General features: G+C 60.7%; 47 protein-coding genes, 1 tRNA gene and 1 pseudogene (1 of these 49 cut by a window edge). 32 read left to right on the top strand and 17 right to left on the bottom strand.

What is annotated here, in order from left to right; genetic code table 11:
* From LQE90_RS07620 to LQE90_RS07595, 6 genes and pseudogenes are all read left to right on the top strand, one after another.
* Nucleotides 1-110 (top strand): annotated as a pseudogene (locus tag LQE90_RS07620) (carbamate kinase); the annotation flags it as partial.
* A 716-nt stretch (nucleotides 111-826) separates the two neighbouring features.
* Complete coding sequence (locus LQE90_RS07615; RefSeq protein WP_114566456.1) at nucleotides 827-2107, top strand: aspartate kinase; 1281 nt, start codon at nucleotides 827-829, stop codon at nucleotides 2105-2107.
* A 154-nt stretch (nucleotides 2108-2261) separates the two neighbouring features.
* On the top strand, nucleotides 2262-3311 hold the full coding sequence (locus LQE90_RS07610) for an aspartate-semialdehyde dehydrogenase (protein ID WP_114566457.1): 1050 nt from the start codon (nucleotides 2262-2264) through the stop codon (nucleotides 3309-3311).
* A gap of 355 nt (nucleotides 3312-3666) precedes the next feature.
* Complete coding sequence (locus tag LQE90_RS07605) at nucleotides 3667-4746, top strand: GGDEF domain-containing protein (RefSeq protein ID WP_216528995.1); 1080 nt, start codon at nucleotides 3667-3669, stop codon at nucleotides 4744-4746.
* Nucleotides 4747-4795: 49 nt separating this feature from the next.
* A complete protein-coding gene (locus LQE90_RS07600) occupies nucleotides 4796-5536 on the top strand; it encodes a TlyA family RNA methyltransferase (protein WP_216528996.1) in 741 nt (246 codons plus the stop codon).
* Nucleotides 5533-7014, top strand: coding sequence for a helix-turn-helix transcriptional regulator (locus tag LQE90_RS07595; protein ID WP_216528997.1), 1482 nt, complete (start codon nucleotides 5533-5535; stop codon nucleotides 7012-7014). The genes LQE90_RS07600 and LQE90_RS07595 overlap by 4 nt, the downstream gene beginning before the upstream one ends.
* A gap of 196 nt (nucleotides 7015-7210) precedes the next feature.
* Here the strand turns inward: LQE90_RS07595 and LQE90_RS07590 are convergent, their stop codons facing one another.
* Complete coding sequence (locus LQE90_RS07590) at nucleotides 7211-8854, bottom strand: FAD-dependent oxidoreductase (protein ID WP_114566462.1); 1644 nt, start codon at nucleotides 8852-8854, stop codon at nucleotides 7211-7213.
* Nucleotides 8855-9206: 352 nt separating this feature from the next.
* Here LQE90_RS07590 and ettA point away from each other — a divergent pair, with 352 nt between their 5' ends.
* Nucleotides 9207-10886, top strand: coding sequence for an energy-dependent translational throttle protein EttA (gene ettA / locus LQE90_RS07585; RefSeq protein ID WP_216528998.1), 1680 nt, complete (start codon nucleotides 9207-9209; stop codon nucleotides 10884-10886).
* A gap of 152 nt (nucleotides 10887-11038) precedes the next feature.
* On the opposite strand, the gene LQE90_RS07580 is transcribed toward ettA, so the two are convergent.
* The 6 genes from LQE90_RS07580 to LQE90_RS07555 form a co-directional block, all read right to left on the bottom strand.
* Complete coding sequence (locus LQE90_RS07580; protein WP_114566464.1) at nucleotides 11039-12403, bottom strand: PFL family protein; 1365 nt, start codon at nucleotides 12401-12403, stop codon at nucleotides 11039-11041.
* Between the two features lie 543 nt (nucleotides 12404-12946).
* On the bottom strand, nucleotides 12947-14290 hold the full coding sequence (gene bioA / locus LQE90_RS07575; RefSeq protein WP_216528999.1) for an adenosylmethionine--8-amino-7-oxononanoate transaminase: 1344 nt from the start codon (nucleotides 14288-14290) through the stop codon (nucleotides 12947-12949).
* A 66-nt stretch (nucleotides 14291-14356) separates the two neighbouring features.
* Entirely contained in the window at nucleotides 14357-15049 is a 693-nt protein-coding gene (gene bioD / locus LQE90_RS07570) for a dethiobiotin synthase (RefSeq protein WP_216529000.1), read from the bottom strand.
* Between the two features lie 63 nt (nucleotides 15050-15112).
* Nucleotides 15113-16099, bottom strand: a complete 987-nt coding sequence (bioB, locus tag LQE90_RS07565; protein ID WP_216529001.1) for a biotin synthase BioB — start codon at nucleotides 16097-16099, stop codon at nucleotides 15113-15115.
* The gene (locus tag LQE90_RS07560; RefSeq protein WP_216529002.1) at nucleotides 16096-16704 is read right to left on the bottom strand and encodes a biotin transporter BioY; all 609 of its coding nucleotides are present in this window, start codon (nucleotides 16702-16704) and stop codon (nucleotides 16096-16098) included. Before LQE90_RS07560 ends, bioB begins: the two co-directional genes overlap by 4 nt.
* Nucleotides 16697-17668, bottom strand: coding sequence for a biotin--[acetyl-CoA-carboxylase] ligase (locus LQE90_RS07555; protein WP_216529003.1), 972 nt, complete (start codon nucleotides 17666-17668; stop codon nucleotides 16697-16699). The genes LQE90_RS07560 and LQE90_RS07555 overlap by 8 nt, the downstream gene beginning before the upstream one ends.
* A gap of 307 nt (nucleotides 17669-17975) precedes the next feature.
* Between LQE90_RS07555 and LQE90_RS07550 the strand changes: the two genes are divergently transcribed.
* Nucleotides 17976-18608: a TetR/AcrR family transcriptional regulator gene (locus LQE90_RS07550; RefSeq protein ID WP_216529004.1), complete on the top strand. Its 633-nt coding sequence runs from the start codon at nucleotides 17976-17978 to the stop codon at nucleotides 18606-18608.
* A 66-nt stretch (nucleotides 18609-18674) separates the two neighbouring features.
* Nucleotides 18675-23270 carry a 2-hydroxyacyl-CoA dehydratase gene (locus LQE90_RS07545; protein ID WP_216529121.1) on the top strand — a complete coding sequence of 1532 codons (4596 nt, stop codon included), beginning with the start codon at nucleotides 18675-18677 and terminating at the stop codon, nucleotides 23268-23270.
* 379 nt (nucleotides 23271-23649) lie between these two features.
* Here LQE90_RS07545 and LQE90_RS07540 read toward each other — a convergent pair whose 3' ends face one another.
* Nucleotides 23650-25407 (bottom strand): glycerophosphodiester phosphodiesterase family protein, encoded by a 1758-nt coding sequence (locus LQE90_RS07540; protein WP_216529005.1) that lies wholly within the window; start codon nucleotides 25405-25407, stop codon nucleotides 23650-23652.
* Nucleotides 25408-25696: 289 nt separating this feature from the next.
* Here LQE90_RS07540 and LQE90_RS07535 point away from each other — a divergent pair, with 289 nt between their 5' ends.
* Nucleotides 25697-26245: a glutathione peroxidase gene (locus LQE90_RS07535; protein WP_216529006.1), complete on the top strand. Its 549-nt coding sequence runs from the start codon at nucleotides 25697-25699 to the stop codon at nucleotides 26243-26245.
* Between the two features lie 102 nt (nucleotides 26246-26347).
* Here the strand turns inward: LQE90_RS07535 and LQE90_RS07530 are convergent, their stop codons facing one another.
* On the bottom strand, nucleotides 26348-27412 hold the full coding sequence (locus LQE90_RS07530) for a PTS sugar transporter subunit IIC (RefSeq protein ID WP_216529007.1): 1065 nt from the start codon (nucleotides 27410-27412) through the stop codon (nucleotides 26348-26350).
* Between the two features lie 94 nt (nucleotides 27413-27506).
* A complete protein-coding gene (locus tag LQE90_RS07525) occupies nucleotides 27507-28319 on the bottom strand; it encodes an alpha/beta hydrolase (protein WP_216529008.1) in 813 nt (270 codons plus the stop codon).
* Nucleotides 28320-28668: 349 nt separating this feature from the next.
* Between LQE90_RS07525 and LQE90_RS12425 the strand changes: the two genes are divergently transcribed.
* The 8 genes from LQE90_RS12425 to LQE90_RS07495 all read left to right on the top strand — a co-directional run bounded on the left by LQE90_RS12425 (nucleotide 28669) and on the right by LQE90_RS07495 (nucleotide 34809).
* Nucleotides 28669-28794, top strand: coding sequence for a hypothetical protein (locus LQE90_RS12425; RefSeq protein WP_255713237.1), 126 nt, complete (start codon nucleotides 28669-28671; stop codon nucleotides 28792-28794).
* A gap of 99 nt (nucleotides 28795-28893) precedes the next feature.
* A complete protein-coding gene (locus tag LQE90_RS07520) occupies nucleotides 28894-29730 on the top strand; it encodes a MetQ/NlpA family ABC transporter substrate-binding protein (RefSeq protein ID WP_231088250.1) in 837 nt (278 codons plus the stop codon).
* A gap of 26 nt (nucleotides 29731-29756) precedes the next feature.
* Entirely contained in the window at nucleotides 29757-30767 is a 1011-nt protein-coding gene (locus LQE90_RS07515) for a methionine ABC transporter ATP-binding protein (RefSeq protein ID WP_216529010.1), read from the top strand.
* Nucleotides 30757-31422: a methionine ABC transporter permease gene (locus tag LQE90_RS07510; protein WP_216529011.1), complete on the top strand. Its 666-nt coding sequence runs from the start codon at nucleotides 30757-30759 to the stop codon at nucleotides 31420-31422. Before LQE90_RS07515 ends, LQE90_RS07510 begins: the two co-directional genes overlap by 11 nt.
* A gap of 173 nt (nucleotides 31423-31595) precedes the next feature.
* Nucleotides 31596-31721, top strand: coding sequence for a hypothetical protein (locus LQE90_RS12420; RefSeq protein WP_255616261.1), 126 nt, complete (start codon nucleotides 31596-31598; stop codon nucleotides 31719-31721).
* A gap of 11 nt (nucleotides 31722-31732) precedes the next feature.
* On the top strand, nucleotides 31733-32608 hold the full coding sequence (gene rsmI / locus LQE90_RS07505; protein WP_225748644.1) for a 16S rRNA (cytidine(1402)-2'-O)-methyltransferase: 876 nt from the start codon (nucleotides 31733-31735) through the stop codon (nucleotides 32606-32608).
* 8 nt (nucleotides 32609-32616) lie between these two features.
* Nucleotides 32617-33249 carry a M48 family metallopeptidase gene (locus tag LQE90_RS07500; protein ID WP_216529012.1) on the top strand — a complete coding sequence of 211 codons (633 nt, stop codon included), beginning with the start codon at nucleotides 32617-32619 and terminating at the stop codon, nucleotides 33247-33249.
* Between the two features lie 108 nt (nucleotides 33250-33357).
* Nucleotides 33358-34809, top strand: coding sequence for a DHA2 family efflux MFS transporter permease subunit (locus tag LQE90_RS07495; RefSeq protein ID WP_216529013.1), 1452 nt, complete (start codon nucleotides 33358-33360; stop codon nucleotides 34807-34809).
* Nucleotides 34810-34854: 45 nt separating this feature from the next.
* Here the strand turns inward: LQE90_RS07495 and LQE90_RS07490 are convergent, their stop codons facing one another.
* Nucleotides 34855-35691: an alpha/beta hydrolase gene (locus LQE90_RS07490; RefSeq protein ID WP_231088249.1), complete on the bottom strand. Its 837-nt coding sequence runs from the start codon at nucleotides 35689-35691 to the stop codon at nucleotides 34855-34857.
* A gap of 194 nt (nucleotides 35692-35885) precedes the next feature.
* Between LQE90_RS07490 and LQE90_RS07485 the strand changes: the two genes are divergently transcribed.
* Both LQE90_RS07485 and LQE90_RS07480 read left to right on the top strand, forming a co-directional pair.
* A complete protein-coding gene (locus LQE90_RS07485; RefSeq protein WP_216529014.1) occupies nucleotides 35886-36200 on the top strand; it encodes a DUF6442 family protein in 315 nt (104 codons plus the stop codon).
* 20 nt (nucleotides 36201-36220) lie between these two features.
* A complete protein-coding gene (locus LQE90_RS07480) occupies nucleotides 36221-36463 on the top strand; it encodes a helix-turn-helix transcriptional regulator (protein WP_225748978.1) in 243 nt (80 codons plus the stop codon).
* 83 nt (nucleotides 36464-36546) lie between these two features.
* Here the strand turns inward: LQE90_RS07480 and LQE90_RS07475 are convergent, their stop codons facing one another.
* Together LQE90_RS07475 and LQE90_RS07470 are read right to left on the bottom strand one after the other, a co-directional pair.
* The gene (locus LQE90_RS07475) at nucleotides 36547-37893 is read right to left on the bottom strand and encodes a lipase family protein (protein WP_216529016.1); all 1347 of its coding nucleotides are present in this window, start codon (nucleotides 37891-37893) and stop codon (nucleotides 36547-36549) included.
* A 156-nt stretch (nucleotides 37894-38049) separates the two neighbouring features.
* Nucleotides 38050-38877: an SDR family NAD(P)-dependent oxidoreductase gene (locus LQE90_RS07470; protein ID WP_216529017.1), complete on the bottom strand. Its 828-nt coding sequence runs from the start codon at nucleotides 38875-38877 to the stop codon at nucleotides 38050-38052.
* A gap of 746 nt (nucleotides 38878-39623) precedes the next feature.
* Here LQE90_RS07470 and metG point away from each other — a divergent pair.
* The 6 genes from metG to LQE90_RS07440 all read left to right on the top strand — a co-directional run bounded on the left by metG (nucleotide 39624) and on the right by LQE90_RS07440 (nucleotide 44824).
* Complete coding sequence (gene metG / locus LQE90_RS07465; RefSeq protein WP_216529018.1) at nucleotides 39624-41204, top strand: methionine--tRNA ligase; 1581 nt, start codon at nucleotides 39624-39626, stop codon at nucleotides 41202-41204.
* Nucleotides 41205-41331: 127 nt separating this feature from the next.
* Nucleotides 41332-41631 (top strand): nitrate ABC transporter substrate-binding protein, encoded by a 300-nt coding sequence (locus LQE90_RS07460; RefSeq protein ID WP_114566484.1) that lies wholly within the window; start codon nucleotides 41332-41334, stop codon nucleotides 41629-41631.
* 18 nt (nucleotides 41632-41649) lie between these two features.
* Entirely contained in the window at nucleotides 41650-42351 is a 702-nt protein-coding gene (locus LQE90_RS07455) for a TatD family hydrolase (RefSeq protein WP_216529019.1), read from the top strand.
* Nucleotides 42351-43004 (top strand): flavodoxin family protein, encoded by a 654-nt coding sequence (locus LQE90_RS07450; RefSeq protein WP_231088248.1) that lies wholly within the window; start codon nucleotides 42351-42353, stop codon nucleotides 43002-43004. Before LQE90_RS07455 ends, LQE90_RS07450 begins: the two co-directional genes overlap by 1 nt.
* On the top strand, nucleotides 43001-43894 hold the full coding sequence (rsmA, locus tag LQE90_RS07445) for a 16S rRNA (adenine(1518)-N(6)/adenine(1519)-N(6))-dimethyltransferase RsmA (protein WP_216529020.1): 894 nt from the start codon (nucleotides 43001-43003) through the stop codon (nucleotides 43892-43894). Before LQE90_RS07450 ends, rsmA begins: the two co-directional genes overlap by 4 nt.
* Nucleotides 43895-44488: 594 nt before the next feature.
* Nucleotides 44489-44824: a Veg family protein gene (locus LQE90_RS07440; RefSeq protein ID WP_114566488.1), complete on the top strand. Its 336-nt coding sequence runs from the start codon at nucleotides 44489-44491 to the stop codon at nucleotides 44822-44824.
* A gap of 78 nt (nucleotides 44825-44902) precedes the next feature.
* Here the strand turns inward: LQE90_RS07440 and LQE90_RS07435 are convergent, their stop codons facing one another.
* From LQE90_RS07435 to LQE90_RS07425, 3 genes are all read right to left on the bottom strand, one after another.
* Nucleotides 44903-45886, bottom strand: a complete 984-nt coding sequence (locus LQE90_RS07435; RefSeq protein WP_216529021.1) for an FAD:protein FMN transferase — start codon at nucleotides 45884-45886, stop codon at nucleotides 44903-44905.
* 142 nt (nucleotides 45887-46028) lie between these two features.
* Complete coding sequence (locus tag LQE90_RS07430; RefSeq protein WP_114566490.1) at nucleotides 46029-46217, bottom strand: phenylalanyl-tRNA synthetase subunit alpha; 189 nt, start codon at nucleotides 46215-46217, stop codon at nucleotides 46029-46031.
* Nucleotides 46218-46251: 34 nt separating this feature from the next.
* The gene (locus LQE90_RS07425; protein ID WP_216529022.1) at nucleotides 46252-47184 is read right to left on the bottom strand and encodes a LysR family transcriptional regulator; all 933 of its coding nucleotides are present in this window, start codon (nucleotides 47182-47184) and stop codon (nucleotides 46252-46254) included.
* A 290-nt stretch (nucleotides 47185-47474) separates the two neighbouring features.
* On the opposite strand from LQE90_RS07425, the gene LQE90_RS07420 reads away from it, so the two are divergent.
* The 6 genes from LQE90_RS07420 (at nucleotide 47475) to LQE90_RS07395 (ending at nucleotide 52841) form a co-directional block, all read left to right on the top strand.
* Nucleotides 47475-48722 carry a radical SAM/SPASM domain-containing protein gene (locus LQE90_RS07420; RefSeq protein WP_216529023.1) on the top strand — a complete coding sequence of 416 codons (1248 nt, stop codon included), beginning with the start codon at nucleotides 47475-47477 and terminating at the stop codon, nucleotides 48720-48722.
* Between the two features lie 198 nt (nucleotides 48723-48920).
* The gene (locus LQE90_RS07415; RefSeq protein ID WP_231088247.1) at nucleotides 48921-49436 is read left to right on the top strand and encodes a DUF2975 domain-containing protein; all 516 of its coding nucleotides are present in this window, start codon (nucleotides 48921-48923) and stop codon (nucleotides 49434-49436) included.
* An 8-nt stretch (nucleotides 49437-49444) separates the two neighbouring features.
* A complete protein-coding gene (locus LQE90_RS07410) occupies nucleotides 49445-49708 on the top strand; it encodes a helix-turn-helix domain-containing protein (protein WP_114566494.1) in 264 nt (87 codons plus the stop codon).
* A 116-nt stretch (nucleotides 49709-49824) separates the two neighbouring features.
* Nucleotides 49825-49900, top strand: a tRNA-Ala gene (locus tag LQE90_RS07405).
* Between the two features lie 333 nt (nucleotides 49901-50233).
* Nucleotides 50234-52579, top strand: coding sequence for a hypothetical protein (locus tag LQE90_RS07400; RefSeq protein WP_216529025.1), 2346 nt, complete (start codon nucleotides 50234-50236; stop codon nucleotides 52577-52579).
* Nucleotides 52572-52841 (top strand): hypothetical protein, encoded by a 270-nt coding sequence (locus LQE90_RS07395; RefSeq protein ID WP_216529026.1) that lies wholly within the window; start codon nucleotides 52572-52574, stop codon nucleotides 52839-52841. The genes LQE90_RS07400 and LQE90_RS07395 overlap by 8 nt, the downstream gene beginning before the upstream one ends.
* A 313-nt stretch (nucleotides 52842-53154) precedes the next feature.
* Here LQE90_RS07395 and LQE90_RS07390 read toward each other — a convergent pair whose 3' ends face one another.
* Nucleotides 53155-53675, bottom strand: the 3' portion of a protein-coding gene (locus tag LQE90_RS07390; protein ID WP_216529027.1) for an ORF6N domain-containing protein. It continues 421 nt past the right edge of the window; only the last 521 of its 942 coding nucleotides appear in the window; its start codon lies off the right edge, out of view; it ends in the stop codon at nucleotides 53155-53157.

The raw sequence follows: 53675 nt of genomic DNA, 5'->3' as shown, positions 1-53675 counted from the left end.
CCTGCATCGAGTACGTGCGCGCCTACCCCGAGGGCAAGGCCCTCATCACCAGCCTCGAGTGCGCCGCCGCGGGCCTCGAGGGCAAGACCGGCACCATCATCACGGCGTAGTTCCCGCCGCATCGTGCAGCGCCCCGCTCCCTTCCAGGTCGGAGGGGCGGGGCGCTCGTGCACCCCGTGCGTGGGCGCTTGCGCGCGAAAAACCCCTGCCGCTGGCAGCTTTTGACGGTTTGAGGTCGTTTGGTCTGGCGCCGTGAGCGTCCTTAGGAGTCCCATCCGACGTCACAATGTTCTGACCAGGTAAAATAAAAAGCGAGCAAAGCAGGGAGATAAGCGGAGCTCCTCTCGGCAACCCCTAACCGTCAAAACCTGCCAGCGAGGGCGGTTTTTCGTGCGCAACTCCTCGAGGCTTGCTCCCTTTGGAATTTTGGGCGCGACTCGAATTGTCGCAGGTACCGATTCGCGCCCAGGTTTTCCAAGCGGCGGCCCCCGGCTCCCGGGGTTTCTTGTGGGGACGAGCGCGCTTGCAAGGTGTCGGGCGAGAGCGGAAGCATCAACCCGACCGGCTCCGATACGGGCAGCCATGTTCGGAAGGCTCGCCAAACCCTGGCTCGGCAACCGAAACCCCCAACGCAGCATAGTTGATCGCGGCGACCTCCATTTCGCGCAAAACCCCCTTCGATACGGCCGCGTGCGTATCTGCGGTGGTTCGGTGCCGCGCTTTCGCGGTGAAAATGATGCCAGGCGGCGGGCTTTCCGCAGGCGCAACCTTGGGTTGTTTGGTATAGTGATGAGCCGATTGGACCATCGCAACGAGAAAGAACACCATGTCGTTAATCGTATGCAAATTCGGGGGCACGTCCGTCGCTTCGCCTGAGCGCATCCAGATGGTTGCGAAAAAGCTCATCGCGAAGAAGCAGGCAGGGCATGACGTCGTGGCCGTTGTGTCCGCTATGGGCAAGACGACCGACGAGCTGGTAGGCTTAGCCGCCTCGCTCAACGACAATCCGCCTGCTCGCGAGATGGATCGCCTGCTGTCCACGGGAGAGCAGGTTTCCATGACGCTTCTGGCCATGGCCATCGAAGCGCGCGGCTACAAGGCCATGAGCTTCACCGGACGCCAGGCCGGCATCGAGACGGACGGAACGCACGCCAAGGCCAAAATCGTGAAGGTGCACAACGAGCGCATCATGGATGCGGTTCGCAACGGCATGATCGCGGTGGTGGCCGGATTCCAGGGCATCGACGCGAACGGCGACATTACCACGCTCGGCCGCGGTGGGTCGGACACCACGGCGGTGGCGGTGGCGCACGGCCTCGGGGCCGATGTGTGCGAGATCTATTCGGACGTGGACGGCGTGTACACGGCTGACCCGCGCGTGTGCCCGCGCGCGCAGAAGCTCGACGTTATCAGCTACGACGACATGCTGGAGCTTTCCAGCTCGGGCGCGGGCGTGCTGCAGATGCGCGCCGTGGAGTTCGCGCGCAAATACCAGGTGGTCATTCATTCCCGTTCGGCGTTCTCTGATGCCGAAGGCACCTATATCAAGGAGGATACCGACATGATGGAGGAAGCCGTCATCACCGGCGTAGCTCACGACACGTCCGAGGTGAAATTCACGATTCGCGGCGTACCCGATATGACCGGCGTGGCTGCGAAGGTGTTCTCGGCGCTGGCGGGCAACAACGTGAGCGTGGACATGATCATCCAGAACATCTCGCTTGACGGCATCACCGACATCAGCTTTACGTGTCCGGGCGCCGATCAGCAGCGTGCGTGCGAAACGGTGGAGCGCATCCTGCCGGATATCAACGCGCGTGAGTACGATGTTGACGAGGATATTGCGAAGGTGAGCTTGGTGGGAACGGGCATGAAGTCGTCGCCCGGCGTGGCTGCAAAGGCGTTCCAGACGCTTGGCGAGAACCAGATCAACATCCTGGCCATTTCCACATCGCCTATCCGCTTGTCCGTGGTGGTGGACGGCGCGCAAACCGCGCAGGCCGTGCGCTGCCTGCATACGGCGTTTGACCTGGATTCCGATAGCGTGTTCGAGGAAACGCAGCTGAGCGCCGAAGAAATCGCTGCGAAGATGAACAAGGGTCGATAAAGGTTGCGTCGTTCGGCAGAACGACGCAACCCCTCTCGCTGACTGACTGCGCCAACCTGGAGCCCCGCTTCAACCTGGGCGGCGCGCGCAAACGGCAGAGACACGCATGCAACCTGAACGTCAACCTGGAAACAAGGGGAAAGGGAGATTACCGATGGCTTGGACGAAGGAAATACCGGCGAACCCGGTGGTGGCTATTGCAGGAGCAACGGGCGCCGTGGGTGCCGAGTTCTTGCAGGTGCTGCATGACCTGGACTTTCCCGCGAGCGAAGTGCGCGCGTTGGCGTCCGCCCGTTCGGCAGGCAAGGCTTTGCCGTTCTTGGGCTGCGGACAGGTGCCGGCGGGCGACCTGATCGTGCAGGAGATGACTCCCGAGTCGTTCCAGGGCGTGGATATCGCGCTGTTCAGCTGCGGAGCTGGCATGTCCAAGCAAATGCGCCAAGCCGTAGTGGATGCTGGCGCCGTGATGATCGATAACTCCAGCGCGTTTCGCATGGACGAGGACGTGCCGCTGGTGGTGCCCGAGGTGAACCCTGCGGACGTGGCTTGGCACAACGGCGTGATCGCGAACCCGAACTGCTCCACCATCCAGATGGTGGTGGCGCTCAAGCCCCTGTACGACCTGTCGCCGATCACGCGCGTGGTGGTGTCTACGTACCAGGCGGCCAGCGGCGGCGGCGCGCCGGCCATGGAGGAGCTGTACAGTCAGACGAAGGACTTCCTGGGCGGCACGCCTTCCGAGGATCTGACGGTCGAGGTGTTTCAGCATCGCATCGCGTTCAACTGCATTCCCCACATCGACGTGTTCATGGACGATGACTACACCAAGGAAGAGTGGAAGATGGTCGTCGAGACGCAGAAGATCATGGGCGATCAGAACGTCAAGGTTGCGCCTACGTGCGTGCGCGTGCCCGTGCTGCGCTGCCATGCCGAGTCGGTGAACGTGGAATTCGCCGACGAGGTGAGCGTGGAGGCTGCGCGCGAAGCGCTCGAAGCGTTCGAGGGCATCACCGTCATGGACGACGGCGCTACCAACACGTATCCTATGCCGGGCCTTCTGGCGGGGACCAACGACACCTACGTTGGCCGCTTGCGCAAGGATCCCACGGTTGAGCACGGCCTGGCGTTCTGGGTGGTCGCCGATCAGATTCGCAAGGGCGCGGCCCTCAATGCGGTGCAGATCGCGCAGCTGCTTCTGCCGTAAAGCCCATATGGCAAAGCTCTTATTCGACGGCCGCCTGCTTGGGCGGCCGTCGTTGCGAAATGAAGGGAAAGGGGTAGGGCAGGGGTGCGTTTCTTCGTCTTGCCCCTTCGTCTTGCCCCTTCGCTTCGTTCGCCTCGCTTCGCCGTTGTCCGCTTGCGGGAAGGCGCGTTCGGCGCAACGCATCGAGGACGCGGCGCGGGATGAACTTGCGCTCGCTTGCCGCGCTGCGTTCGGACGCTCCTGCATTTCGCCAGGTGGTTGGTTTCGGTGCCGAAACAAACGTGCCCTTTCGGATTCGTGCGGATCTTTTAAGGTAAGCTAACGCATCGGACATATTCGCGAAGAAGGAGGGGCCATGCTGGTGGGTTGGGTGCGGGCATTGGTGAACCCTCCTGAGTTCTCGGACTATCGCGAGGCCGTGCGTGAGCAGAATCTGTCTATGATGAAGGGCTTGTGCCTCGGCTGCTTGATCGTATCGTTCGGCGCCGTGCTCCTGGAGCTTATTGACGCCTCGTTCGGATTCAAAGGCGCGGGCGCGTATGCGCTTGCGGCGCTTTCCGTCGTGGGCTGCGTGAGCACGCGAACCGTTCTTGCCCGCCGCCTGGATATCGTGCTGGTTGCGTACTACGCGTTCTTGGGCCTGATGTTGCTTTTGTTCATACTCATGGGAACCGTATGGGATACCGAATCGGCGGCTATCACGTTCATCATGTTCATGGTGATGCTGCCTTTGTTCGTGCTTGATCGGCCGTGGCGCATCGCTCTTTTCATCGGAGCCGCAACGGCTTTGTTCTGCTTTTTGGCCACGATGTTCAAAAGCCCGGAATTGGCGTTGGCCGATGTGAGGAACAGCGTATCGTTTTGCTTCATGGGCATTGCGATAAACGCGGCGTTCATGCGGGTCAAGCTGAACGATGTGGTGACCAGGGCGGAATTCGAGAAGCTCAGCACTATCGATTCGCTGACGGGGGTGCTCAACCGTCGTTCGGGGGAAAGCCTGATCGAATGGCTGCTCGAGGCTCGTGAAGAAGGCGTGCTGTCGGCGCTCGCCATGGTGGACATTGACGACTTCAAGCAGGTGAACGACACGCACGGGCATAGCGTGGGCGATGGCGTCCTGCTCAGCGTCACGCAGGCGATCGAGCGCGAATTGCGGCCCGGCGACGTGCTGTGCCGGCTGGGCGGCGACGAGTTCGTCGTGTTCTTCTCGAAGCTTGCGTCGCGGGAGGAAGGGGTTGCTCTTGCTCAGCGGTTCGTGGAGAACGTTCGGCAAGGTCACGAAGAAGCCACGGGAACAAGCGTGAGCGTGGGGGTGGCGTACTGTCCGGATTCGGGAACCGATTTCGCTTCGCTGTACCAGGCGGCGGATCAGGCGCTGTATCGTTCGAAGGGCGAGGGGAAGAATCGGGTTGCGTGCGCCGGGCAGGTTGCCTGACTCCGCGCTTTGTTTCAATCTTTGCGAGTGAAGCTTTATACTGTGCCCCATGAAGAAAATTCGATTGGATACGCTCCTGGTGGAGCAGGGCTATTTTCCCCATGCGGACGCCGCGTTGCGTGCGGTGCTGGCGCATGAGGTGAAGGTGGACGACGTGTACGCAACTAGTGCGGCCGTGAAGGTTTCGCCGGACGCCGACGTGGTGGTGAAGAATCGCAAGCGCTTCGTTTCGCGCGGCGGGCATAAGCTGCAAGGCGCGCTCGACGCGTTCGGGCAGAGCGCGTCCGGCATGCGCTGCATCGACATCGGCTCGTCGACCGGCGGGTTCAGCGATTGCTTGCTGCAGGCGGGCGCGGCCTCTGTGGCGTGCGTGGACGTCAACTACGGGCAGCTTGCCTGGAAGCTGAGGCAAGACCCGCGCGTAAGCGTGTTCGAGCGGACGAACATCAAGCTTGCCGATCCGGGCAGTCTGGGCGCTCCGTTCGACATGCTGGTGGCCGATCTCAGCTTCATCGGGCTGGCGCAGCTTGCACCCGTGTTCGCGCGGCTTTCGCATCCGGGATCTATCTTCATCGGCTTGGTGAAGCCCCAGTTCGAGTCGCGCGCGGGCGAAACGGAAGGCGGCGTGGTGCGCGATGCGGCCGTGCGCGAGCGCACGGTGGCCGAGGTACGCGAGGCGCTCGAGGATGCCGGGTTCGACGCGACGGGCGTGGTGGAGTCTCCCATCACGGGCCCGGAAGGCAACGTGGAGTATTTGGTGCGCGCGGTATTCGAAGGGTCTGGTGCATGACGGAGCTGTTCTCTGCGAGAAGCTTTTCGGGCGCATGTCAAGAGCGCCTTTCCCCGTCGTTTTTTGGAACCAGTTTAGTACTCGTTTGGATACAATGCATTTTGTATGCTCGCTACATTTGGGTTGATTCCGGGTTAACCACTGTTGAGATCAACTTTGCGCGCTGCGCGTGCATCGTGGCGCTGGGAGCAATCGCGCTTCGAAAGCCGTTCTCTCATCGAATGCAAACGGTGCTCGGCTGGACGTCGATCTTGTTGATGACGTTGGGCAGCTTGTTGTTTTTCGTGCAATCGCTTATGCCCGATCTTCCGTTTACCTTGGTTGCGGCGATTTGCTCCGGGATCGGTTTGACTTGGGGCGGCGGCATGTGGATCAATTTCTACGTACGCCTTGGCCTGCGCGAGGCGTTGCTGGTCGCGTTCGGGTCGTTGGCCATTTCCACCGTCATAGGCATTTTCATAGGCTACGTGGAGGCGAAGACTGCGTTTTTCATAAGCATGCTTTTGCCGGTGGTCATTCTGGTCATGTATCTTCAGGCTCAGAAGGTGCTTGATGCGCGCGAGGCGTGCGGAATCGTTACTCCGTCGCCGGATGACGTGTACGCGCACGAGCCTCGTTCAACTCTCGTGCGTTTGATTGTGGGCATCGCCTTGTTCAGTTTCGTGCTTGGCGTGTCGCGAGGTTTTCCGTTCGGGGAATCAATCAAGCTCTCGCCTTCGTTTCAGCTAGTGCAACACGTGGGTGTGACGGTTGCGGCGCTTGGCGTTATGTGGTGGGCGCTCGTCAAAGGCCGACGCCTGCGATTTTCGGTTTTATGGCAGGCGCAGCTTGCCGCTCTCGCGGTGGGCGTAATCATGTTGTCCACGCTTGATCCGTTTACCGGTCAAATCGGAGCTACGCTCATTGCTGTCACGAATTTGTTCCAGGTGGGCTTTCTTTGGTTCACCTCGTACGATGTTGCGCGTCATCGTGCTTTGCCACCGTACCTGGTCGTAGGTTTCTTTTGGTTCCTTCATCTGTTTTTTCGCGAGAGCGGGCGATTGGTCATGTTGGGGATAGGAAACCACGGAGGATTCGAGCAGATGCTGGTGATTGCGGGGATGATTTGCCTGCTTGCTATGAGCGTGGGTTTCCTGCTGACGGATGCCATTCCGCGGACAAGGCCGCTGTTTGCGGAGGATTGCTTGGATGGGGGAGCTCCGTCCACTCGGGAGGAGTGCCCCGTATTCTCTGCGCTTGCAAACGGGGACGTGCGCGTTCCCGACGAATCGGATCGCTTGATGCAGGTGCGCGAGCAGTACGGCTTGACCAAGCGTGAGACCGAAGTTCTTTCCTTTCTTGCGGAGGGGCGCAGTTCGTCTTACATCGCCGGGGAATTATACCTTTCGGATAATACCGTTCGCAGCTATGTGAAGAACATCTATCAGAAGCTTGACGTTCATTCGAAGCAGGATCTTATTGACTTCATGAAAAAATGACCGATTGGCGCCTTGCGCCCCTGGCTTCTTGCCGCCTGGTTTCGCATGTTCGGGCATCTCGTGAAAGCCCGGCGTTTGAAGTGAACCCCTAAAGTTAGACCAGATTTAATAAAATCGGTCACGACTTTAGGGGTTTCTTATGCCACGGGCTTTCGTTGGAGGGATCAATCTTGTTGAGCGGCCTGTCGATGTGTCGTCAGCCTGCAATAGCGGAGCGGGCTGCGATGCGCCCGAAGATCAGGCACTCCGCGACATTGCCGCCACCTTGGTACACGCCGCTCCAAATGGAGCCGAATTCGCCCGCAGAGTACAGGTGCGGAATGGGGGTTCCATCCGGATCGAGGATTTCTGCTTTGGCATTGCGAACGGGTCCACCGTCGGTGTTGAGGAATGCGGGACAGCATAACTGCGCGTAAAACGGAGGGGTGGAGATGGGGGAGAGAGTCTTTGCTGGTCGATGGAAGAAGATGTCGGCGCCGTTTGTGCAGCATTCGTTCCATTGGTCTACCGTGGTTTTTAACTCGCTTGCGGGAACGCCCATCTGGTTGGCTAGTTCCTCGATGCTGCTTGCGGAATAGGCGAGCTTGTCTGCAACCGGGTCGGACGTGGTGGAAGCAGGTATGGCTCCCGCCTCCAGACCTTGCTGGTCGAATACGAACCATGCTTTGCTTGGCTGGGCGAGGTGAGGCCATTCGCCGCCGATTTGCATGTGGCCATGGCGACTTCCAACGGCTAGGGATACGTTGTCCCTGTACGCGATATCCGACTTGTTGCTATAGCCATCCCAATCCATATAGTAGCGACGTCCGTTTGCTCCCACCGTGATGCCGAATTGCTTCGGGCACGGCGAAATGATCTGGTTGTTCGTGAACTTCGTGTTCGCCAAATCCCGTCCGGCCATCCAGAAGCCCGCAACATGTTCCATGTGCCAAAAATCCGCACCGATTTTCATGCACGCCTTATGCCCGTCTCCGGTGTTCAAGTCTTCGATGGCGGGGTGCGCGGCTCCTTGCCCAATGAAGTCTTGGCGCATGGTGGGGTTTGCCTCGAAGCCTCCTGTGCACATGATGACGCCCTTGTTTGCCTTCACGTTTTTGCCACCAATGACGGCGCCGAGGATCTCTTTCGTGGCCGGGTCTTGCACGAGCTCGCTGAGCGGGGCTTCGGTGCGGTATTCGATAACGTCAGCATGGCTGGTTATGATGCTGTCGAGCAGCTTGGTAATATGCTTCGCGCCTTTGATTTCAACGTCTTTCTTGCCGGCTATCGTGAGTTTTCCCAATGAATAGCAGTGTTCGAACTCAGGCCATTCGGGCGTAGGGGCCAAGGGGTCGTCCTTTGTGCTGGGCGGGATGATGGACGCTTCTTCCAGCGCTCCTCCCAAGGTGTTGAATACCCAGTCGTAATTTTCGGCAGCCCCCTTGGCATAGGCCGCAATTACGTCGTCAGGCGTGGTTCCTTCGCTGCCGCGCATTTCGAGCATGTACTGGTTGAACGCGTTTTCGTCGTTTGTGTAAACGATGGTCCCTTTGCAGAAAGGGCTGTTGCCGCCCGGCATGGTGCCTTTTTCGGCTAGTAGGCATGTCGCGCCGTTTCCTTCGAGGGCAACCGTGATTGCGGCGGCTTGGCCTGCGCATCCAGCGCCAACAACCACTACGTCGAACTCTTCGTCCCATTTTGTGTCGGCGCCTTTGGCTGTCGAGCCCTTATCCGAACTGTTCGATGCTCCCTGCGGTGCGCATCCGACGATGCTAAGGCCTGCGGCGCCTGCAAGCGCCACGCCTGCGGTCTTGAGAAATGTGCGACGACTCTGGTTTGCAAGACTGCTTGTTTCTCCCATGCGAATCCTCCTTGGTTCGATTCATACGCAACGGCTGTTGCGCATGTGCTGAAGAAGATCCTAGAAAAAGAGGCTTTTGCGCGGCACACCCCAAGTGCGGTGTTTTGCGCGGCAATGTGGCTCCCCTGCAAAACGAGGGGGTCCGGCGGCGTTGCCGTTGACCTGCTTGAATTGTGCAGGAAAACCGTGCAATCGTTTTGCGTGCGTGAAGTGCCCTACGATCGATGCTCGTTTTCGGGAAGCACGCCTCGTATGACCCCTTCTTGTCCAAATATGCGACAATAGGCCGATGCAGTTGTGCAGGCGCGGCTATGAGCGGCGACCTGCGCGAAATTGAGAACAAGGAGCATCCGTGGCGGAATTCATTTATCAAATGTACAAGGCGCGCAAGGCGCATGGCGACAAGGTCATCTTGGACGACGTGTCGCTGTCGTTCTATCCCGGCGCCAAGATTGGCGTGGTGGGCCCCAACGGCATGGGCAAGTCGACGCTGCTCAAGCTGATGGCCGGTCTTGAGGAGGTCTCGAACGGCGAGGCGCGTCTCTCTCCCGGTTACACGGTGGGCATTCTGCAGCAGGAGCCGCCGCTCGATGAGGACAAGACCGTCCTGGAGAATATCGAGCTGGCGTTCGGCGAGGTCAAGGCGAAGATCGATCGCTTCAACAGGATCGGCGAACTCATGGGCGAGCCCGATGCCGACTTCGATGCGCTCATGGCGGAGATGGGCGAGCTTCAGGACGCCATCGATGCGGCGAACGGCTGGGATCTGGACAGCCAGCTATCCCAGGCCATGGACGCGCTGCAGTGCCCCGATCCCGACATGCCGGTGAACGTGCTGTCCGGCGGCGAGCGCCGTCGCGTGGCGCTGTGCCGCCTGCTGCTCGAGGCTCCCGACCTGTTGCTTTTGGACGAGCCGACCAACCACTTGGACGCCGAATCCGTGCTGTGGCTGGAGCGTTTCCTCAAGAACTACCAGGGCGCTGTTCTGGCCGTCACGCACGACCGCTACTTCCTGGACAACGTGGCCGAGTGGATCTGCGAGGTTGACCGCGGCAGCTTGTTCCCGTACAAGGGCAATTACTCCACGTACCTGGAGACGAAGGCCGCGCGCCTGGAGGCCCAGGGCCAGCGCGATGCAAAAATGGCGAAGCGCTTGCAGTCCGAGCTCGAATGGGTTCGTTCCAGCCCGAAGGCTCGTCAGGCGAAGAGCAAGGCCCGTCTTGAGCGCTACGAGCAGATGGCCGCTGAAGCTGCCGCATCGAAGAAACTCGACTTCACCGACATCCAGATTCCCGTGGGCCCGCGCCTGGGGTCGAAGGTGCTCGTGGCCGAGCATCTGCACAAGGCATTCGGGGACCGTGTGCTGATCGACGACTTGTCCTTCGAGCTGCCGCGCAATGGCATCGTGGGCGTGATCGGCCCGAACGGCGTGGGCAAGACCACGCTGTTCAAGGCGATCGTGGGCTTGGAGGAGCTAACTTCGGGTTCGCTCGACATCGGCGAGACGGTGAAGATCTCCTACGTCGACCAGAACCGCGCGGGCCTCGACCCGAAGGCGAACGTGTGGGAGGCCGTGTCCGGCGGCACCGATTACATTCGCGTGGGCGAGACCGAAATCCCGACGCGCGCGTACGTGGCCAGCTTCGGCTTCAAGGGTTCCGACCAGCAGAAGCCCACGGGCGTGCTGTCCGGCGGCGAGCGCAACCGCTTGAACCTGGCGCTCACGCTGAAAGAGGGCGGCAACCTGCTGCTTTTGGACGAGCCGACCAACGATCTGGACGTCGAAACGCTCGAGTGCTTGGAAGAGGCGCTGTTGGCGTTCCCGGGTTGCGCCGTGGTGGTCAGCCACGACCGCATGTTCCTGGACCGCGTTGCCACGCACATCCTGGCATGGGAGGGCACCGACGAGAATCCCGGCAACTGGTTCTGGTTCGAGGGCAACTTCGAGTCCTACCAGAAGAACAAGGTGGAGCGCTTGGGCGAAGAGGCCGCGAAGCCGCATCGCATCCATCGCAAGCTCACGCGCGACTAGCGCATTGTCCAACCGGTTTCAAACGAAGGGGCTGCATCAAACGTGATGCAGCCCCTTTTCGGTGTGTCCGGCGCGTTCGGCAGAGCTTTGCTGGGTCGATTCGCGCCCATAATGGTGCGGGAGGCGGTCCGTGACCGCCTCCGGGAAGCGCGCTAGTTTTTCAGCGAGTTGATCGGCGCGGGCATGCGGCCGCCGCGATGGGCGAACACCGTGCCTGCATGCTGGTTGACCGGCATGACGGGCGCGTAGCCCAGCAGGCCGCCGAAGTCCAGCTGGTCGCCTACCTGCTTGCCGATTGCGGGGATAACGCGCACGGCGGTGGTCTTGTTGTTGATCATGCCGATGGCGCATTCGTCGGCGATGATGCCGAAGATGGTCTCGACGCTGGTGTCGCCGGGCACCGCGATCATGTCCAGGCCCACCGAGCATACGCAGGTCATGGCCTCGAGCTTCTCCAGGGACAAGGCGCCGGATTCCGCCGCGCGAATCATGCCGGCATCCTCGGACACGGGAATGAACGCGCCGGACAGGCCGCCGACCGATGACGACGCCATGACGCCGCCCTTCTTCACGGCGTCGTTGAGCATGGCGAGCGCGGCCGTGGTCCCCGGACCGCCGCACTGGCCAACGCCGATGGCTTCCAGAATTTCCGCCACCGAATCGCCTTCGGCCGGCGTAGGGGCCAGCGAAAGATCCAGGATGCCCTGCTGCACGCCCAAGCGGCGCGATGCTTCGCGCGCCATCAGCTCGCCCGCGCGCGTGATCTTGAACGCGGTAGCCTTGATGGCTTCGGCAACCGACGTGATGTCGGCGTCTTTTGGCAGATCGGCCAGCACGGCGCGCACCACACCGGGTCCCGATACGCCCACGTTCACCACGGCGTCGGCCTCGCCTGATCCGTGGAACGCGCCGGCCATGAAGGGGTTGTCCTCCACGGCGTTGCAGAATACCACCAGCTTGCCTGCGCCGATACACTGGCGGTCGGCCGTGGCTTCGGCCGTCTGCTTCACGATGCCGGCCATCTTGAAGGCGGCGTCCATGTTGATGCCCGCGCGCGTGGATCCCACGTTCACGCTCGAGCATACGTTGTCGGTTGCGGCCAACGCGTGGGGGATCGACTCCATCAGCGTGTTGTCGGCTTTCGAGGCTCCCTTGTGCACGAGCGCGCTGAAGCCGCCTACGAAGTCGACGCCCACTTCCTTGCCGGCTTTGTCCATGGCAACGGCGATGGGCGTGAAGTCGGTTGCGTTGGTAGCTGCGCAGATTTCGGCGATAGGCGTGACGGAGATGCGCTTGTTCACGATGGGGATGCCGTACTCGCGCTCCAGCTGTTCGGCGGTGGGAACCAGCCGTTCGGCGGCGCTGGTCATGCGGTCGTAGACCTTGCGGGCCATAACGTCGATGTCGGCGTCGGTGCAACCGCGCAGGTTCAGGCCCAGCGTGATGGTTCGGATGTCCAGGTGCTGCTTGCTCACCATCGCAAGCGTCTCGGCGATTTCTGCCGGCGTGATCTGCATGGCGTCCTGTCTTTCTCTCTGGCGTTTGGGTATCGGTACAGTCTAGCAAATTATAGGGCGGGATGCCGGGCGAGACGGGGGGACGCTGCCGACGTGACGAAATTGCGCGCGCAAAACCGCCTTCGCTGGCAGGTTTTGACGGTTTGGGGTCGTTTGATCTGCCGGATCAAGCGACCGCGACAGCATGCTTCGACCATGCAACGCCGTGACCAGGCAAAACGAAAATCGGGCCAAGCAACGATGAAAACGATGCCCGACTCGACGACCCCAAACCGTAAAAACCTGCCAGCGAAGGCGGTTTTTCGTGCGCAACTCGGTAATGCAGGGGAGTGCAGGGTGATGCGGGGTAGTGCGGGGGCGCTCTGCCCGGGCCCGCCCCCGCCGCCTCCGCAGCTCCATGCGCATGGGGGCGCTTTGCCCCCATGCGCATGGAGCTGCGGGTGCGCGGGCATTGTCGATCCTAAAACACGCTTTTGGGCCCAAAAACGTGTTTTAGGATCGACAATGAGCTTCCCGACATGGCGCGAGCGCTTCGCCCTGGCTTTACCCCAGCACGGCGCCGATGGCCCCGCGAGCGCGCTCCACGGCGCAGTCGAGCTCGTCTTCGGTGATGGTCAGCGCTGGGTTGAAGTACACGACGTTGCCCAGGGGCCGCAGCATCAGGCCGCGATCGAGCGCTTGGCGGTAGATCCGGTACCCCATGCGATCGCGCGGGTCGAAACCCTCCTTGGTGTCGCGATCAACTACCAGCTCAAGCGCGTGGATCATCCCCAAGCGACGGATCTCTCCCACATGGGGGTGTTCGCCGAACGCCTCGGTCAGCCGCCTTTGCAGATGGTCCGCCCTGACAGCGGCCTGCTCGAGCACGCGATCCTCGCGCATGATGCGTTGCACCGCCAAAGCCGCCGCTGCCGCGATGGGGTTTCCGGCGTAGGTGTGGCTGTGCATGAACGCCTTGCCTTCGGAGTAGTCGGCGTAGAAGGCTCGGTAGATGTCGTCGGTCACGGCCGTTACCGCCATGGGAAGAAAACCCCCGGTCAGGTTCTTGGAGGTGCACAGCATGTCGGGGGAGGCGCTTGCCTGGTCGAAGGCGAACATGGTGCCGGTGCGACCGAAGCCGGTGGCCACTTCGTCGGCGATGAGGTGCACGTTGTGCCGGTCGCACAGCGCTCGCAGCTTTTCCAAGTACAGCGGCGGGTACATGCGCATCCCGGCGCTTCCCTGCAGAAGCGGCTCGACGATGACGGCGCACGTTTCGTGCCCGTGCCGCTCGAACTGTTGCTCGGCATGTTCGAAGCAGGCGCAGCTGCACGTGTCGCGCGTGCAGCCGTACGCGCAGCGGTAGCAGTCGGGCGCTTCGATGACGTGCGACCGGTGCATGAGCGGCGCGTACATGCCCGCGTACGTGGCATCGGCGCATACGGACAGCGCGCCCAGGGTTTCGCCGTGGTATCCCTCGGAGAAGCACATGAACCGTTGCTTTTCCGGGTGGCCCGTTTGCAGGTGGTACTGGAAGCTCATCTTGAGGGCGCACTCCACCGATGTGGAACCGTTGTCCGAGAAGCAGAACTTGTCCAGCCCTTCCGGCATGATGGCGGCCAGCTCTTCGGCAAGCTGAATGATGCCCTCGTGGGAGAAGTTGGCGAACAGCACGTGGTCGAGCTTCTTCGCCTGCCGGGCGACGGCTTCGGCGATGGCGGGATTGCAATGCCCCAGCGTGTTGCACCACCACGAGCTGATGATGTCGATGTAGTCCTTCCCCTCGATGTCGAAGAGGCGCACGCCTTCTCCGCGCTCGATGATGATGGGAGGGAAGTCCTCGTAGTCTTTCATTTGGGAGCAGGGGTGCCAGATGTGCGCGAGGTCGCGCTCTTGCCAAGTTGCCATGCGGATTCCTTTCCGGGGTCGGTGCGGGCGGGGTGCGCCGCGCGATCTGCCGCGCGCGACGGCGGGTCAGTTGAACAGGCTTGCCAGATAGTGAGCGCTGCAGTCGAGATCCTGCGCGCCTGGCGGGATGCAAGCGATCGTGGGAATCCCGGTCAACTCGCGCGCCATCAGCCGGTTGTCTTCGTGCAGGGGGTTACCGGCTTCGTAGTTGTTGAGCAGGATGCCGTGGCAAGCGATGCCGCGTTGGGCAAGGTAGAGGGTTGTGGTGGCAAGGGCGTTCAGCGTGCCCAGTCCTGCGTCGGCGACCACGACGGTTCCCAGGCCCAGCTTCAGCACCACGTCCTCCAGCATGAGGCGGCGCTTGCCGTCCCAGCGCAGCGGGCAGACGATGCCGCCGCTTCCCTCCACCAGCACCAGCTCGTGCCGGGTGCGAGCGCGGTCGTAGTCGCGTTGGACGACGTCCAGGTCAACGGGGTTTCCCTCCAGCCGCGCAGCAAGATGGGGCGATACCGCCGTTCGGTACGTGTAGGAGACCAAGCGCTCGTGGGGCTCGTCCAACCCGGCAACTCGGGCGACGTACGAGGCATCGCTCGAGATAGCCCCCTGGTCGTCCGTTTCGATGCCGCTGATGGCGGCTTTGTAGTAACCGGCGTCGTATCCCGCTTCGCGCAGCTGCTTCAAAATGAGGGCGCTCACGTAGGTTTTGCCGACGTCGGTTCCGGTCGCGGTGACGAACAGGCCGCGCGATGTCGTATCCATGCAGTTCCTCGTCTCTGGTTGAAGGTTGCTCGACGCGCGCGGGGCGGTGCGCTCCGGGGTGCGTCAGATGATGGGGTCGGGCACAAAGAACCCGGCGGAAGCGGCCATCGCCCGATCGGAAAGGACGGTGAACCCACCCGTGGTCAGCATGTCCCCCGATATGAGGGCGTTCGCGCCCGCGCTCAGGCAGTCGCGACCCGCCTCGCGCAAGAGCGCGCGCCCGCCGGCAAGCCGCAGCGACGTGCCGGGCATGGCGAACCGGAACAACGCCACCGTGCGCAGCACCTCGTCGTGCCCGAGCGGCGGCATGTTTGCCAGCGGCGTGCCGGGAATGGGGTTCAGCACGTTGATGGGCACGGAGTCGGGGCCGATCGCGCGCAGTTCGAGCGCCAGGTCGATGCGGTCGCTCCGGCTTTCCCCCAGCCCGATGATGCCGCCGCTGCACACTTCCAGCCCGGCGTCGCGCGCGGCTTGTATCGCGTGCAGCTTGTCATCGTAGCCGTGCGACGTGCATATATGGGGAAAGAACGCGCGCGAGGTTTCCAGGTTGTTGTGCACGCGCTCAAGCCCGGCTTGCGCCAGCATGGCGAAATCCTCCTGCGAAAGCAGGCCGAGCGAGGCGCACACGGAAACGCCTGTCGCGCGTTTGACGGCGGATATGGCGTTTGCAGCTTGCTCGACTTCGCGCGGGGACAGCTTTTGGCCGGATGAGACGAGCGAGAACCTTTGCACGCCGGCTTCGACGTCGCGCTTCGCCTGGTCCACGATGGCGTCCACGCTTTGGAAGGGGTACTCCTGAACGGAGACGTTCCAGTGGGCCGATTGGGCGCAGTACGCGCAGTTCTCCGGGCAGCGTCCGCTTTTGGCGTTGACGATGCTGCACAGGTCGAAGTCGTCGCCGCAACGCGCTTGGCGGATGCGGTTCGCGGCCGCGGCAAGGTCGGTCAGCGGCTCGGCGGCAAGCGCCATCAAATCGTCGCGGCTGAGGTCGCCGCCTTCGACGGCGATGCGTTCGCATCGGGCGAGGGGGTTGCGGTCGAAGGCGCTCATGCGCGGCCCTGCTTTTGGCTTATCAGGGGCAGCAGGCGCTTGGCAAGCGCGGCGCTGGCGAAGCACAGCGCGATGTCGCCCGGCACGGCAAGCACGAAGCAGTACAGCACAAGGGGCCCGAGCGCGATGGGGGCTCCTATGACGAAGTTGCTGATCAGGTAGAAGTAGACCATGCCGATCAGGTAGACCACGCCCAGCCCGGCGAAGCATGCGGCAAGCAAGCGCTTCATGGAGGGTCGCGGCGTCGCCCACGCGATGCGCGCTGTGAGGTACGTGCCCGCGCAAAAGCCGATCAGATAGCCGAAGCTCGGCTGCGCCAGATACCCGATGCCTCCGCCGGACGCGAAGATGGGCAGGCCGATCAGTCCGAGCGCAACGTAAGCCGCCACGCTCAGCGTTCCCCAGCGCGGGCCGAGCAACAGGCCGGCTATGGTGGTGAACAGGAATTGCAAGGTGAACGACACCACGGGAACCGGCACCTTCACGAAGGCTCCTACCGCGATGAAGGCGCAGAACAGCGCGCACAGCACAAGCGACCGCGTGCGGGCTTTCGTGTTGTTCGCCAGGCTCGGGCGGGTTGATGCTTCGGCTGCTTGCTTAGGCATGGGCGGTGCTCACTTCCCCGTACGGGAGCTCCAGGCGCGTTTTGTCCGGAAGCTCTACCACCAGTTTGAAATCCTCGGTCAAGTCGACGGCCCGCGCGCGCACGCGCGACTCGTCGCGCGTGATCACGATGGGCTCGCCCAGCAGAAAGCAGCGGCGGCGATACTCGTCGTAGAACGAACGGTCGGGTAGATGCCGGTACAAGTCCCAGAACCGATCGAGCACTTCCGCCACCAGCCGGTTGCGCAGGGCTTTTTCGTCGGCGTCGCAGACGGATCCCGCAATGTCGCCAAGGGGGGCGGGAAATCCTTCCGCGGGCGGCTTCACGTTCACCCCGATGCCCAGCACGGCATGGTCGAAGCAGCCCGACTCCATGTCCACGGCGCCTTCCGTCAGGATGCCGGCCACCTTCTTTCCGTTGCAGTAGATGTCGTTCACCCATTTGATGGAAGCCTGCTTGCCCGCTACGTGCTCGATCGCCTGGGCGCAAGCAACCGCCGCGGCCGTGGTCAGGTACTGGGCGCGATCGGCTTGCAGGGCGGGCCGCAGCACGATGCTCAGGTAGATGCCGGTTGCGGTGGGGGAAAAGAACTCCTTGCCCCGCCGTCCTTTTCCCGCTGTCTGCCCCTCGGCCACCACGACGGTTCCTTCGGGTGCGCCCTCGATTGCGCGGCGGCGCGCTTCGTCGTTCGTCGAGTCCACAAGCTTGCGGACGATCAGGTTGAACGGGTGGTCTCGGGGCAGGAACCGCTCTATGCCTTGGGGCGAGAGCAGGTCGTTTTCCTGCGAGAGGGCGTAGCCCTTGTTCGTGACGGCGTCTATTTCGTAGCCTTCCGCACGCAGGGCGTTGACCGCCTTCCATACGGCGTTGCGGCTGACGCCGATGGCCTCGGCAAGCTTCTCTCCCGACACGTACCGTTCTCGATTGCTTTCCAGCAGGCAGAGCAGCTGCTCTTTGGTTCCCATCGACCCTCCGTTTGTTCGCTCGGTATGCGCATGGTAGGGGAGGCGCGGTCGTCGTGTCAACGAATTCCGGTGCTTGCGGGTGACAATGCGGCCGGGACGAAGCGAACGCTTCCTGTGCGGCACGGGTGCGCGCGGGGTTGTACCGCATGCTTGAGCGGCGCGCGGGGCTTGCCGCACGCTTGGTTTTTCGATGACGTCGCCCGACGCTCCCTACCGCGCCGGTTGCCTTTCCGTGCGCGAAGCCATAGAATATCGTTATTGAACAAACTGTTCATTATTGATCGAGTTGTTTAAAAGGAGTGCCTCCATGGCAGAAACGCGTGGCGACGCCTCGGCGTCCTCCTGCGAAGACAGGCGCATTACGCGGTCGAAGAAGGCCCTGCGGGACGCGATCGTCGCGCTTATGGAAGAGCGTGATTTCGACGACATCACGGTAAACGACCTGTGCGAGCGAGCCGATCTGAACCGCGGCACGTTCTACAACCATTTTCGGGATAAGGACGATTTGCTGGCTACCCTCGAAAACGAGGTCATAGCCGATCTGGACCATTTCCAAGAGCAGATGCAGGACCTTACGGTTCCTTACCTTTGGACGCACAAGACCAAGAAGCGGCCGCTGCCCCTGCTGGTGGAACTGTACGATTACCTGCGCGAACAGGGTGACTTCCTGCACGCCGTTCTGGGTCCCGGCGGCGATGTGCGCTTTGCGCCGCGCCTGCGGGACTCGGTTTGCACGAACCTGATCCAATCCATCCTGCACGAACGCTACCGCAACGATCCCGAGCCGTTGGTGCGGTACTACGTGGCGTTTTTCGCGTCGGCGTACATGGGCGTCATCATGCGCTGGATCGAGACGGGCATGCAGGAAAGCTCGGAGGACATGGCGCTGATCGCCGTTCGGCTGTTCTTCATCAAGCCGGGCGAATCGATTGTATTGTAGGTGGAAACGATGAACCGAAACGACGAAACAACCCCTTCGAAGGAGAACGTCATGGTGAACGAGACCATGCTGAAGAGCGCACTGCGCATCGGCATCGACGTGGGCTCGACTACGGTGAAGCTGGCTATCCTGGACGAGGCGAACGACGTCAAATTCTCCGTCTACCGCCGTCACCACGCCGACGTGCGGGCTACGATCATCGAGGTTTTGAGCGAGGCCGCGGCTGATTTCGGGAACGAGCGCATGACCATCGCCATCACCGGGTCGGGCGGTTTGCTGCTGGCCCAATGGCTGGGAATCGAATTCGTGCAGGAGGTTATCGCGTCCAAGACCGCGGTGGAAACCTTCATTCCCGAAACCGACGTGGCCATCGAGCTGGGCGGCGAGGATGCGAAGATCATCTACTTCGATCAGGGCATCGAACAGCGCATGAACGGCACGTGCGCCGGCGGTACCGGTGCGTTCATCGACCAGATGGCCGCCTTGCTCAACACCGACGCCGGCGGCTTGAACGAACTGGCTCGCAACCACACGACCATCTATCCCATTGCAAGCCGTTGCGGCGTGTTCGCGAAGACCGACGTCCAGCCCTTGCTGAACGAAGGCGCGCGCAAGGAGGACATCGCCGCGTCCATCTTCCAATCCGTGGTCACGCAGACCATCAGCGGCTTGGCGTGCGGGCGTCCCATTCGCGGGCACGTGGCGTTTCTGGGCGGCCCCCTGCAGTACCTTCCCGAGCTGCGCAAGCGGTTCTACGAAACGCTCGACCTGGACGACCAGCACATCATCGTGCCCGAAAACGCGCACCTGTTCGTGGCGGGAGGCTGCGCCATTGCCGGCGCGGCAAGCGACACCGTGAAGGCCGAGCTGCTGGCCGACGTGCTCGATCGCCTGAAGAACCTTGGCGACATGCAGGGGTCCGAGGTGGTGCGCCTGGACCCGCTGTTCGCCGACGAGTTCGCATACCGCGAGTTCAAGCGCCGCCACGATGCCGAGGTGGTGCGCCGCGGCCAGCTTATGGCCTACGACGGCACGGCCTATCTGGGCATCGATGCAGGGTCGACCACGTTCAAGGCGGTTCTGATCGGGGAAGACGGCGCGCTTCTGTGGTCGCATTACGCCAGCAACAAGGGCGACGTGCTGGGGTGCGCTCGCGCGGCGCTTTCCAACCTGTACAACGACATGCCGGTGGACGCCGAAACGGGCGAGCCGCTGGTGCGCATCGGCCACGCCACGGTGACCGGCTACGGCGAGCACTTGCTGCTGGAGGCACTGCGCCTCGACTCGGGCGAGATCGAAACGGTGGCGCACCTGAGGGGCGCTCAGGAGATGCTGCCGGGCGTGGAGTTCATCCTGGACATCGGCGGGCAGGACATGAAGTGCCTGCGCGTGAAGGACGGCGTCATCGACCACATCATGCTCAACGAGGCGTGCAGCTCGGGCTGCGGCAGCTTCATCGAAAGCTTCGCTACGGGCTTGAACTTGAGCGTGTCGGAGTTCGCGCAGGCTGCCGTGGAGGCGAAACGACCCGTTGACCTGGGAAGCCGCTGTACGGTATTCATGAACAGCCGCGTGAAGCAGGCGCAGAAGGAAGGCGCCACCGTCGGCGACATCGCGGCGGGCTTGGCAATTTCCGTCATCAAGAACGCGCTGTTCAAGGTCATTAAAATCCGCGACCCGCACGACGTGGGTTCGAAGGTCATCGTGCAGGGCGGCACGTTCCTCAACGATGCCGTGCTGCGCGCGTTCGAGCAGTTGTCCGAAGTCAACGCGGTGCGCCCCGACATCGCGGGCAACATGGGCGCGTTCGGCGCGGCTCTGCTTGCGCGCGACCGGTACCAGGAGGCGATGGCCGAGCGCGAGCGCAGGGGTCAGGCGGCTGCGGCGTGGAGCTCGGCCGACGATGAGGCGCTTGCGCCTGCTGTGCTGGAATCGACCATGCTCACGCTCGAGCAGCTTTCTGCGCTTTCCCCCACGCATAAAACCGTGCGCTGCAAGGCGTGCTCGAACCACTGCCTGCTGACCGTCAACGACTTCGGCGTAGACGAGCGCACGGGCAAGCGCCGTCGCTTCATCACGGGCAATCGCTGCGAGAAGGGTGCCGGGACGTTCGACGAAAGCAAAAACGTGCCGAACCTGTACGAGTACAAGTCGAACCGCCTGTTCGGCTACGAGCCGCTTTCCGCCGAAACGGCCACGCGCGGTTCGGTGGGCATCCCGCGCGCGCTCAACATGTACGAGAACTATCCCTTCTGGTTCACGTTCTTCACCGAACTGGGATTCCAGGTGGTCTTGAGCGATCCTTCCACGAAGAAGACCTACGAATCGGGCATTGAGTCCATGCCGTCGGAGAGCGTGTGCTACCCGGCCAAGATGTCGCACGGTCACATCATGAACCTGCTGGACAAGCGTCCCGACTTCATCTGGTTCCCGTGCTCGAAGTGGGAGCGCCAGGAGGACCAAGGTGCGGGCAACCACTTCAATTGCCCGATCGTTGCCAGCTATTCCGAGGCATTGCGTCTCAACGTGGACGATCTGCGTACGTCCGGGGTGCCGTTCCTCAATCCGTGGCTGCCCTACGATCAGAAGGAGCATCTGAAGAAGCGCCTGTTCGTGGAACTGGTCGAAACCCATCCCGAGCTCATGGGCACGGCGGCTGCGCCCACGCAGGCCGAGGTGGACGCGGCGGTGGAGGCCGCTTGGGCCGAAGACGAGGCGTTCAAGCGCGACATCCGCGCGAAGGGCGAGGAGACGCTTGCGTGGATGGAGCAGACGGGCACGCACGGCATCGTGCTGGCGGGACGCCCGTACCATAACGACCCGGAGATCAACCACGCCATCCCCGAGCTGTTGACCAGTTTCGGCTTGGCAGTGCTGACCGAAGATTCGATTGCCCATCTGGGGCAGCTCGAACGCCCGATTCGCCTGGTCGATCAGTGGATGTACCACACGCGCCTGTACGCTGCCGCCAAGGTTGCCACCGAGCGAACCGACCTCGATCTTATCCAGCTGAATAGCTTCGGCTGCGGTTTGGACGCGCTCACCACCGATCAGGTGCAGGAGATCCTGGAACGTGCGGGCAAGGTGTACACCGTGCTCAAGATCGATGAGGTGTCGAACCTGGGCGCCGCGCGCATCCGCGTGCGCAGCTTGCTGGCCGCGCTCAAGGACCAAGCCGAAGAGCGCGCCGACGCCCTGCGCAAGCCGCGCCCCTGCCCGGTGGGCATCACCGTGCCCGAGAGCTTTTCGGAGAAGGCCTCGCCCGAGGTCATCGCCAGCTTCAAGCAGCGCGAAGGCGCGACGACCGAATTCCCCCGCGCCGTGTTCACGCAGGAGATGAAGGACGCGGGCTACACCATCCTGGCGCCTCAGATGGCTCCTATCCACTTCGACCTGCTGGTGGAGGTGTTCCGCAAGGAGGGCTACAACTTCGAGCTGCTTCCCTCGGTGGACCACGGCGCGGTGGACGCGGGCCTCAAGTACGTGAACAACGACATTTGCTATCCGTCCATTCTGGTTACGGGCCAGATCATGGAGGCGGTCATGTCCGGGCGCTACGACACGGACAAACTTGCCATCGTCATCACCCAAACCGGCGGCGGCTGCCGTGCCACGAACTACATCTCGCTTATCCGCAAGGCGCTTGCATCCGTGGGCTTGCCGCATGTGCCCGTGATCGCGCTTTCGTTCAAGGATTTGGGCGAGGACAACCCCGGCTTCAAGGTGACGCCGAAGATGCTGCTTCAAGCCACGTACGCCGTGCTGTACGGCGACCTGCTTATGACGGCTCTGTATCGCACGCGTCCGTACGAGGTGGAGCCGGGCAGCGCGAACCGCCTGTTCGATCACTGGATGGCCGAGTGCAAGGGCCAGCTGAAGCGCGGCCTCAAGCGCAGCGAGTTCAAGCGCGCGGCCCGGCGCATCGTGGAGGATTTCGACACGCTTCCCTTGCAGGGCGAGGGAACGAAGCCGCGCGTCGGTGTGGTGGGCGAGATTTTGGTGAAGTTCCATCCGACGGCGAACAACCAGGTCATCGACGTGATCGAGCGCGAGGGATGCGAAGCGGTCGTGCCCGGCTTGGTCGAGTTCTTCCTGTTCGGCATAGCGGGGTCGATCTTCCAGAAAGACCCGCTGGGACGCAGCGCGAAAAGCGCGCTCGGCGGCAGGATCGGCCTTGCCTTCATCGACAAGTTCCGTGCTCCGGTGACGAAGGCGCTGCGCGATTCGAGCCGCTTCGAGCCGCCTGCGAACATCTACGAGCTGGCCGAGTACGCAAGCGAGATCCTCAGCCTGTGCAACTCGATGGGCGAGGGGTGGCTGCTCACCGCCGAGATGGTGGAGCTTATCAAGACGGGCGCGCCGAACGTGGTGTGCGCGCAGCCGTTCGCCTGCCTGCCGAACCACGTGGTGGGTCGCGCCGTCATCAAGGAGCTGCGCCGCCGCTATCCCGAAAGCAACATCGTTGCCGTGGACTACGATCCGGGCGCGTCCGAGGTGAACCAGCTCAACCGCATCAAGCTCATGATCAGCGTGGCGAAAGCCAACCTGGTCGAGAAAGAGCAGCAAGCGCGCGCGAGTCGCGACGAGTTCGTGGGATCGACCTGCCCGTGCGCTTCGTGCGAGCGAGCCGGTGCGCTTGAGATCGAAACGGAAAAGGCGTAGGGCCGACCGACTGGCGCCCTGCGAGAAGAAGGCGAAGAGGGGGGGCTGAAAAGCCCCCCGCTCGCGCGCGGTTTCCGGGCTCTGTCAAAACGGACGAGTTTTGCGGGGGTTTTCGCCTCTCGCCGACAGGTTGCCAAGGGGCATTTTCCATCATGCCTGGTCAGAGACTTGCTCGTTGCGTTTATCCTGGTTTGAGGACCAGCAAAACTCGTCCGTTTTGACAAAACCTCGACGAAGAGGGCGTGGCGGGATGGGATACGATTCGGGATGGGACGCGATCCTGCTCGCGGACGGGTAGCGTCCCCTTGCAGGTGTAGGCCGGTCGTTCCCCTCGAAGGCCGCGCGGATGCGGGAGCGTCCCTCGCCGTTCGCACGGGGCCTAGTCGGCGGGATGGAAGTCCTCGGCCATTTCGCGTGCGGCGATCACATCGTCTGTGACCAGGCCGTCTATGCCGTAGCTGAGCAAACGCGCCATGTTGGCGGGGTCGTTCACGGTCCAAGCGTAGACGATTTTCCCTTCGCGGTGCGCGTCGTCGACAAGCTGCCGCGTAACGAAGAAGTCGTCAACGCTGAAGTAGTCGACGTACGGTATGTGGGAAAGGTAGCCGTACGCCAGCGTCATATCGTACATGGTGGGCATGAGCGGGTCGGCTTGCTTTACGCGTACGAGCGCGTCGTAGGAGATGCTGGCAACGGCCACGTGGTCGCGCATGCCGTAAGCGTTGATGAGGTCGACCGTCTTCCGCTCCAGGTCGGTGCCGTGACCGTCGGGTTTGACCTCGATGTTCATCTTGATTTTGCCTTTGCAGAGGGCAAGTGCTTCCTCGAGCGTGCATACGCGCTGATCGGCGAACGCGGGATCGAACCAGGATCCGTTGTCCAGATCTTTGATCTCGTTGTACGTGACTTCCCAAAAGTTCTTGTCCAGCCCCGTCGTTCGCTTGAGGTTGGCGTCGTGCATGACCATGAGCACGCCGTCGGCGGTTTGCTGCACGTCGAGCTCCACCCAATCAGCGCCTTCGTCGATAGCCTGCTGAAAGGCGGCAAGCGTGTTCTCCGGGGCGGTGCGGGCTCCTCCACGATGCGCGGTGATCTCTACGCGGGCGGGCGGTTCCTGCGAAGGCTCGAACAGGCCGTGGGAAGTTATGTACGAAGTCGAGGATGCAAAGGCGATCAGGGCGAGCGCTGCTGCCGTTGCCCTCTTGGCAAACGGCGTGCGTCCGGTTGGGCCCGATGGCTCGAAGCGATAGTCGCCGGGGATGTTCTTTTTGTCGGTGAGTTCGTAGAATGTGCAGCTCAGCGCAGCGTAGCTGAACGGGGTGAGCAGGCATTGCGTGATTATCAAGAACCCGAGCGAAATGACGGCAAGCCCTATCGAGGCAACCGGGGAGGCGTCTCCCTCGATCAGCACCGTTAGCGTGAATATTCCAATGAGCGCTACCGCCGCCGCTTCTGCGGCGAACAGGCCGACAAGCGCCAAGATGCGGCGAGCCAGCATCCAGCGAGCGCCGTGCAGCAGGCGCTTGCTCGAAGCGCGCGCCTGCATCCAGTCCTCGTTGCGCAGCGTGAAGAAGTGCACGCCGAACGCAAGGAAGAAAGCGTGGATGTACAGGGCAACGAACAGTGCGATCAACGCGCAGGAAAGCACGTTGTTTTCCCAGATGAAGTCCATGATGAATTCGGGAGGCCTGAAATCGGTCAAGACCGACGAGGTCACGGCCAGGTTCGTGAGCGGAACAAGCAGCAGCACGAAGGGGATCAGCAGCCAGTTGCGTGGATAGACGATGCGCACGGCTTGCTCGAACGTGCGGTTCGCCAGCTCGCGCACCCCAATCTTTCGCCGCATCCTTCCGGCCTGCATCAGCAGCACGAGCGCGCACATTTCGAACAGCGACCCCAGGCTTAGCAAGAGTATGGCGAACAAGGCGCACGGCCAGGTTACGGGGCTGCCAAGGAATGTCGCCAGATTCGCGTCGCACAGGTAGGAAAGGCCGGCGGCGTACAGCGCGAAGTCTATGAGCCCTAAACTGAGCGGCACGAACAAAATGGCGAATGCAATCTGGAATCCTGCTTCGAACAGGAAAACGGTTCGCAGGTTGTACGCGAACAGCCTCCAGGTGCTGCGAATGAAGTTCATGAGTCTCCTTGGAAAGCGGCGAGATCGCCGTACGCTTTAGCTCCTTGTTGGACTCATGATACCAGGTTGGTTGCGGGAACGCCTTGAGGGAGCGGGCGACGGACGGGGTGTGGGCAAAGGCTTCGGAGCGCATCGTCGCCCGCGCGAGCAAGCCGTTTGCGGCAGTGGAGGAGCGGACGCCAAGGGCGACGGCAACGGTTTCGTAAACTGTAATCAACAAAGTATCAATTGGGCGTACACTAAGGCCGTCCATCGGACCCTCTTGGAAACCTCTCGAAAGAAGGCGCTCATGAGCATCTACGATTTCACCGTGAAAGACCAGCAGGGCAACGCCGTTTCGCTTGCCGATTACCGCGGACGCGTCCTGCTTATTGTGAACACCGCCACCGAATGCGGCTTTACGCCGACGTATGCCCAGCTCGAAGAACTGTATCGCGCTCTGCGCGAGCGCGGGCTGGACGTTTTGGACTTCCCGTGCGACCAGTTCGGCCATCAGGCTCCGGGAACGAACGAGGAGATCGCGGCGTTTTGCACTTCCCGCTTCGGCGTGACGTTTCCCCAGTTCGCGAAGATCGAGGTCAATGGCGAAGGCGCCGATCCGCTGTTCGCGTACCTGCAAGAGCAAAAGGGCTTTGAGGGGTTCGACCGGGGCCATGAGCTGACGCCTGTTCTGGAGGACCTGCTGGCGAAGGCCGATCCCGGATACGCCCAGAAGCCTTCCATCAAGTGGAACTTCACCAAGTTCCTGGTCGATCGCGACGGGAGCGTCGTTCGCCGCTTCGAGCCCACGGCGAGCATCCCCGATGTGGTTGCGCCTGCCGCAGAGGAGCTGCTGTAGTCGGCTGCGAGCCGAGCCATTTTACGACCGGGGTGCCGAGCAGCGCTTGGGCACCCCGCTTTGCATCCTTTGCATCCTTTGCGCCCTTTGCACCTGCGCGCTTTACGCCTCCAGCTTAAGGTCGCCGTCCTTGATGATGCCCGCTTTCCTCATGACGGCGCATATCCCCCAACTGAGAAGGGCAGGCAAGATGAAGCAGATCAGCGCCAGTCCCAGCCAGTCGAGAGGTCCGGCTGCCGGTGCGCCCGCCATGGCATCTGCAACCCATCCCGTGTACACGCCGATGGGGCCTACCAGCCCGCACGTTCCCATGCCCGATGCGATTGCGCTGCCGTTTTGCTGGAGCTGAAAGACGCAGGTGGCGATGGGGCCGGTGATGGCCGATGCCAGAATGGGCGGAAGCCAGATGATCGGCTTACGCACGATGTTGCCCATTTGCAGCATGGACGTGCCCAGGCCCTGCGACACCAGTCCGCCCCAGCTGTTCTCCTTGAAGCTCATGACGGCGAACCCCACCATCTGGGCGCAGCATCCAGCTACGGCCGCGCCGCCCGCCAGCCCCGTCAAGCTGAGGGCGGCGCAGATGGCGGCCGACGAGATGGGCAGCGTCAAGGCGATGCCGATGACCACCGACACGATGACGCCCATGAAGAACGGCTGCAACTCGGTTGCCCACATAATGAATCCGCCCACGGACGACGCCAGGGCGCCGATGGCCGGGGCGACGGCGATCGACAGGCCGCAGCCCGCCAGGATGGTGACAGCGGGCGTTGCCAGGATGTCGACCTTCGTCTCCTTCGACACGGCCTTGCCGCACTCCGACGCCACGATGGCAACCACTAGCACGGCAAGCGGCCCGCCCGCGCCGCCCGCAGCGTTCGCGGCGTAGCCTACGGCGGCAAGCGAGAACAGAACGAGCGGCGGCGTTTTCAGGGCGTACCCGATGGCGATGGCCATGGCGGGCCCGGCAACGCTTTTGGCGAAGCCGCCTATCTCGTTGAAGAACGCGATTCCCGTAAGGTCTCCCACGGTGGCGAGGATGGTTCCGATCAAAAGCGAGGCGAACAGGCCTTGCGCCATGGCCGACAGCGCGTCGATAGCGTAGCGTTGCGGCGATATCTCGATGTCTTTGCGTGCGAGAAAGGAAGCGACGGCTCCTTGCGACATGATAATCCCCCTGATTGTCGAGCGGTTTCGTGGAACTGTACCCGTTCGATCCCTCAGGGGGAATGCTCGGCGGCGTTTTTTCGGCGAGGAGCGCTTACTGCGTGCGGTCGTCCAGCCATTCGATGGCGTCGCGGATAACGCGGTCGCGCTTGAACTCGTTGAATATCTCGTGGTAGAGGCCGGCGTAGATGCGCAAAGACTTGTCCGTGGCCGACACCTCCTCGTACATGTCGATGCTGTCTTGCGGGCTGACCAAGCCGTCATCGCCGCCGTGCAGCAAAAGCACCGGGTCGGAAAAATCCGCAGCGTGCTCGCGGAGCCATACGTGGCCGTCGTGCACGGCGCGCAGCAGCGCGACGGAGAATTCCTTGACGACGAACGGATCGGCCAGGTATGCCTCGCCTACGGCAGGATCCGAGCATACGCCGTCGCCCAGTTCGTTGGGGAGGTAGGTTTGCGGGTCGAGCCCCTGCTCGACCACGCCCGCTGCCAGGCCTGCATGATCGCGGGTCCAGGCTCCCGACAGCACGTAGCCGCTCAGCTTTCCGGGGTACGTCGTTGCGTAGCTGGCTGCGCCGAACCCGCCCATGGAATGCCCGATCATGAACAGCGGCAGGTCGGGGAAGTGCGCGCGGGCTTCTTCTACGAACAGATCCGTGTCGGCCACGATCTGCTGGCGGTTGTCGTACCAGACTGCCTTGCCCATCGACCGGCCATGCCCGCGATGGTCGAAGCGCACCACGGCGTAGCCGGCCGCCAGCAGCTGTTCCACCACGTAGTCGTAGCGACCGTAGTGCTCGCACAGGCCGTGGACGATGACCGCGCACGCCTTCGGGTTTTCGGGCGCGTCGATGCGTCCGACCAGCAGGAATCCTTCTGCTGCCTTCTTCGTGAGTTCCTGGTGCATGGGACCTTCTCTCTATCGGGTACGACGTTGGTTCCATTGTAGCGCGTTGCGCGCGGGGAAGAAGGATCGGCTGCGGCGGAATCGACGGCTCGGAAGCCGGCGCCTCGTGGGCCCGCGACGCGCGCCATCTTCAACCGCCCTGTGCGCTTCTTGCCCCGCGAACTGCGCCGCCGCTTGCTGGTCCCGCGAACCCCCCTCGCACCCCGCAACCCCCCTGAACCCCGCATCGCCGTCCGTCGCATCGATTTTCATTCAGGTCTTGACGGCGCGGATTCCTTCCCTATACTGAACACCTAGTGATTTGCTGTAGTATTCGAATCGGCTTTTTGCACCCGGAAGGAGGTTGGCCATGATAGCTGGTTTCTCGTACATGAACATGATGATGCCCCGCGCTCTGTCCATGCTGATGGGCATGCGTCCGCGCATGCGCATGTCGTGCTTCGAGAATTGTCGCAACGCTATCCTTGTTTCTTAGGGTGAACGTACATACCGTGTCGCGATTCTCGGAAGCCTCAGGCTTCTTTTTTTTATGCCCGAACTCGGGTTGTCCTCCTGCAAAAGAAAGGTACTTGTCATGAAATGCAAGCTTGTTGCTCTGCTCTCGATCGTTGCGAGCCTGTGCGCCGCGCTGCTCCTGTTTTCGGGCTGTTCGGCTCCTGGAGCGGATGATTCCAGCGCGAAGTCGCTCAAAGTGGGCGTGGTCGCCGGTCCGTATCAAGATCTGTTTCGCGAAGCCGTCGAGCCGTCGTTGAGAGAACGGGGGTATTCCGTGAGCTACGCTGAGTTCTCGGATTACGTCCAGCCCAACAACGCCCTTGTCAACGGAGACATTTCGCTTAACGTGTTCCAACATTCCACGTATCTGAACAGCTTTGCCCAGCAGCATGGCCTTGATCTGGCCGCTCTCGCCGAAATTCCTACGGCGGCCATGGGCGTTTTCTCCAACAAGGTGGGTTCGCTCGACCAGTTGAGCGAAGGGGCGACGGTGGCCGTTCCCAATGATGACACCAACCTGTCGCGTTCGTTGCGCGTGTTGCAGCAGGCTGGTCTTGTCTTCCTTGATTCGGCGGTGGACCCCGCCAAGGCGACGGTCGACGATATCGCGTCCAATCCCAAGAACATCGTTATCAAGCAGGTCAACGCCGAGATTCTGCCCACGGTGCTCGATAGCGTGGACGCAGCCGTGGTCAACGGCAACTACGCCATCGGCGCGGGCCTCGACCTTGCCGACGCGGCTTATGTGGAGCAGCTTTCCGAGGGTTATTACAATGTGATCGCGGTGCGCGGAGAGGATGCTGCCGCTCCCTTTGCCCAGGACATCGTTGCCATTGTGAGCTCGGACGCCTTCCGACGCGCCATCGAGGACCCCAGCCGCCCCTTCTCCGCCTTCAGTAGGCCGAGCGGTTACTAAGAGGATTCGTCCACGTGAGGAGCATCATGATCGAGTTGAAAAACGTGCGCGTCGAATTTCCCTCGGGGCAATCCAAGGCGCCGGCCGTTGACGGGGTGAGCCTGGCCGTGCGCGAAGGGGAGGTGCTCGGCATCGTCGGGTCGAGCGGCGCTGGGAAGTCCACGCTTGTCAGAACGATCAACCTGCTGCAAGCGCCCACCGCCGGGGAGGTGATCGTCGACGGCATTTCCATCGTGGGGCAAAGGGGCAGGCAGCTGCGCGAAACCCGCGCGGGCATCGGCATGATCTTCCAGCACTTCAATCTGTGGAACGCGAAGACCGTCGGCCAAAACGTTGCGTTTCCGCTCAAGCAGGCCGGGTGGAGCAAGCGGCAGACGGACGAGCGCGTTGACGAGGTGCTGAGGTTCGTGAACCTGCTGGACAAGAAGGACGTCTACCCGCGCACGCTCAGTGGCGGGCAGAAGCAGCGCGTGGCGATCGCGCGGGCGCTTGCCCCCAGTTCGCGCATCCTGCTGTGCGACGAGCCTACGAGCGCGCTCGACCTGGAGACCACCGCATCGGTCCTGGACGTGCTCAGGCGCGCGAACGAGGAGCTGGGCGTCACCATGGTGGTCATCACGCACGAGCTGGACGTGGTGAAGCGCATCTGCCATCGGGTGGCGGTTATGGGCAAGGGCCGCATCGTGGAGCATGGCAGCACGTTCGACGTGCTTTCAAATCCCCAGTCGGAGGTGGCGAAGGGCCTTGTCGAGCAAACGCAGCGCTTCGACCTGCCTGAAGAGGTGCTGCAGCAAAGCGGAGCGCTGTTCAAATTAACGTACGCGGGCCCTGCCGCAACCGAGCCGGTTCTGTTCGAAGCGGGGTCTTCGTTCGACGTGACGATATCGATCGTGCACGGGCGGATAGAGTACCTTGCCCAACAGCCTTACGGGATTCTGTACGTGCTGGTGAACGGCGAGCCTGCGGAAATAGAGAAAGTCGCGGCGCACTTGAGGGCGCGCGTGGAGCGTTTGGAGGTGGTGCGCCATGCTGGATAACATCGTGCGAATTGCGCCGGAGCTTGGCGTTGCGTTGGGTCAGACCGCGTTCATGTGCTCGGTTGCGCTGGCGGCCGCCGTGGTGGTCGGGGGCGCTCTGGGAATTCTTCTGTACGTCACCGGCACGCGCTTGTTCGTGAAGAACGTCTGGGTCAACAGGCTGGTGGGGGCCGTGCTGAACGTGGTGCGCTCCATTCCGTTTCTCATCCTGCTCATCTTCTTGCTGCCGCTGTCGTCTTTGATCGTGGGCACGAAGATCGGCAGCGAGGCCGTGGTGGTTCCCCTGTCCATTGCCGCGATCGCGTTTTTCGCGCGGTTGTCGGAAACCTCGTTCGCGGAGGTTGACCGGGGTATGCTGGAGGCCGCGTTCGCCGCCGGCGCCAGCAAAACCGCGGTCGTGCTGTTCGTGCTGCTGCCAGAGGCGCGTATTCCGCTGATCAAGGGCATTACCATCACGGCTATTTCCATCCTGGGCTTTTCCGCGATGGCCGGCATCGTGGGCGGCGGGGGCCTGGGCGATCTGGCGTACCGGTACGGCTACCAGCGCTACCAGGCCGACGTCATGGTGTCGTGCATTGCGGTGCTGATCGTGCTTGTACAGGCGATACAGTTTTTGGGCGACGCGTGGGTTGCCCGAGCTCAGAAGATGCGCTAGCCTCGCGCGCAGCCTGCCAACCGCGCTAGCGTTCGCGCGCAACCCGCCAACTTGCGTTTTGTGAGCGATGGTTGGCGGGTTGCGTTTGCCATTGGGCTCGTCATGCCCGACAATGGAGACCGGTTGAAACGCCGTTGCGCACCGAGGCGCCGGCACGACGAAAGGGGAGTTGCATGGAGCTTGCGTATGGCTGCCTGGCCTGTACGGGAGACAATCCGCTACCGTTCATCGTGGGCGGCGTGGTGGCGCTCGCGCTTGTCGTGCTGGTGGTGGCGTTCGTTCTTATGCGTCGAAAGTAGCGGGGTAGCCAGTGGAATCTTGTGCAGCCGGAACTCGCGCAGCTGGAAAGCTGGTTATATGCCCGACGCCTATCGGCAACTTGGGGGACATGCCGCAGCGTGCGCTTGCGGCCTTGCAGTCCGCCGATGCGGTATGCGCCGAAGACACGCGCGTCACGGGCAGGCTTTTGGCGGCGTATCGCATCGAGAAGCGCATCGAGCGCCTTGACGAAGCGCTCATGGGCGAGCGCGCGTCGGCCATCGTCGATCGCGTGGCGGCCGGAGAGGTGATCGCGTACTGCTCCGATGCCGGCATGCCCGGCGTGTCGGATCCCGGCTTGCGTTTGGTGCGCGCCGCGCATGAGGCCGGCGTGCCCGTGGAGGTGCTGCCCGGTCCGACTGCTGCGGCTACGGCGTACGTGGCCAGCGGCAGCACGAACCCGCGGTTCTATTTCGGCGGCTTCTTCCCGCGCAAGGATGCGGAGCGCCGCGCCACGCTGGAGTCGTTGCGTGCCCTCGACGCCGCGCTCATCTTCTACGAAAGTCCTAATCGCCTGGTCAGCGCACTTGAATCGCTTGCCGAGGCGTACCCTTACCGCGAGGGCGCCGTATGCCGCGAGTTGACGAAGCTGCACGAGGAAGTGGCGCGCGACTCCCTGCCGCGCCTGCGCGACATGTTTGCCGCTCGTGCGGAAGGCGGCGGCATCAAGGGCGAGATCGTGCTGGTGATCGATGGTCCCAGCGTGGCGGAGGGTGCTGCGGCCGAGGAAGACGCCGAGTCTGCCGCTCGGACTCGAGCGGCAGAGCTGAAGGCTGCCGGCGCGCGCAACAAGGACGTAGCTCGCACCATAGCCGACGAGTTCGGCATTGCGCGCAACGCGGCCTACGACATCGCGCTCGAGGCGTAGGGAGCCGCATGTCCCAGGGTTTTCGCGATGCGCAGCGCGGGAGCGGCGCTCTTGCACCCGCAGGTCGTTCGGCGCGCGGGCGTCGTGCGGGCGATGCTGCGGTAGAGCTTCTTGTGGACGGTCTGCCCGTACGCTTGACGCGCAAGCGCGTGAAGAACCTCAACCTGCGCATCGCGCGCACGGGCGGCTGCGTGGAGGTTTCCGCTCCGCTGCATGTGCGCGACCAGGATGTGGAGCGCTTCGTTCGGGAGAAGCGGACGTGGATCGACCAGAAGCGCGCGCAGGCTGCGTCGTCGCCTGCGGCTCGGGCGGCTCAGGCTTCGCCGGAACAGGTTGCCGCATGGCGCGCCGTGGTGGAGGCGTGCGCTCCGGTGCTGGTGGAAGCTTGGGAGCCCATCATGGGCGTGAAGGCGGGCAAGCTGGCGTACCGGAACATGACCAGTCGCTGGGGCAGCTGCCAGCCTTCGACGGGCCGCATCTGTCTGAACGTGCGCCTGGCGCTGTATCCCCCGGAATGCTTGGAGTACGTGGTGGTTCACGAACTGTGCCATCTTTTGGAGCGGGGTCACGGCCCGCGCTTCAAAGAGCTTATGGATACCTTCATGCCTGATTGGCGCGAACGGCGCGATAAGCTGCGATAAAGCCTGGTTAGAAGGCAAATTAGTTTGCATGCGATACGTTGCCGAACTGTAATGTGCACGTTTGCCGAAGGGTGGGGGCTCCCAAAGTGCCGGTGCTACCATGGCCTTATGGGACAGCAAACGGACAGAGCGAAACACCAGGCTGCGGGCGACGATGCGCTTGCCGCGCACGACGGATTGCCGCGCAGGCAGCGAACCGTCGTGCTGTCCATCATGATGGCCGGCACCACTGCCGCGTGCATTTCCCAAAGCATGATGATAGCGGCGCTGCCCACCATCATGCACGAGTTCGCGGTGAACGCCGCTCTTGGTCAGCTGCTTACCACATCCTACATTTTCATGCTGGGCCTTATTTCGGCCATGACGGCTTACCTGGTGAATCGCGTTGATGCGAAGAAGCTGTTCGTTGCCGCCATGCTGTGCTTCGTGGCGGGGTGCGCTGCCGCCCTGTTCGCACCGAACTACCCGCTGCTGCTGGCGTCGCGCTTGCTGCAGGCGGGCGGTGCCGGCATCGCGTTGCCGCTCATTCAGGTGGTGGCGCTTTCGGTGTATCCGCGCAACGAGTACGGACGCGCTATGGGCCTGGTGGGCTTGATCATCGGGTTCGCGCCGGCTATCGGCCCCACCGTATCGGGCTTCCTCATAGACTTTTGGGGGTGGCGCTCGGTGTTCATCGTGTTGGGCGCCGTGACCATTGTTGTGATAGCGCTGGCGCTTCCCCTGCTGACCGATGTGATGAAGCGCGAAGGGAAGCGCGAGCGTTTCGATGTTCCCTCGGGTCTGCTCTATGCGCTTGGGTTCTGCGCCATCATGGCGGGGACTACGTTCATGGAGGCGGACGGGAGCTTGAGCGCGCTGCCCGTCCTTGCGCTTGTGAGCGGCGTGGCGGCTTTGGCGGTGTTCGCTCGAAGGCAGGCGCGCATCGATCAGCCCCTTCTCAAGCTTGCGTGCTTTCGCAACCGAACCTTCGCCGTGGCTACCGGCTTGGTCATGATCGCGCAGATTGCGTTTATGGCAGGGTCGATCATGGTCCCGCTGTTCGTGCAGGATGTGCAGGGGCTGAGTGCCACGTCGTCCGGCCTGGCCATTCTTCCCGGGGCGTTGCTGCTGGGGGTACTGAACCCCGTGACGGGCCGGTTGCTGGATCGATGCGGTCCGCGCCCTTTGATCGTTGTTGGATCCGCGGTGCTGGCTGTTGGGACGCTTGCCTTCGCGGCATGCGATGCCAGTACGCCCGAGTGGGCGGTGACCGCGCTGTTCGGCGTGCGCACCGTGGGCGTGGCGTGCCTGATGATGCCCATGACGGCGTACGCGTGCGCGTCGCTTCCTGCCGAGGACCTGGCTCAAGGAACGGCCATCATCACGTCGTTTCGGCAGATCTTCGGGGCGCTTGCCTCCTCGGTACTCATTGCCATCATGGCGCAGGCGTCTTCGAACGACCTGGGCATCGATGCGTTCGGCTTCGGCGTGAGCTTCGAGGTGCAGGCGGGCGTCATCGTGGCCGGGTTCGTGGCGGGGATGCTCTTGCTTCCGCGTGGAAAAGCTCGGAAGGCGGCGTAACGTGCGGCGGCTTGCTTGTTGGTGCGGAAAAGCGGCTCGTTCGTTTTAAGCTGCTTGGGGCAGGCTTGCGCTTTGGGGCGTTGCCGCCTGCTCGCGATCGAGCAGGTAGGCTGCAATGATGTCCGCCGCCTGGTCACGCTGCTGTTCGGGGGAGATCGACGCGGAGCCGTCGCCGTCTTGCGGGCCGTAGTCGCCGAAACCTGCGTGGTTTCCACCCGCTATCTCCACGGTGGATGACTCGGAAGGCAGAAATCCCGCGTTTTCTTCGAGTTTCGAGCGGTTGAGCACCTGGTCGTTCGAGCCGTATACGGAAACGGCTCCCAGGTTGGCGTGCGAAAGGTCGCTCGCGGAGTAGGAGGCCGCCAAAACGACGCCCTTCATGCTGGGGTCGTCTGCGTGATCGGCGGCGTATTGTGCGGCCATGGATCCGCCGAGGGAGTGACCGCCCACCCACCATGAGGTGATCGCAGGGTATGCGGCGCGAACGCGGTCGGCTGCGTTGATGTCGAAGAACGCGAAGTTGAACGGCATCTGCACCACCACGGAGAAAACGCCGCGTTCGGCTAGGTCGCGCATGAGCGGGGCGTAGGCGCTGTACTCGACCTTCGCTCCCGGGTAGAACACCAAGCCGACGCTGGCGTTCGGGTCTCCGAATGCCAGGTATCCGTCGCCCTGCTCAACGGGAAGCTGCGCGGTGGACGCGAGGGTTTCGTGATGCGCGTCTGCGTCGTGGTAGTACGAGCTGGCGTACACGAGAAAGGTGCCTGCTGCCAAGCACGCTGCGACCAGCGCAATCGCTAGGGCGATTGCAAGGCGGCGAGGCCACTTCGCGCGCGGCTTGTGCGCCTTCTTGGCTTGGGGTGTTTCGTCGTTAGCTTTCATGATCGTTATGGTAGCAAAAGAAAGCGATGCAGGGTTTCTGATTTGGGGCACGCAGCTTGTATTCTTGCATGATGTCAAGTAAACTTATCGTAATGTCAAGTGTACTTGACATTACCGTTGGATCGGAACACGGTTGGGCTGGGATTATGGGTTGTGCGCGGGTTCTCCTTCGGGACTGCCGGAAAGGATTCGGTATGGACAAGCATGAGATTCTTGAGAAAAGCCGTGAGGACAATGGGCTGGTCGACGAGCGCTTCCGGTCTATGGAGCAGCGTATGCTCGTGATCGTGGGAAGTACGCTGATGCTGGGGTTGGCAATCTTGCAGGTGTGGGATCGGTCGCACGGTCTTGAAACGAACGGGATCAACGCGGTTTTCATGGCGGGGGTTGCCAGCATGGGGTTTGCGCAGTACTCCAAACTGCGCATGAAAGGGGCGCTGTTCCTGGGCGCTTTCGCTGCTGTTGCCGCCGTGATCTGGGCTGTCCAGCATGTGTTGATCACGATGTAAGGGGATCGTTCGTGATTAAGATGCCCTCGTTCGGCTTTGACGACGTTCATCGAAACGATGGCGAGTTGGAACTGAAGAACCGCCTGAAAGCGGCGCGAGCCGAAGCGGGGCTTTCTCAGTTGGAGCTTGCTCGATTGGTGGGCGTGTCGCGTCAGACCATTTCATCTATCGAGACGGGTTTGTTCAACCCAACGGCGAAGCTTGCGCTCGTGCTCTGCATTGCGCTGGATAAGAAGTTCGAAGACTTGTTCTATTTCGAGTGACGCTTTCGCTGCTGCTTTGCCGGCGACGATGCGTTTGAGCGAAACGCGTTTCGCGTCTTGGTGGACGTTGACGACCCGCCTGCTTACGAGGCGATCGCCGTGCGCTTGGCGGGCGCGTCGAACGAGAGGCTGTTGTCGTCGGTGCTTTGCATCCAAGCGATGTACGTATCGGGGAAGTGCGAGGCCAGAGCCGCGCCGAAGTCCACTCCCAGCAGCGATCCGGCTGCCGCGACGATGCGTGCGGGATTGACCGGGCTTCCGATCGAGGTCAGCACTTCGTCCATGTTGTTCTCGAACGTATCGATCGACGCCAGCCCCGCCTTGTCGTAGGTCGGCATGATTCCCGTATTGCGCTGGAATGCCTCTCGCATGCGGTCGAACAGCGTCGAGAACTGGTCGCTGGAAACGCTTGGCAGCGCAACGGTGGTTCCGTATCGCCCGTATCCCCAGGTTGAGAGCGGAAGCTTCGGCACGATGTCGGATTCGTTCACGATGTTGAAGATGTTGTCGTACGCAGGGCTTTGCCGGTCGGATTCGCGCGTGCACCCGGGAGCTGCGAACGTGTAGGCGTAGATGCCTGAAGCGGGAGCAATCTTGTTCGATGTTTCGCCAAGGTTGTTCAGCCTTGCGGCCAGCAGGTTCGCGATGGCCCCTCCGCGACTGTGGCCGGTGATCAGAATGCGGGTGCGTTCCGGGCTTGCTCCTATTTCATGCGCGTAGCGGGCGAGCGCGCGTTCCACTTCGGTTTCGGCTTTTCCGAACCCGTGGTGGTCGTCGCTGTCTCCCTGTGCATCGTGCAGGTTGAAGTTGCTGATCCATTCGATGCCGTAGCTTCCGCGCACGCCCACGAACACCAGCGTGAGGGGCGTTCCTCCTTGCGGGTCGGGAATGGTTTTGCTGGCGAAGGTGTAGGCGGCAACGTCGTGGGATCCTATGAAAAGCGCTCCCAGCTCGTCAAGGATGTTGCTGCGCAGCGCGTAGGATTCCGTGCGCACGTCGGCGAAGCCCAGGGCCCAAAGCGATTGCTCGGCGTAGGGGGCCGCTCCTTCGACATTGCTGTAGTATTGCGATTCCGAATTGCACACCGCTGCGAGCACTGCGCAAGCCGTGGCTAGATCGTGGTGGTAGAAATCGGCATCTTGAAGCAACCAGGAGTCGTTGAAGACCAAGTTCGTTGACGTCCGTCCCGCAAGGTTCGATGGATTGCTTGCCGTTACGGCCTCGCTGCAGTATTCGGCCGTGATGGTCTTGCCTGTTGCCGAGGGGGTCGGTGCAGGCGCAGATGCTTCGGCGGTCACGCGTGCCGTGGGCACAATGCCCATCGTGGCGCCCAGATAGCGAAGGGGAATCAGGAACATTCCCAAGAACATAAGACTGACGAAGATGGCCGCGGCGGTAGACGCGACGCGGCGTGCGGGCGTGGTGCGCATGGGCCTCCTGTCAATGCGGACGGCGCGGCTGCTTGCGAGAGGCTTCAGTATAGGGGCAGCCTTGCAAACAGCCGCGCGTCTTCACGCAAAGAAGACCTTTCCGGCGCACGTTGTTAACTTTCCTTAAGGTTTCGCGCGCCTCACGTGCGGTTGAAGCTAGAACGACGTCCAACCGCCGTCGGTTGCGACGACTTCGCCGGTCATGTGCGAGGCATCGTCCGAGGCCAAAAACAGGATCGAGGCGGCTTGTTCTTCGGCTTCGGCGTCTCGTTTCAGCATGGACTCGGTCTTTTGCCCGGCCATCGATGCGGCGTCGGCCGGATCCGCCCCAGCGGCTACGGCCGCCTGCTGCTTCTCCATCACGTATGCGTACGCCTCTTCGACCATGGGCGTGGCGGTTCCGGCGGGATTGACCGAGTTGACGCGCACGCCGTAGCGTGCGTAATCCAGCGCGAGGTTCTTGGTCAGGCCGTTGACGGCGTGCTTCGATGCAACGTAGGCGGGGTTGCCCGGCAAGCCGGTCATGCCGGCGATGGACGCTACGTTGACGATGGACCCGCCGCCGCCCTGCGCGATGAACTGCCGAAGCTCGTGCTTTGCGCAGAAAAACACCGTGTAGAGGTTGTTTGCCATGGTGTAGTCCATCTGCTCCTTGGTCAGCTCGTGCACGTTGTCGGGCTGGCCCATCACGCCGGCGTTGTTCACGGCGATGTCCAGACGTCCGAACGCTTCGATCGTTCTGGCCACCATAGCCTGGGCGTTCTCTTCTATGGAGAGGTCGAGGGGCAGGAACAGCGCATCGGGAGCTACGGCGCGAACCTCGGCAAGCGTTTTCTCGCCCTCGTCTTCAAGGCGGTCGACCAGCACGAGCTTCGCGCCTTCTGCGGCTGCGCGCAGAGCGGTGGCACGTCCGATGCCACGCGCGGCTCCGGTTATGATCATAACTTTTCCGTCGAAACGGCCTTCGTACGCCTGCTTTGCCATGAGATGCCTCCTTCGAGAGCGGGTTGGCGCGCTTCGCGGAAAACGGCGCGAAGCGACACTTCCAGCGTACGCTTTCGGCGATTGGGTTTGAAGGGGTTTCCGCAAAAAGCGCCGCTCCATGCGTTTTCGGCTTGCGCGGTTGGCGTCTGTGGCGGTTTGCGATACGACTGCAGCGGTTTGCGCGGCGCTTGCGGCAGTTTGCGTGACACCCGCAACGGCTTGCGTGATGCCTGCGGCGACTTGCGCGCTGTCGCTGCCAGCTTGCGCTCGCGAAATCGCGTTTGCTGGCAGGTTTTGACGGTTGGAGGTTGTTGTTTCGGGCTTGCGGAAGCAACCTAAGTGCCAAGCGTATTGATGCACCGCTTTGAGCTGGGGAAACGAAAAGCGTGTCGATTAGTGCCGAGGCTGTGCGTCCGTGCAGCAACCTCAAACCGTCAAAACCTGCCAAGAATCGCAAGTTTTCGAGCGCAGCCCGCCCCGCGGACGCACGGGGTGCCGCATCCCTCCCAACGTGCGTGCCCCCATCCCGCGCCCGCGCGCTTACGCGCGGGATCGTCGTGCCGTGCGTTTTCGACGTGCTTTGCGGCGGCGGCAAACGACCGTGTTAAAATAACCAGTTGCTGTTGCGCCGCAGCCTTGCTCGCGCAGACGGCACATGCAGGCGCCCGCATCATCCGCGGAGCGCGCCGACCATCCGGCCGACGAGGCATCATGCGCCGCGCGGCCCCGAGAACAAAGGAAGCACCATGTCAAAGGGAACCTACTCGTTCACCACTCCGATCTACTACGTAAACGCAGCCCCGCATTTGGGCACGGCCTACGCTACCATCGCGCCGGACACCGTTGCGCGCTATCAGCGCATGAACGGCTACGACGTGGCGTTCGTGACGGGCATGGACGAGCATGGCCAGAAGGTGGCCGATACGGCGGCGGCCAAGGGCATGACCCCGCAGGATTGGTGCGACTCCATGGAGCCGGCGTTTCGCGATGCATGGGATATGCTGGATATCACGTACACCGATTTCGTGCGCACCACCGAGCCGCGCCATGCGCGTTCCGTCAAGAAGTTCTGGCAGGAGCTTTTCGACAAGGGCTGGTGCTACAAGGGCAGCTACGAGGGCTGGTACTGCGTGCACGAGGAAACGTACTACGCCGAGAGCGACCTTGAGAAGAACGAGGAAGGCGCGTTCGTCTGCCCCGATTGCAAGCGCCCCGTGCAGAAGGCGGGCGGCGAGGAGAACTGGTTCTTCAAGCTGTCCGAATTCCAGGAGCCGCTGCTCAAGTTCTACGAGGAGCATCCGGATTTCATCCGCCCCGAAACGCGCAGGAACGAGATCGTGTCGTTCGTGGCCGGCGGCCTGAAAGACCTGTCCATCAGCCGTTCCACGTTCGATTGGGGCGTGCCGCTGCCGTTTGACGAAAGCCACGTGGCGTACGTGTGGGCCGACGCGCTGATCGCGTACCTCACGGGCATCGGGTACGCCGACGACGAACGCTCCGACGAGTTCGAGCAGCGCTGGCCCATGCAGTACCATTTCGTGGGGAAGGACATCACGCGATTCCACTGCGTGATCTGGCCCGCCATGCTCATGGCCGCAGGACTGCCCATCACGCATACCGTGTTCGGGCACGGCTTCCTGCTGACCAAGGGCGAGAAGATGTCGAAGTCTCGCGGCAACGCCCTCAAGCCGGCCGATCTGGTAAAGGTGTTCGGTGTGGACGCGTACCGCTACTATTTCATGAGCGACGTCCAGTTCGGCAGCGACGGCTCCATTTCCATGGAGCGCATGGTGCAGGTGTACAACGCCGATCTGGCGAACACGTGGGGCAACCTGTGCAGCCGCGTGTTCAACATGACGAAGAAGTACTTCGACTCGAAGGTTCCGGAGGCACCGGCGTTCGCTGCGGAAAACCCGCTGCGCGAGATCTCCGACGAGCTGTATGCCGAATACGACGCGTGCATGTCCCAGGTTGACTTCACCGGTGCGGCGGCTGCGGTGCAGAAGCTTGCCGGTCGCGTGAACCTGTACGTGGAGGAGTCCGCGCCGTGGAACCTGGCGAAGTCCGAAGAGACGGCTGACCAGCTGAAAGCCGTTATCTACAATGCGCTCGAGGCCATTCGCATCATCGCGCTGTACATGGCTCCGTTCATGCCGAACACGTCGGCCGAGGTGTTCCGTCGCTTGAGTTTGGGCGACATCACGGCCGTGACCGACATCGAAGCCGCTACGGCATGGGGCCAGCTTCCCGCCGGCAACCAGGTGGAGATCGGCGATCCGCTGTTCCCGCGCTTGGATATGGACTCTATCGATCTGAATATGGAATAAGCGCGTTTCGCCGGCCGCCGGGTCGGCGGAACCACCCGACGCTGCGGTACGTTCTCGCACGAAGATCACGCGCGGGAGCGTACCTCGCTGACCTGGGGAGAACCTGCAAGAAAGAAAGGGCCTGCCCATGACCGACGAACGACAAGAACCCGTTTTCGACGACCCGCTGTTTCGTCAGAAGCGCAAGCATGGAACGTACCGCGTGGTAGAAGCGCCGCAGCTGGAGGCCGAGGTGGCCGATACGCACGTGCATTTGCAGCTGTTGCCCGACCCGTCGCTTGCGATCGCGCGCTGCGCCGCGCACAAGGTGGGCTTCCTTTGCACGATCGTCGATGCGTTCGAGGACGGGTCGACCACGTTCGATCGTCTGAATTCGTGGCGCTTCGAAGCGGCTGCCGCTGCGAAGCGTTTCACGGGATGGACTTGAAGCGATCCGTTTCCGCGCGTGCCGCGGATTCGCATTGCAACGGGATGCCATCCCCATAACGCGCGGTACTACGACGACGGGTTGGAAGCCGATCTGCGCGCGCGACTGGCCGATCCTCGCGTGTGCGCCGTCGGCGAGATAGGGCTGGACTTCCATTACGATTTCTCGCCGCGCGAAGATCAGCGCCGTGCGTTTCGCCGTCAGGTTCGCCTGGCGAAAGAGGCGGGGCTTCCCGTTGTGCTGCACGTGCGCGAGGCTCACGACGAGGCGCTTGCCCTCATGCGCGAAGAGGGCTTCCCTGCGGCGGGGACGCTGCTCCACTGCTTCAATTTGGGGTGGGACGTGCTGGAGCCGTGGGTCGAAGAGGGGTGCTATGTGGCCTTTGGCGGGCCGCTCACGTTCAAGAACGCCGACGACGTGCGCGATGCCGCCTCTCGCGTTCCGGAGAATCGCCTGGTCACCGAAACGGACGCTCCGTACATGACGCCTGAGCCCATGCGCGGCATGACCTGCGGTCCCGAGCACGTCATCTTCACCGCAGAGCGCATGGCGCAGGTGCGCGGGTGCGAGCCGGGGCAAGACCGCGCGACGCTTCTTGAGCGCATGATGGAAAACGCGCGCGATCTGTTGGATCGCCCTGCAACGGCGTGGCAGAAGGCGGCGTCCGAAGCTCGAGCAGCCGGTTCCGCAGGTGCTGCCTTGTCGCGCGAAGGGTTGTGATGCACGTGAATCGCCTGATTATATGCGGGTCTCCGCGCGCGCGAGGTCGTAGCGCGGCCTTGTGCGAGGCGATTCGGTGGGCGTACGAGGATGCGTGCCCCGACGATCGCGTCGACGTGGTCATGCTGTCCGACGTGCATATCGCGCCGTGCACGGGGTGCGATGTGTGCAGGCGAAACGTGCCCGGGCGCGACGAGCTGTACTGCATCATCGCCGACGACATGGTGCGCGTTCGCCGGCTGCTCAACGAGTGCGATCAGCTTGTCGTGGTGACGCCGGTGTACTTTGCCGGGGTCCCCGCGCAGTTCAAGGCGTTTCTCGATCGGCTGCAACCTTACTTTTGGACGAATCGCCGTCAAGAGCGGAAGCGCCCCGCTGACCTGCACGTGATGGGGGAGGGCGGCGATCCGCACGGATTCGGCCCGCTTGTGGGCACCGTGCGATCGGCTTTGGCCGTGGCGGGGCTTCGGCTGGATACGGTGCATGATTGGGTGGGCCTTATTCCGCCTGATGGCAGCGTGCCCGAAGGTACTGACGTTTTGACGGGCGGGCGCGTGCACCCCGCTTCGGCTTACACGTGCTCGGGCCCCGATGGCGTCCATCCGCGTGCGGTCGAGCCGCGCGCCGAAACTGCGACAGGAGATTCGCTATGACCAAGCTTTCGCCTTTGGCGAGCGTGGCTGAAACGCGTGCGGTTCTGGAAGCGCACGGCTTGACGACCAAGTACTCGCTTGGCCAGAACTTCCTCATCAACGACGCTATCCTGCAAAAGATCGTCGCGCTGTCCCAGGTGTCCGAAAGCGACGACGTGTTGGAGGTGGGCCCCGGAATCGGGACGCTTACCATCGCTTTGCTGAAGCATGCGGGGCGCGTCGCGTCGGTCGAGCGCGATGCGGATCTGCCTGCCGTGCTGGCGGAAACGCTTGCGCCCTGGGCGGACCGCTTTACGCTGATCAGCAAGGATGCGCTTGATTTGCGCACCGAGGACTTGCCGTTTTCCCCGACCAAGCTGGTAGCGAATCTTCCGTATGCGGTTGCCGCCACCGTGGTGCTCGATTACTTCGAGGGCTTTGCGTCGCTGGAAAGCGCCACCGTTATGGTGCAGAAGGAAGTCGCCGACCGCATGGCGGCGCAGCCCGGCACCAAAACGTACGGCGCGTACACCGTCAAGCTGCGCCTGTACGCGGAGCCGGCGGGTCGTTTTGCGGTGGGGCCGGGCAACTTCTTCCCGCCTCCGCGCGTGGAAAGCGCGGTCCTGCGGCTCGATCGTCGTCCCGTGTTCGACGAGGCCGGCGATCCGCTTGACGCCGCCGCCCTCAAGGCTGCTGCCGTGATGGCGGACGCATCGTTCGCGACGCGCCGCAAGACCATAGCGAATTCGTGCAAGACGTATTTCGGCGGGCGCGGTGCCGAGGGGGCGCGCGTGATCGAGCGCCTGCCCGAACTGCTTGATCATGCCGGCATCGACCCCAAGCGTCGTGGAGAAACCCTTGACCTGCCCGAGTTCATTAAGCTGGGAGCTGCTTTGCAGCAAATCGTTTAGGGGCGAAGCGGGGAGGCGGAGCCCGTGAGCCAGGGGAGACGCCTCGCCGGCGCAGCGCTCTTGCCTTGTTGCGGGCGGGCCAACGACCCGCCCATTTCTCGCGTCTTAGGCTGCGTTCTTGAAAGCTTGCAGCAGCTTTTTCCTGAGCGCCTTGCCTTTTCCGCATTTGGGGTTTGCGAGCGGACATGACTTTTTGCAACAAGGGCATGTCCGCCCCTCAATCGGACTTCCGCTTTTTTTCGCGGAAGCCTTCTTGCTTTTCTCGACGGCCTTCGCGGACTTTTTCTTCTTGGCGGCTTTCTTCTCCTGATCGCGTTTCTTTCCCATGGTGCTTCCTGCTCGTCCTCGTCCTTATATGATGCCAATAAAGTAGCATATAAGGACGAAGCTTGTGAACGAGCAAAACGAAAGCGACATAGTTTACCTAAGAAAACATTGCGTAGAGCACGCGAGCGATTCTGCATGAAAAAGGTTGTAAGGGGCTGAAAACATGCGAATTAAGGGGGATTCGTGCAGATTTCCCTCTGTATTGACTGTAATGGTATAATTTTAATTTGTTATCTCTGTATATAGCATAAGCGAGAAAGAGTGAGCATGGATTTAGCGAAACAAGCCAAAATCGTCGACTCCATTCATGATACGTTACATGACTTCGTCGGTCAACGCCTAAAAGTGCGCGCCAACATGGGCCGCTCCAAGATTGTTGAGAGCGAAGGCGTGCTCATGCAGGTGCACCCTCAGTTGTTCATCCTGGAGGTCGATCGCAAGCGCGGGCGCACCGCTCGTCAGTCCTACCAGTACGTTGACGTTCTAACCGGCATGGTTGAGCTTTCCCAGAACGGCGAGCCGCTGTTCGAGCCCTTCGTGCCCGAGGCCGAAGGCGCCGTTTCCGAGGTTAGCCCCGCTGAGGGAGAGAAAGTACTTTCCTAGCCTTTTGGCATACTTATAGAGAAGGCGGGCACCGTGCGAACGGGCCCGCCTTTCGTTTCGAGTCGCTTGACGCTTGGCCTACGCTTCGATCACGTTGCCTTCGGCGTTGACGAAGTACGCGGCAAGGATGGCGGGATGCTTGCGAGCGAAAGCGCATCCGCGCTCTATGCCCAGCGCCAGCAGCGTGGTCGAGTATCCTTCGGCGTCAATCGATCGGCGCGCGAGCACGGTTGCGCCCGCTGCGTCGGTTTGGACGGGGTACCCTGTTTCCGGGTTCAGGATATGATGGTACAGCGCGCCGTTCCGGGTGAAGCACCGCTCGTACACGCCGCTTGTTACTGCGGAAGCTTCCCTGATCGCAACAGCTCCTACCAGTGCATGCTTGTCGCGTGGGTCTTGCAACCCGATGCGCCAAGGGCTTCCGTCCGGCTTTTGCCCGTGCGCAACCACGTTGCCGCCTAAATTCACGATGAACGATTCAAGGCCGTGCGATGCTAGGAGTTCCGCCAGGCGATCGGCTATCCATCCCTTGGCTATTCCGCCTACGTCCACTGCCGCTTGCGGGTCGTCGAGCCGTGCTTCCCAGCCGCCGTCCGTTTGCTCCACGTGCACGCCGCGCCAATTCACATGGGAAAGGGCTTCCTCCAAGGCTATTTGATCAGGTATGACGCCCTTGTGGAAGTTCCAGAGGCGCACTGCAGCCCCCATGGTGATGTCGAACCGCCCTTCGCTGTCCGCGCAGTAGCGCAAAGCTTCGTTCAGAAGCTGGGCAGTATCGGCTCCAATGGGCGTCGACGCCCCCTCGGCAGCGTTGAGGCGCGCTATGTCCGAATGGGGAAGCGTGCGCGACAGCGATCGCTCGAACGAGCGGCAGGCAGCGCGCGCGTCTTCGAACGCGGTGCGGCATCGATCGGGGTCGGCGTAGGCTTGCAACGTGACGACGGTGTTGAACGCATAGAACCGATGCGTCATCATTCCGGTGTCGCTGGGGCCGTGCGTTTCGTGCTCGTGCTCGAGCGGTATCGCGTCGCGCTTGGGCGCGCCTGTTTCGAAAGTATCCATGCGCACAGTATACGGCAAAGCCCTTCACCGGGACGTTCGCTTCCTGCGGCAAGGAGCTTCCCGGACTTTTTGCAGACTGCTGCCTGATAGGAACAGCAAGCGGAACTTTCTTGTGCGGTTGCGACTGCGACTCGCCTTGGAGCTAGTCTTGCGGCTCTGAGGTGGAAACGTTCTGGCGGGCAATGCTGGATTGCTCGCTGATGGCGCGCACCACGTCGTCTCTCAGCGAGGGCACGTCGTCGGTCGAGTCCGCGGTGTCGAAAAGCGACGCGATGGCTTGCGAGAGTTCGATGATGCGGAGGTTCAGCTCGCGATCTGAAGATGTTCCCATAATCGTTTCCTTCCTTCTTTCGCTTGGCTTGTCGTCAATGATGCTCGGGCATGGCTTGCGGTTTTCTTCTTAGGCGCGTGACGATGCCAAGCAGGTAGCGCTCTGCTTGGAGCATCGCTTTGTTGGCATTGCCGCTTGCGTGCACGAAGCAAAGTGGGATGGAGATAAGATCTTCGGGTGCAAGGGGCAGCGCAACGGCGTTCGGATAGAGTTCTTGCAAGGCTGGATCGTCGATGACGAACACCGCACCGTGCTCTTTGTCGAGAAAGCGCCGATGGGCCTCAACGAACGGTTCGAGCATAGTGTAGCTTGGCTCGACGTTCTTCGCGCGAAGGTGGTCGGCTATGACGCCTTGGCAGTACCTGATGTCTTCCGGGGCCGCTAAAGGGGTTTTCCGAAGGTCCTCAAGGTGAATCGCGCTTCTTGATGCAAGCGGATGGTTTTGCGACACCATCAGGGACGGCTGAACGGAATGCAGCTTTATGCAAGTGATGTTCGGCTTGGTCACGCGGCCGAGGATGACGGCGCCGTCGATGAGTCCTTCTTCGACGGCGGACAATCCCGTGCTGCCCGCGTTGAACGACAAAGACAGCTTTATCTGGGGGTACGACGCGTTGAACGCCGAAAAGTCTTGGACGTGCAGCACGTTCCCTCGGCAGGGCGAGCACGCCACGGACACCGCTGCCCGGCCTTCTTTCGATTGCCCGGCTGCGTGGTCTTTCGCGAGCGATTCCAGGTCCGCCAAGCAGCAGAGCACTTCCGATGCGCGTATGCAGAACAGGCGGCCGAACTCGGTGGGCTCGACGGCACGTCCCGTCTTTTCGCAAAGACATACGTGGAGTTCGCGCTCTAGGTCGCCAACGGCTTTGGAGATTGCTTGCGGCGTCACGAAAAGCTTCTTTGCAGCCATGGAGAAACTGCCGTATCGCACGGTGGTTACGAAGTATTCCAGCTGACTGATGTTCATGGACGTCGTTCTTTCGAAGGGTTGGCCTCTCTGGTTCGCTCAGGTACAAATTTATCATAAAACATTAAATTGCTGTGTAGTTTTGCGAGTAAATGGATTGAATAAAGCCCCAGATGATAGCCGTAATTTCAATACGTAACCCCCGGATTACATATTGAAGCTAATTATCATATATCAATTGTATTGCTTGCAACATTTGATTGATCGTTGGTACGTTTTGTTCTTTTGGGGCAAGGGGGCCGCCACCATAATGCTTGACGTAAGCGATTCGACTGCGACGAGGAGCGTGTATGAAATTCGCCGAGGGTGTTGTTTCGTTCGAGTTTGCGGGAGTGACGCTTGTGGGGTGTCTTTCGACGGGGTATGTGATTGGCCTGGACGAGGCGGGCGCGGGCGTTTGCGCGCGCATGTTCAAGGAAAACGTGCCGGTGGAAGACGTTTCCGCTGTCGATCCTCTGCTGCTTGAGCACTTGGTCAAGGGAGGGTTCTTCCAGGAGGCCGTTGCGTCCGAGCGCGTGCTTTCCGCCTATCTTCACGTTACGCAACGCTGCAATTTGACGTGCGCTGGGTGCTATTCCTTGGATGATCAGCGCAATGCGCTTGACGATGCTCCTCTTGCCGATGTTTTGCGCGGCGTGGACGAGCTGGCTGTCGCCGGCGCATCGAGGTTGGTTGTTTCGGGTGGCGAACCGTTTTTGCGCGACGATCTTCCCGCTATTGTCGAGCATGCGAAGCGAGCGTGCGGCTTGGCGTCGGTGACGGTGCTTTCCAACGGAACGTGCATGTCCCGTGCCGCTTTGGAGCGCATGGCGCCTTTTGTCGACTGCGTGTCCGTATCGTTCGATGGATGTTCTGAGGGCTCGCGGGCGTACATTCGTGGAAAGCAGCGTTTTTCCGAGCTGGTCGAAGCGGTGCGCATGGTGCGCGAAGCGGGCATCGCCGCGCATATTATCCCGACGGTTCATGCGCGCAACGTGAACGATCTTGCCGATTACGTGAGGCTGTCCAAGGATTTGGGAGCAACGCTCAACTTCAGCCTGCTTACCTGTGAGCCATCCGACGAGGTTTTGGGAGGCTTGCTGCCGGGGGATGAAGAGCTGCGCATGCTGGGTCGCTCTTTGCTGACGCTCGGAGAAGGCAAGCCGATTCCCGCCATGGACGCGCCGGTGGGGATGAGCCTGTCGGTTCGTCGAAACTGTGGGGCTGGATACAATACGCTGAGCATTGCCGCCGATGGGACGATATACCCTTGCCACATGCTGCATCGTGGCGAATATGCGATGGGCAATGCGTTTTCCGGATCGGTGGCCGAGGCGCTCAGGTCAAACGTGTCGCGGATGTTCCGCATGCTCGACGCGGCGGAGTTCGAGGACTGCGGAGCGTGCCGCTATGTGCGAATCTGCGGGGGTGGCTGTCGGGCCCGCTCGCTGTTCGAATCGGGCGATTTGGAATCGAAGGATTCCTATTGCCTGATGACCCAGGCGTTTTACGATGCCTTGGGTCGAGCCATGTCCGAGTCCATTCAGGGAAGGAGGTAGGCCCATGCTGTTTTATAGCGATGTCGATCCGAAAGCGATCTGCTATCCTATTGGCATTAACGGTTCTTGCTTTGCAATAGGCATTTAGATCGGTTGGCGGGGAGGGTTCTCCCCGCCTTCTTAAGTTGCCGCGATCGAGATGTGCGATCGGCGCAGAGCTTGCACCGTCGTGATTTGTTTTCGGAAGGGGATGTGGGCATGTTCGGCGGTGAGCCTCTATCGGTGGAAGATTCTTTGGCCAGGACGGGCAGGGTGTGCAAGACGATCAGCTTGCTCATGAAGGTTGTTTTCGTGTTGCTTTGCGCGTGGTGGCTGGCTTCTGCGAGCGTGATGGCTTTCTCACTGATCGTTCCGGGCTTTTACGATTACGCGGTCACCTTCCCGTTTTTTCTGGTGTACATTGCCTCTTCGGCGGCGATGGCCACGGTTTGCGTGACGCTTATCAAGGTGTTTTCGGACGCATCGAAAGGTCGGTCTCCTTTTACCATGCTTCAGGTTCGCCGTCTGAGGGTTGTGTCGGCGTTCTTCCTGGTATACGCTGTGCTTGAGGTTGTGCTTACCAGCGTTGTCCCATTCATGGCGGGCGGCGTTGACGAAGGCTTTGTTCCCACGTTGAACCTTTTTCCCTTTGTTGCTTCGGCGGTCATCTTCGCTTTTTCGTTTGTGTTCAAATACGGCGTACTTCTTCAGGAATTCTCGGACGAAACCATATAGGTGGATACATGCCAGTTGTCCTTACACTTAATAGCGTTATGGCGGACCGGGGCATTTCGCTGAACGATCTGGCGGATAAGGTCGGCATTACTAACGTGAACTTGTCTCGCATCAAGACGGGCAAGGTGAAGGCCATGCGGTTTTCGACGTTGGGGATGTTGTGCGAGGTGCTGCAGTGCCAACCTGGCGATATCCTTTCGTATATGTCGGACGAAGAGTATCGGGTCGAGTTCGGCGTCGATCCCTCCGATGATGGGTACGCTGAGCCTTGACGGATTCGGTCCTGGGCCCCGTTCGTGTACATTTTGCAGAGTGCCGCAAAATGCCATTTGACAAATGGGCCCGATACGGGCAAAATGTTGCCTCGCGCGATAAGCGCACATGCCGTGGGGATGTAGCTCAGCTGGGAGAGCATCACGTTCGCAACGTGGGGGTCGTGGGTTCGAATCCCATCATCTCCACCACGGAATTTTGATCGGGGCGAGCCCAATGGCTTCGCCCCGATTTTCGTATGGAGTGCTTTGTAGGCGACATTGAATCTTGGTAGATTGCTTTTAGCTGGACTGGTCGAAAGGCCCGGGTTCGTTCTGCGGCGGGGGAGATCTTTCGCCATCTTTATGCTTTCCGAAGGTTTTTGCATATCCGAGTTATCAAATTAGTAATCATTTTGTTATTGCAGCTTGATTTTCATTTTTTGCCAATCCATTCTATTAGCAATCTATACTTTGATCGATACAGGGTATCGACGTGTAGCTTATTATGATGATGGGAATTGGTGGTTGTACAAAGGTGGCCTTATGAAACTCGAACCTTTCTATTGCGACATGCATATCCATACGTACTCAGATGCGAACAAGCGAGAAAATGCGACCTATGATGCCTCAATGCTCATAGAGAAAGTTCGTCTGAATGCCAAGGGTAAGAAAATAATGATTTCTCTTACCGATCATAATGTGATTAATGGGGAAGCTTATAAAGAGGTATTGTCGAAATGTGACTCTGACCTTGTTTTGATCGTCGGCGTCGAACTACATGTATCCTCTAACGGCTCTAGGCCTTACCATGCCCATGCATACTTTGATGCCTCTCCATCTGATGAGGGATTTATAAATAGAATTAATCGCATCCTCGATTCGCTGTATCCCAATAAGCTTCCTGGGAAAGACGACCAGATTCCTACTTTGTCCCAGATCTTAAACGAGCTGCGTAAAGAAGAGTTCCTCTTCCTTCCTCATGGAGGACAATCTCACAGCACATTCGACAATGCGGTAGGCGAAGATGAACTGTGCGATGACCTAATAATGAGAAGCGTTTATTACAACACCTTCGACGGCTTTACGGCTCGCTCTAGCTCGAACGTCGAAAATACGGTAACCTATTTCGAAAAAATCGGAATCGCGCAGTTCACAAACCTTTTGACAGGATCTGACAACTACACTCCATCGGAATATCCGACTCCCAAAGCTGCGAAAGCTGACGCTTTTACACCAACATGGATTTATGCCGATCCGAGCTTTAATGGCCTGAGATTGGCATTGTCTGAGGAGTCTCGCCTGCGGTACGGTAATGTGCCTCCGGACATATACTCGACCCTTGTACCGTCGATCGAAAGGGCGCAACTCAAAAGCAAAAACATTGATTTAGACATATCTCTTTCCGCAGGCCTTAACGTTGTAATTGGTGGCTCATCTACGGGTAAAACTCTTCTTCTGGAAGCGATTGCTAGAACCACGAACGCCATCACGGATGAAGATAGGCACGAATGTTACGATAAGTTTGGGGTTGACGATATCGTACTTGATCGTAACGACAGCACAATCCCATATTATATTAATCAGAGTTATATTTCTAAAGTCGTAGACAAATCTGTTGACCATGAAACCATCGAGAGTATTCAGATACTAAAAGATGTGTTCCCTCAGGATCAGGATGCCTCGGATGGACTTGATGCCGATTTCGAGACGGTCAGAGCATTGGTGTCGAAATTGTTTGCCGCAGCAGAAAAGGTGCAGAATGCGGAATTAGCGCTCGGGCGACTTCGAACGCCCGAAGACCTTATTCTGAGCCAATCGCTAGACAGCAATCCTATAACCCTTATGCGGCTTGAACATGAACTTGAAGAGAAGCTTTCTTGGAAACCGCAAGTTGAGACGAAGTTAGAAAACGCGCTGTCCGAGGCGGAAGCTTTATTCGAGACTAATCCTTTACTTGAGTCTTTCAAGCGCGAGGCGGATTTGGTGAGGATTGCCATAGCCGAAGGCAAAAGGATCACCAAACTCAGTAGCGAAGTAAATTCTGTATTGAAAGATTTCGAGGAGCTATACTCCGCTACCGGGGAGTCAATGAAGCAGTCTGATAAACAGAAGAAAGATGACTTCAAATCTGTATTGAAGTCAATAACCGAACTGCGCGATGGACTAATTGATTTTGATTCCACGAAGGCTCGGCTGGTTAAACTGAATTTTCAAGCGACGCCGCGCACTGAGGAGCTTGCCGGTCATCACTTGAGTGTAATCTATTCATTCAGGATGTCTCCAGACGTTCTTCTCGCGGCGATCAACAGTGTGTTGAATAGCGATCACCGTTTCGACCGTTTTGAGGACGTTGCTGCAGAGAATTTGACAATTCGTAAGACCGACGGCAGAAAAAAGATAAAATCTATGTCCTCCTTTTCGAATGCCGTTACCGCAGCGCTTGAAAAAGAGAAAAAACGCACGTTCAGTATTATTACGGCAAATGGCGTAGACTGGGCCTTGTTGAGCGAGGGAAGAAAGACGGCGGTACTTCTCGACTTGATATTGAGCTTCAAAGGAAACACTGCGCCTTTGCTTATCGACCAGCCTGAAGACAACCTCGCATCCGATTACATTAACGGTGGACTATCGGGCGCGATCCGCGGAAGCAAAGCTACGAGGCAGACGATTGTGGTGACACATAACGCGACCATTCCAATGATGGCAGATGCTCAAACCGTTGTGCTTTGTCGTAGTGAAGGTGGCAAATTGATCGTTAGGTCGGCACCCCTGGAGGGAGTCATCGAAGGGAAGCGCGCATTGGATTGGATTGCGGATATCACTGATGGAGGAAAGCAATCTGTCCAGAAAAGGTTTAGGAAATACAACTTTAGAAAATTTGGTGATTAAAATGACTGTTAAACTTGATTTTTCTCGTTCGACTGATGGAAACTCTAGCGTAAAAATGACTTTAGGAGAGAACGAGCCGAAGGACTTCGAATACATCGCCTTCGTGAAGTATCTTTTCCATAATCAAGACGAACAACTCTTTATTTCGACGGACGATACCTATCTGCCCGAGCAAAAGCAGCAGCTTCAGAATATGGTTGGCAAAATCGAAGAAAAGGTAAAGGGTTTGACTCCTTCCACGACTGAAAACGGGGTAATTTAAGAATAGATTTTTTAGGATTCGGAGCTATTTTTTTAACCGTGAGTACATAGGCGCCGCGTTAGTCATATGCAGACTATGTTGCAGCCTTGCAAGCAGAAGGGCGCATCACCATTTTAGTTACTAAAGTAATTGTGATGGTATACGTACCTTTTGGGAGAGCATCACGTTCGCAACGTGGGGGTCGTGGGTTCGAACCCCTTCATCTCCACCACGGAATTTTGATCGGGGCGAGCCCAATGGCTTCGCCCCGATTTTTTCTCTTTCCGCATAGTGGGGAATCGTCGGCTTTCGGCTTAATTAAGGATTCCCGCCTTTAAGCTTTTTTCAGTCGGTCCAGGATGTCTTCCACCATTTTGGCATCTTGGATTTTCGTTATAGCGAAGCACTTCCTGCCGGCGTCCTTGAGCGATGCCCCGATGTGATATCCGATTGAATCGTCGATAATCAAGAATCGGTCGTGGAAGGCCCGAGTGTGGTGCACTTTCAATGCGGGATACTGAAAGTTGAACGTGTCGATGTCGGTTTGCGTCAACCTTGTATTGGGCAACGTATGGATGGTCACAGTCGCCCCCGTCGCTTTCTTAGCCAAGATGTTGAGCGTCGAAACGTCGACATAGCTGTCTATGAGCACGATCTTGTACTGGGCTTTCTGAATGAGTTCGACCAGAAGACTGAAAGCATCGAATAACTGACCATCGAAGAAAGCTTTCTGGGTTGTCTCAGGCGCGCTATCTATACAGGCAAAAACCTGGTCGAGCTTTTTGTCGGTCTCCTTCTGATATTCAAGCTGCCTCAGTTCTACTTGTCCGATACGTTCGAAAAGAGCCGCATTGT

Source organism: Paraeggerthella hominis, from assembly GCF_021044775.1.
Lineage (GTDB): Bacteria > Actinomycetota > Coriobacteriia > Coriobacteriales > Eggerthellaceae > Paraeggerthella > Paraeggerthella hominis.
The sequence above is the reverse complement of the archived record's forward strand: the minus strand, read 5'-3'. Positions and strand labels throughout refer to the sequence as shown.

Bases quoted from the DNA above. Each gene is read 5' to 3' on its own strand.
- LQE90_RS07615 (WP_114566456.1), top strand. From the start codon at position 827: ATGTCGTTAATCGTATGCAAATTCGGGGGCACGTCCGTCGCTTCGCCT.
- LQE90_RS07610 (WP_114566457.1), top strand. From the start codon at position 2,262: ATGGCTTGGACGAAGGAAATACCGGCGAACCCGGTGGTGGCTATTGCA.
- LQE90_RS07605 (WP_216528995.1), top strand. From the start codon at position 3,667: ATGCTGGTGGGTTGGGTGCGGGCATTGGTGAACCCTCCTGAGTTCTCG.
- LQE90_RS07600 (WP_216528996.1), top strand. From the start codon at position 4,796: ATGAAGAAAATTCGATTGGATACGCTCCTGGTGGAGCAGGGCTATTTT.
- LQE90_RS07595 (WP_216528997.1), top strand. From the start codon at position 5,533: ATGACGGAGCTGTTCTCTGCGAGAAGCTTTTCGGGCGCATGTCAAGAG.
- LQE90_RS07590 (WP_114566462.1), bottom strand. From the start codon at position 8,854: ATGGGAGAAACAAGCAGTCTTGCAAACCAGAGTCGTCGCACATTTCTC.
- LQE90_RS07580 (WP_114566464.1), bottom strand. From the start codon at position 12,403: ATGCAGATCACGCCGGCAGAAATCGCCGAGACGCTTGCGATGGTGAGC.
- bioA (WP_216528999.1), bottom strand. From the start codon at position 14,290: ATGGCAACTTGGCAAGAGCGCGACCTCGCGCACATCTGGCACCCCTGC.
- bioD (WP_216529000.1), bottom strand. From the start codon at position 15,049: ATGGATACGACATCGCGCGGCCTGTTCGTCACCGCGACCGGAACCGAC.
- bioB (WP_216529001.1), bottom strand. From the start codon at position 16,099: ATGAGCGCCTTCGACCGCAACCCCCTCGCCCGATGCGAACGCATCGCC.
- LQE90_RS07560 (WP_216529002.1), bottom strand. From the start codon at position 16,704: ATGCCTAAGCAAGCAGCCGAAGCATCAACCCGCCCGAGCCTGGCGAAC.
- LQE90_RS07555 (WP_216529003.1), bottom strand. From the start codon at position 17,668: ATGGGAACCAAAGAGCAGCTGCTCTGCCTGCTGGAAAGCAATCGAGAA.
- LQE90_RS07550 (WP_216529004.1), top strand. From the start codon at position 17,976: ATGGCAGAAACGCGTGGCGACGCCTCGGCGTCCTCCTGCGAAGACAGG.
- LQE90_RS07545 (WP_216529121.1), top strand. From the start codon at position 18,675: ATGCTGAAGAGCGCACTGCGCATCGGCATCGACGTGGGCTCGACTACG.
- LQE90_RS07540 (WP_216529005.1), bottom strand. From the start codon at position 25,407: ATGAACTTCATTCGCAGCACCTGGAGGCTGTTCGCGTACAACCTGCGA.
- LQE90_RS07535 (WP_216529006.1), top strand. From the start codon at position 25,697: ATGAGCATCTACGATTTCACCGTGAAAGACCAGCAGGGCAACGCCGTT.
- LQE90_RS07530 (WP_216529007.1), bottom strand. From the start codon at position 27,412: ATGTCGCAAGGAGCCGTCGCTTCCTTTCTCGCACGCAAAGACATCGAG.
- LQE90_RS07525 (WP_216529008.1), bottom strand. From the start codon at position 28,319: ATGCACCAGGAACTCACGAAGAAGGCAGCAGAAGGATTCCTGCTGGTC.
- LQE90_RS12425 (WP_255713237.1), top strand. From the start codon at position 28,669: ATGATAGCTGGTTTCTCGTACATGAACATGATGATGCCCCGCGCTCTG.
- LQE90_RS07520 (WP_231088250.1), top strand. From the start codon at position 28,894: ATGAAATGCAAGCTTGTTGCTCTGCTCTCGATCGTTGCGAGCCTGTGC.
- LQE90_RS07515 (WP_216529010.1), top strand. From the start codon at position 29,757: ATGATCGAGTTGAAAAACGTGCGCGTCGAATTTCCCTCGGGGCAATCC.
- LQE90_RS07510 (WP_216529011.1), top strand. From the start codon at position 30,757: ATGCTGGATAACATCGTGCGAATTGCGCCGGAGCTTGGCGTTGCGTTG.
- LQE90_RS12420 (WP_255616261.1), top strand. From the start codon at position 31,596: ATGGAGCTTGCGTATGGCTGCCTGGCCTGTACGGGAGACAATCCGCTA.
- LQE90_RS07500 (WP_216529012.1), top strand. From the start codon at position 32,617: ATGTCCCAGGGTTTTCGCGATGCGCAGCGCGGGAGCGGCGCTCTTGCA.
- LQE90_RS07495 (WP_216529013.1), top strand. From the start codon at position 33,358: ATGGGACAGCAAACGGACAGAGCGAAACACCAGGCTGCGGGCGACGAT.
- LQE90_RS07490 (WP_231088249.1), bottom strand. From the start codon at position 35,691: ATGAAAGCTAACGACGAAACACCCCAAGCCAAGAAGGCGCACAAGCCG.
- LQE90_RS07485 (WP_216529014.1), top strand. From the start codon at position 35,886: ATGGACAAGCATGAGATTCTTGAGAAAAGCCGTGAGGACAATGGGCTG.
- LQE90_RS07480 (WP_225748978.1), top strand. From the start codon at position 36,221: ATGCCCTCGTTCGGCTTTGACGACGTTCATCGAAACGATGGCGAGTTG.
- LQE90_RS07475 (WP_216529016.1), bottom strand. From the start codon at position 37,893: ATGCGCACCACGCCCGCACGCCGCGTCGCGTCTACCGCCGCGGCCATC.
- LQE90_RS07470 (WP_216529017.1), bottom strand. From the start codon at position 38,877: ATGGCAAAGCAGGCGTACGAAGGCCGTTTCGACGGAAAAGTTATGATC.
- metG (WP_216529018.1), top strand. From the start codon at position 39,624: ATGTCAAAGGGAACCTACTCGTTCACCACTCCGATCTACTACGTAAAC.
- LQE90_RS07460 (WP_114566484.1), top strand. From the start codon at position 41,332: ATGACCGACGAACGACAAGAACCCGTTTTCGACGACCCGCTGTTTCGT.
- LQE90_RS07450 (WP_231088248.1), top strand. From the start codon at position 42,351: ATGCACGTGAATCGCCTGATTATATGCGGGTCTCCGCGCGCGCGAGGT.
- rsmA (WP_216529020.1), top strand. From the start codon at position 43,001: ATGACCAAGCTTTCGCCTTTGGCGAGCGTGGCTGAAACGCGTGCGGTT.
- LQE90_RS07440 (WP_114566488.1), top strand. From the start codon at position 44,489: ATGGATTTAGCGAAACAAGCCAAAATCGTCGACTCCATTCATGATACG.
- LQE90_RS07435 (WP_216529021.1), bottom strand. From the start codon at position 45,886: ATGGATACTTTCGAAACAGGCGCGCCCAAGCGCGACGCGATACCGCTC.
- LQE90_RS07430 (WP_114566490.1), bottom strand. From the start codon at position 46,217: ATGGGAACATCTTCAGATCGCGAGCTGAACCTCCGCATCATCGAACTC.
- LQE90_RS07425 (WP_216529022.1), bottom strand. From the start codon at position 47,184: ATGAACATCAGTCAGCTGGAATACTTCGTAACCACCGTGCGATACGGC.
- LQE90_RS07420 (WP_216529023.1), top strand. From the start codon at position 47,475: ATGAAATTCGCCGAGGGTGTTGTTTCGTTCGAGTTTGCGGGAGTGACG.
- LQE90_RS07415 (WP_231088247.1), top strand. From the start codon at position 48,921: ATGTTCGGCGGTGAGCCTCTATCGGTGGAAGATTCTTTGGCCAGGACG.
- LQE90_RS07410 (WP_114566494.1), top strand. From the start codon at position 49,445: ATGCCAGTTGTCCTTACACTTAATAGCGTTATGGCGGACCGGGGCATT.
- LQE90_RS07400 (WP_216529025.1), top strand. From the start codon at position 50,234: ATGAAACTCGAACCTTTCTATTGCGACATGCATATCCATACGTACTCA.